General features: G+C 73.9%; 44 protein-coding genes. 22 read left to right on the forward strand and 22 right to left on the reverse strand.

The features are described 5' to 3' along the window. Positions 1–485 precede the first annotated feature (485 nt). Both ACZ3HQ_RS24980 and ptsP read left to right on the forward strand, forming a co-directional pair. A complete protein-coding gene (locus tag ACZ3HQ_RS24980) occupies positions 486–935 on the forward strand; it encodes a PTS sugar transporter subunit IIA (protein ID WP_135787980.1) in 450 nt (149 codons plus the stop codon). Positions 936–1,023: 88 nt separating this feature from the next. Beyond that, positions 1,024–2,694 carry a phosphoenolpyruvate--protein phosphotransferase gene (ptsP, locus tag ACZ3HQ_RS24985; RefSeq protein ID WP_467514204.1) on the forward strand — a complete coding sequence of 557 codons (1,671 nt, stop codon included), beginning with the start codon at positions 1,024–1,026 and terminating at the stop codon, positions 2,692–2,694. Between the two features lie 77 nt (positions 2,695–2,771). Here ptsP and ACZ3HQ_RS24990 read toward each other — a convergent pair whose 3' ends face one another. Then, positions 2,772–3,665 carry a hypothetical protein gene (locus ACZ3HQ_RS24990; protein WP_467514207.1) on the reverse strand — a complete coding sequence of 298 codons (894 nt, stop codon included), beginning with the start codon at positions 3,663–3,665 and terminating at the stop codon, positions 2,772–2,774. A gap of 28 nt (positions 3,666–3,693) precedes the next feature. Continuing rightward, on the reverse strand, positions 3,694–4,965 hold the full coding sequence (locus tag ACZ3HQ_RS24995; protein WP_467514210.1) for an MFS transporter: 1,272 nt from the start codon (positions 4,963–4,965) through the stop codon (positions 3,694–3,696). 45 nt (positions 4,966–5,010) lie between these two features. Between ACZ3HQ_RS24995 and ACZ3HQ_RS25000 the strand changes: the two genes are divergently transcribed. Then, a complete protein-coding gene (locus ACZ3HQ_RS25000; protein ID WP_467514212.1) occupies positions 5,011–6,330 on the forward strand; it encodes an aminotransferase class I/II-fold pyridoxal phosphate-dependent enzyme in 1,320 nt (439 codons plus the stop codon). Positions 6,331–6,337: 7 nt separating this feature from the next. Here ACZ3HQ_RS25000 and ACZ3HQ_RS25005 read toward each other — a convergent pair whose 3' ends face one another. Continuing rightward, the gene (locus ACZ3HQ_RS25005; protein WP_467514214.1) at positions 6,338–8,305 is read right to left on the reverse strand and encodes an acetoacetate--CoA ligase; all 1,968 of its coding nucleotides are present in this window, start codon (positions 8,303–8,305) and stop codon (positions 6,338–6,340) included. 211 nt (positions 8,306–8,516) lie between these two features. Between ACZ3HQ_RS25005 and ACZ3HQ_RS25010 the strand changes: the two genes are divergently transcribed. Continuing rightward, positions 8,517–10,838: a glycoside hydrolase family 31 protein gene (locus ACZ3HQ_RS25010; RefSeq protein WP_467514760.1), complete on the forward strand. Its 2,322-nt coding sequence runs from the start codon at positions 8,517–8,519 to the stop codon at positions 10,836–10,838. Here ACZ3HQ_RS25010 and ACZ3HQ_RS25015 read toward each other — a convergent pair. The 6 genes from ACZ3HQ_RS25015 to ACZ3HQ_RS25040 form a co-directional block, all read right to left on the reverse strand. Next, positions 10,832–11,365, reverse strand: a complete 534-nt coding sequence (locus ACZ3HQ_RS25015; protein WP_467514215.1) for an NUDIX domain-containing protein — start codon at positions 11,363–11,365, stop codon at positions 10,832–10,834. The genes ACZ3HQ_RS25010 and ACZ3HQ_RS25015 overlap by 7 nt on opposite strands. An 83-nt stretch (positions 11,366–11,448) precedes the next feature. Next, positions 11,449–12,057: a GTP-binding protein gene (locus ACZ3HQ_RS25020; RefSeq protein ID WP_356432181.1), complete on the reverse strand. Its 609-nt coding sequence runs from the start codon at positions 12,055–12,057 to the stop codon at positions 11,449–11,451. Next, complete coding sequence (locus ACZ3HQ_RS25025; protein ID WP_467514218.1) at positions 12,035–15,700, reverse strand: hydantoinase B/oxoprolinase family protein; 3,666 nt, start codon at positions 15,698–15,700, stop codon at positions 12,035–12,037. The genes ACZ3HQ_RS25020 and ACZ3HQ_RS25025 overlap by 23 nt, the downstream gene beginning before the upstream one ends. Positions 15,701–15,724: 24 nt before the next feature. Continuing rightward, positions 15,725–16,123: a DUF742 domain-containing protein gene (locus tag ACZ3HQ_RS25030; RefSeq protein WP_467514220.1), complete on the reverse strand. Its 399-nt coding sequence runs from the start codon at positions 16,121–16,123 to the stop codon at positions 15,725–15,727. 9 nt (positions 16,124–16,132) lie between these two features. After that, positions 16,133–16,567, reverse strand: coding sequence for a roadblock/LC7 domain-containing protein (locus ACZ3HQ_RS25035; protein WP_161190652.1), 435 nt, complete (start codon positions 16,565–16,567; stop codon positions 16,133–16,135). After that, a complete protein-coding gene (locus ACZ3HQ_RS25040; RefSeq protein ID WP_467514222.1) occupies positions 16,564–19,269 on the reverse strand; it encodes a sensor histidine kinase in 2,706 nt (901 codons plus the stop codon). The genes ACZ3HQ_RS25035 and ACZ3HQ_RS25040 overlap by 4 nt, the downstream gene beginning before the upstream one ends. A 416-nt stretch (positions 19,270–19,685) precedes the next feature. Between ACZ3HQ_RS25040 and ACZ3HQ_RS25045 the strand changes: the two genes are divergently transcribed. Continuing rightward, positions 19,686–20,216: a hypothetical protein gene (locus ACZ3HQ_RS25045; protein WP_467514224.1), complete on the forward strand. Its 531-nt coding sequence runs from the start codon at positions 19,686–19,688 to the stop codon at positions 20,214–20,216. Between the two features lie 31 nt (positions 20,217–20,247). On the opposite strand, the gene ACZ3HQ_RS25050 is transcribed toward ACZ3HQ_RS25045, so the two are convergent. Then, positions 20,248–21,420: an NAD(P)/FAD-dependent oxidoreductase gene (locus ACZ3HQ_RS25050; RefSeq protein WP_467514226.1), complete on the reverse strand. Its 1,173-nt coding sequence runs from the start codon at positions 21,418–21,420 to the stop codon at positions 20,248–20,250. A gap of 53 nt (positions 21,421–21,473) precedes the next feature. Then, the gene (locus ACZ3HQ_RS25055; RefSeq protein WP_467514227.1) at positions 21,474–21,797 is read right to left on the reverse strand and encodes a bifunctional 3-phenylpropionate/cinnamic acid dioxygenase ferredoxin subunit; all 324 of its coding nucleotides are present in this window, start codon (positions 21,795–21,797) and stop codon (positions 21,474–21,476) included. Positions 21,798–21,973: 176 nt separating this feature from the next. Here ACZ3HQ_RS25055 and ACZ3HQ_RS25060 point away from each other — a divergent pair, with 176 nt between their 5' ends. The 6 genes from ACZ3HQ_RS25060 to ACZ3HQ_RS25085 all read left to right on the forward strand — a co-directional run bounded on the left by ACZ3HQ_RS25060 (position 21,974) and on the right by ACZ3HQ_RS25085 (position 30,585). Continuing rightward, complete coding sequence (locus tag ACZ3HQ_RS25060; protein ID WP_467514228.1) at positions 21,974–22,813, forward strand: IclR family transcriptional regulator; 840 nt, start codon at positions 21,974–21,976, stop codon at positions 22,811–22,813. A 161-nt stretch (positions 22,814–22,974) separates the two neighbouring features. Beyond that, positions 22,975–24,060, forward strand: coding sequence for an S-(hydroxymethyl)mycothiol dehydrogenase (locus ACZ3HQ_RS25065; RefSeq protein ID WP_467514230.1), 1,086 nt, complete (start codon positions 22,975–22,977; stop codon positions 24,058–24,060). 47 nt (positions 24,061–24,107) lie between these two features. After that, positions 24,108–26,627, forward strand: a complete 2,520-nt coding sequence (locus tag ACZ3HQ_RS25070) for a GcvT family protein (protein ID WP_467514232.1) — start codon at positions 24,108–24,110, stop codon at positions 26,625–26,627. A 37-nt stretch (positions 26,628–26,664) separates the two neighbouring features. Beyond that, positions 26,665–27,834, forward strand: a complete 1,170-nt coding sequence (gene solA, locus ACZ3HQ_RS25075) for an N-methyl-L-tryptophan oxidase (protein ID WP_467514233.1) — start codon at positions 26,665–26,667, stop codon at positions 27,832–27,834. Next, positions 27,831–28,961, forward strand: coding sequence for an aromatic ring-hydroxylating oxygenase subunit alpha (locus tag ACZ3HQ_RS25080; protein ID WP_467514235.1), 1,131 nt, complete (start codon positions 27,831–27,833; stop codon positions 28,959–28,961). The genes solA and ACZ3HQ_RS25080 overlap by 4 nt, the downstream gene beginning before the upstream one ends. Before the next feature lie 61 nt (positions 28,962–29,022). Next, complete coding sequence (locus tag ACZ3HQ_RS25085; RefSeq protein ID WP_467514237.1) at positions 29,023–30,585, forward strand: APC family permease; 1,563 nt, start codon at positions 29,023–29,025, stop codon at positions 30,583–30,585. On the opposite strand, the gene ACZ3HQ_RS25090 is transcribed toward ACZ3HQ_RS25085, so the two are convergent. The 4 genes from ACZ3HQ_RS25090 to ACZ3HQ_RS25105 form a co-directional block, all read right to left on the reverse strand. Next, positions 30,577–35,244 carry a hypothetical protein gene (locus ACZ3HQ_RS25090; protein ID WP_467514239.1) on the reverse strand — a complete coding sequence of 1,556 codons (4,668 nt, stop codon included), beginning with the start codon at positions 35,242–35,244 and terminating at the stop codon, positions 30,577–30,579. The two genes, ACZ3HQ_RS25085 and ACZ3HQ_RS25090, sit on opposite strands and share 9 nt — an antisense overlap. Positions 35,245–35,283: 39 nt before the next feature. Next, entirely contained in the window at positions 35,284–36,156 is an 873-nt protein-coding gene (locus ACZ3HQ_RS25095) for a hypothetical protein (protein WP_467514241.1), read from the reverse strand. A 31-nt stretch (positions 36,157–36,187) separates the two neighbouring features. Further along, a complete protein-coding gene (locus ACZ3HQ_RS25100) occupies positions 36,188–37,717 on the reverse strand; it encodes a hypothetical protein (protein WP_467514242.1) in 1,530 nt (509 codons plus the stop codon). 95 nt (positions 37,718–37,812) lie between these two features. Further along, positions 37,813–38,505 (reverse strand): GntR family transcriptional regulator, encoded by a 693-nt coding sequence (locus tag ACZ3HQ_RS25105; protein ID WP_467514244.1) that lies wholly within the window; start codon positions 38,503–38,505, stop codon positions 37,813–37,815. A gap of 129 nt (positions 38,506–38,634) precedes the next feature. Here ACZ3HQ_RS25105 and ACZ3HQ_RS25110 point away from each other — a divergent pair, with 129 nt between their 5' ends. The 5 genes from ACZ3HQ_RS25110 to ACZ3HQ_RS25130 are packed head-to-tail and all read left to right on the forward strand — an operon-like array spanning position 38,635 to position 43,051. Beyond that, the gene (locus tag ACZ3HQ_RS25110; protein WP_467514245.1) at positions 38,635–39,939 is read left to right on the forward strand and encodes an MFS transporter; all 1,305 of its coding nucleotides are present in this window, start codon (positions 38,635–38,637) and stop codon (positions 39,937–39,939) included. Further along, the gene (locus ACZ3HQ_RS25115; protein ID WP_467514247.1) at positions 39,936–40,775 is read left to right on the forward strand and encodes a putative hydro-lyase; all 840 of its coding nucleotides are present in this window, start codon (positions 39,936–39,938) and stop codon (positions 40,773–40,775) included. The genes ACZ3HQ_RS25110 and ACZ3HQ_RS25115 overlap by 4 nt, the downstream gene beginning before the upstream one ends. 31 nt (positions 40,776–40,806) lie before the next feature. Next, the gene (locus ACZ3HQ_RS25120) at positions 40,807–41,574 is read left to right on the forward strand and encodes a LamB/YcsF family protein (RefSeq protein WP_467514249.1); all 768 of its coding nucleotides are present in this window, start codon (positions 40,807–40,809) and stop codon (positions 41,572–41,574) included. Continuing rightward, entirely contained in the window at positions 41,571–42,188 is a 618-nt protein-coding gene (gene pxpB / locus ACZ3HQ_RS25125) for a 5-oxoprolinase subunit PxpB (protein WP_467514250.1), read from the forward strand. Before ACZ3HQ_RS25120 ends, pxpB begins: the two co-directional genes overlap by 4 nt. Further along, a complete protein-coding gene (locus ACZ3HQ_RS25130) occupies positions 42,185–43,051 on the forward strand; it encodes a 5-oxoprolinase subunit C family protein (RefSeq protein ID WP_467514251.1) in 867 nt (288 codons plus the stop codon). Before pxpB ends, ACZ3HQ_RS25130 begins: the two co-directional genes overlap by 4 nt. A 33-nt stretch (positions 43,052–43,084) precedes the next feature. Here ACZ3HQ_RS25130 and ACZ3HQ_RS25135 read toward each other — a convergent pair whose 3' ends face one another. Continuing rightward, positions 43,085–44,503, reverse strand: a complete 1,419-nt coding sequence (locus ACZ3HQ_RS25135) for a HEAT repeat domain-containing protein (protein WP_467514253.1) — start codon at positions 44,501–44,503, stop codon at positions 43,085–43,087. A gap of 307 nt (positions 44,504–44,810) precedes the next feature. Next, positions 44,811–45,203 carry an ankyrin repeat domain-containing protein gene (locus ACZ3HQ_RS25140; RefSeq protein ID WP_030810428.1) on the reverse strand — a complete coding sequence of 131 codons (393 nt, stop codon included), beginning with the start codon at positions 45,201–45,203 and terminating at the stop codon, positions 44,811–44,813. Between the two features lie 220 nt (positions 45,204–45,423). Here ACZ3HQ_RS25140 and ACZ3HQ_RS25145 point away from each other — a divergent pair, with 220 nt between their 5' ends. After that, positions 45,424–45,618, forward strand: a complete 195-nt coding sequence (locus tag ACZ3HQ_RS25145) for a hypothetical protein (RefSeq protein WP_030810431.1) — start codon at positions 45,424–45,426, stop codon at positions 45,616–45,618. 89 nt (positions 45,619–45,707) lie between these two features. Continuing rightward, a complete protein-coding gene (locus ACZ3HQ_RS25150) occupies positions 45,708–47,315 on the forward strand; it encodes a hypothetical protein (protein ID WP_467514255.1) in 1,608 nt (535 codons plus the stop codon). Between the two features lie 105 nt (positions 47,316–47,420). Here the strand turns inward: ACZ3HQ_RS25150 and ACZ3HQ_RS25155 are convergent, their stop codons facing one another. Further along, on the reverse strand, positions 47,421–48,926 hold the full coding sequence (locus ACZ3HQ_RS25155; RefSeq protein WP_467514256.1) for an SCO1417 family PLP biosynthesis transcription factor: 1,506 nt from the start codon (positions 48,924–48,926) through the stop codon (positions 47,421–47,423). A gap of 64 nt (positions 48,927–48,990) precedes the next feature. On the opposite strand from ACZ3HQ_RS25155, the gene yczE reads away from it, so the two are divergent. From yczE to ACZ3HQ_RS25175, 4 genes are all read left to right on the forward strand, one after another. Further along, positions 48,991–49,683 (forward strand): membrane protein YczE, encoded by a 693-nt coding sequence (gene yczE / locus ACZ3HQ_RS25160; protein ID WP_467514257.1) that lies wholly within the window; start codon positions 48,991–48,993, stop codon positions 49,681–49,683. After that, positions 49,680–50,456 carry a glycerophosphodiester phosphodiesterase gene (locus ACZ3HQ_RS25165; protein WP_467514259.1) on the forward strand — a complete coding sequence of 259 codons (777 nt, stop codon included), beginning with the start codon at positions 49,680–49,682 and terminating at the stop codon, positions 50,454–50,456. The genes yczE and ACZ3HQ_RS25165 overlap by 4 nt, the downstream gene beginning before the upstream one ends. A gap of 62 nt (positions 50,457–50,518) precedes the next feature. After that, positions 50,519–51,862, forward strand: coding sequence for an MFS transporter (locus tag ACZ3HQ_RS25170; protein WP_467514260.1), 1,344 nt, complete (start codon positions 50,519–50,521; stop codon positions 51,860–51,862). Between the two features lie 267 nt (positions 51,863–52,129). Next, the gene (locus tag ACZ3HQ_RS25175; RefSeq protein ID WP_003977404.1) at positions 52,130–52,504 is read left to right on the forward strand and encodes an RNA polymerase-binding protein RbpA; all 375 of its coding nucleotides are present in this window, start codon (positions 52,130–52,132) and stop codon (positions 52,502–52,504) included. A 101-nt stretch (positions 52,505–52,605) separates the two neighbouring features. Here the strand turns inward: ACZ3HQ_RS25175 and fxsA are convergent, their stop codons facing one another. From fxsA to ACZ3HQ_RS25195, 4 genes are all read right to left on the reverse strand, one after another. Then, complete coding sequence (gene fxsA, locus ACZ3HQ_RS25180; protein ID WP_467514262.1) at positions 52,606–53,181, reverse strand: FxsA family membrane protein; 576 nt, start codon at positions 53,179–53,181, stop codon at positions 52,606–52,608. A 33-nt stretch (positions 53,182–53,214) separates the two neighbouring features. Then, the gene (locus tag ACZ3HQ_RS25185) at positions 53,215–54,003 is read right to left on the reverse strand and encodes a polyprenol monophosphomannose synthase (RefSeq protein WP_467514263.1); all 789 of its coding nucleotides are present in this window, start codon (positions 54,001–54,003) and stop codon (positions 53,215–53,217) included. Positions 54,004–54,536: 533 nt separating this feature from the next. Next, positions 54,537–56,141, reverse strand: coding sequence for an amidohydrolase (locus ACZ3HQ_RS25190; RefSeq protein ID WP_467514265.1), 1,605 nt, complete (start codon positions 56,139–56,141; stop codon positions 54,537–54,539). A 60-nt stretch (positions 56,142–56,201) separates the two neighbouring features. Continuing rightward, positions 56,202–56,645, reverse strand: a complete 444-nt coding sequence (locus tag ACZ3HQ_RS25195) for an Lrp/AsnC family transcriptional regulator (protein ID WP_030810457.1) — start codon at positions 56,643–56,645, stop codon at positions 56,202–56,204. Positions 56,646–56,782: the final 137 nt, after the last annotated feature.

Here is a 56,782-nt window from a genome sequence, read left to right on the forward strand (position 1 = left end):
GTCCCAGTCGATGACTGGAGACGGGGTTATCAACATATCTGGCGTTGACTTTTAGCACGCTGTTGAGTTCTCAAGGAACGGTCGCTTCCTTTGTAGTCACCCTCTCGGGCTTTCCTCCGGGCTTCCCTTCGGTGTTTCCGACTCTATCAGATCTTTTCCGATCCGATTTCCTCGGCGCTTTCCAGGTTTTCACTTCGGCGTTTCCGCTTCCGCGTTTCCCTTTCGGCGGTCCAAACTCTAGCAGGGTTTTTCCGTGTCCCTGACCAGTCGTTCGCAAGCATGCGAGAACTGATCCCGAGATAGGATCTGACGAGTTTGGGTGCTGCCGAGGGTGAGCGCGCTGTCGCGCCGCCCGGTCTCAGGCAGGACGATGACTGTACACAAGTCCGGGCGACAACGCAAACCCCCGAGGATGGTGGTCTAGACCACTAGCTGCTAACTTCTCTGGGGAACCGCCACCTACCCCACTCATCGGGAGGCCCCCCATGACCCACGTGACGTCCCCCCTCGCCGGACGCGCCATCGGACTGGCCAACGTGCCCGATCCGGTCTTCTCCGGGGCCATGGTGGGCCCCGGTACCGCGATCGACCCGGTGCGCGAGCCCTCCGAGGTCGTGTCGCCCGTGGACGGCGTCGTCGTCTCCCTGCACCCGCACGCGTTCGTCGTGGTCGACGAGAGCGGGCACGGTGTGCTCGTCCACCTCGGTATCGACACGGTCCAGCTCAACGGCGAGGGCTTCGAGCTGCTCGTGAACAAGGGGGACACCGTCGCACGCGGCCAGGCCGTGGTGCGCTGGGACCCGGCCGCGGTCGAGACCGCCGGCAAGTCACCCATCTGTCCCGTCGTCGCGCTGGAGGCGACGGCCGAGTCCCTCGCCGAGCTGCGCGAGACCGGCGACGTGAAGACCGGCGACAGCCTCTTCTCCTGGTCCTGATCTCCTTGTCCTGACGGCTCGGCCGTCCTACGGCATGTACGACAACCAACGCGGCGGCGGCGGCCGCCGCATTAGCGGAGACGGTGAGATGGAGACAACGCTGCGAGGCGTCGGTGTGAGCCACGGTGTGGCGATCGGCGAGGTCAGGCACATGGGCACGGCGGTGCTCGAGCCGCCGGCCAAGCAGATCCCGGCGCAGGACGCGGAGCGCGAGCAGGGCCGTGCCCGGCAGGCCGTGGACGCCGTGGCCGCCGACCTGACGGCGCGCGGCAACCTGGCCGGCGGCGAGGCGCAGGCCGTGCTGGAGGCCCAGGCGCTGATGGCCCAGGACCCCGAGCTGATGTCGGACGTGGAGCGGCGGATCGCCGTGGGCAGCACCGCCGAGCGCGCGGTGTACGACGCGTTCGCGGCGTACCGCGAGCTGCTGGCCAACGCGGGTGAGTACCTGGCCGGGCGGGTGGCCGACCTGGACGACGTGCGCAACCGCATCGTGGCGCGGCTGCTCGGGGTGCCGATGCCGGGTGTGCCGGACAGCGACCACCCCTATGTACTGGTGGCCCGCGACCTGGCTCCCGCCGACACCGCGCTGCTGGACCCGGCGCTGGTGCTGGGTTTCGTGACTGAGGAGGGCGGGCCGACCAGCCACAGCGCCATCCTGGCGCGGGCGCTCGGGGTGCCGGCGGTGGTCGCGCTGCCCGGTGCCGGTGAGCTGGCCGAGGGCACGGTGATCGCGGTGGACGGCAGCTCGGGCGACATCTTCGTGAACCCGACCGGGGAGACGACGGCCCGGCTGGAGTCGGCCGCCGCCGAGCGGAAGGCCGCGCTGGCCGCGTCGAGCGGTCCGGGTGTGACGGCGGACGGGCACAAGGTGCCGCTGCTGGCCAACATCGGTGGTCCGGCGGACGTGCCGGCCGCGCTGGAAGCCGGGGCCGAGGGTGTGGGTCTGTTCCGTACCGAGTTCCTGTTCCTGGACGACAGCAAGAACGCGCCGTCCGAGGAGAAGCAGGTGACGGCCTACCGGCAGGTGCTGGAGGCGTTCCCCGAGGGCCGGGTCGTGGTGCGGGTGCTCGACGCGGGTGCGGACAAACCGCTGGAGTTCCTGACGCCGGCGGACGAGCCGAACCCGGCGCTCGGTGTGCGGGGTCTGCGGACGCTGCTGGACCACCCGGAGGTGCTGCGGACGCAGTTGACGGCGCTGGCGAAGGCCGCCGAGGGGCTGCCGGTGCACCTGGAGGTCATGGCGCCCATGGTGGCGGACCGTGCCGACGCCAGGGCGTTCGCGGATGCCTGCCGGGAGGCGGGGCTGCGCGCGAAGTACGGCGCGATGGTGGAGATCCCGTCGGCCGCGCTGCGAGCGCGGTCGATCCTGCGGGAGGTCGAGTTCCTGTCGCTGGGCACCAATGACCTCGCGCAGTACACGTTCGCCGCCGACCGGCAGGTGGGTGCGGTCTCGCGGCTCCAGGACCCGTGGCAGCCCGCGCTGCTCGACCTGGTCGCGCTGTCCGCCGAGGCGGCGCGGGCCGAAGGCAAGAGCTGCGGGGTGTGCGGTGAGGCCGCGTCCGACCCGGTGCTGGCGTGTGTGCTGACGGGTCTGGGGGTCACCTCCTTGTCGATGGGCGCGGCGTCGATCCCGTATGTGCGGGCCACGCTGGCGAAGCACACGCTGGCGCAGTGCGAGCGGGCCGCGGCGGCCGCGCGTACGGCGGACAGCGCGGACGAGGCGCGGGCGGCGGCTCAGGCGGTGCTGTCCGGCGAGTAGCCGGTTCCCGCTCGCACGTACGTGTTCGTGGTGGTCAGGGGCGTCCCATCCTTCGGGTGGGGCGCCCCTGGCGCGTTTCAGTGGTGGTGTCCCCGGTCCTGGTCGTCGTCCGTGAGGTCGGGGGCGGCGCGGTAGTCGACGCCTGATTCGGGGGCGATGAGGTCGCCGGTGTCGATGTCGGTGCAGTAGGCGTCGAAGACCTCGGAGGCGGTGAGCGGCTGGAGGTGTCCGGCACGCAGGCGCCAGCCGTGGACGCGGTCGGGGCGGTCCGGTGCGCTGACCCGGATGACGAGTCCGCCGGGGCTGCGGGTGGCGAGGCCGAGGGCGAGGACGCTGGTGAATTCGAGTGCTTCGGCCTGGTCGGGTTCGGCTGCGCCATGGGCGTCGGCGTCGGCGTGGAGGACGGCGACGAGGGTCTCGGGCGGGCCGGCGACGCTGCACACGAGGTGCTGGGCGCCCGGTGGCGCGGTGTGAAGGACGCGGGCGAGGAGGGCGGAGGCGCGGATGAAGGCGGCGCGGCCGATGTCCTCGCCGCAGGTGGCGCAGGGGCCGAGGCGGGTCAGGAGGGTGGTGGCGTACTCCCAGGTGGCCTGGCGTACGGCTTCGCCGACGAGGGCGGGGAGGAGTGCGCTGAGGGGTTCGCCCTCGTAGGGGATGGTGGGGCCGAGGGCGGCGAGTTCGGCGGTGAAGCGGCCGCGGCTGGCGGGGGCTTCGGGGTCGAGTCCGGTGGCGGTGCAGAACTCGGCGTACTCGTCGGGGTCGAAGAGGGCGAGTGCGGTGTGACTGCCCTGCGCGGCGCGGGTTTTGAGGACGGCTTCCATCTGGCGCAGGTAGGTGGTGTGGTCGTCGAAGGTGAAGCTGCGGTAGCGCCGCATGGCGCGGAAGTCGTGTTCGTCGGTGAGCAGGCCGACGGTGCCCGCGATCTCGCGGCGCAGGACGCGTCGCATGGTCTGGTGGTCGGTGCGTGCCATGGTGTTCCCCCGTTGTGTGCGCTGTCGATCAGTGCTCACTCACCGTAACCGGGGGCACTGACAACGGGGTCGGGCGGAGCCGGTCGCGGACCAGGCGGTGCTGGATTGCGCAGGTCAGGGCGATGGTGGTGCCGAGGGCGGTCCAGCCGAGGGGGCCGAGGGTGAGGGCGGCGGTGACGGCGAGGGGGCCGAGGGAGCGCTGGGTGGCCTGGGCGAGGCCGTGGACGCCGAGGTAGGTGCCCTGGGCGTCGTCGGGGGCGAGGGCGACGGAGAGTTCCCAGGAGACGGTGGCGTGCAGCATCTCGGCGAGGGTGAAGAGGGTGGCCGAGGCGGTGAGCAGGCAGGTCGCGCGGACCGGGTCGCCGGTGGCGGAGAGGGTCATGGCGAGGCCGCCCAGGGCGAAGAGGGCGGAGAGCGGGAGGAGGAGCCGGCGGGACGCCTCGGTGGTGGCGCCGAAGCGGGCGAGCGGTACTTGGAAGGCGACGACCAGTGCGCTGTTGAGCACGAGCAGCAGGGGTGCGAGGCCGTGCGGGACGCCTTCGGTGTGGGCGATCCAGAGCGGCAGGCCGATCTTGAAGTAGGTGTCGTCGAGGAAGAGCACGGTCTCGGTGCCTACGTAGGCGAGGTAGGTGCGGTCGCGCCAGGGGGTGCGGGGGCGGGCGCGGGGTGCGTCCTCGGCGGTGGCGGCGACACGGCTCGCGGAAGGGGGTTCGGCGCAGGTGAGGGTGAGGAGGGCGACGAGGACGAAGGAGAGCGCGTCGCCGGTGAGGAGCCAGCGGTAGGCGGTGGTGGTGCCGAGGGTGAGGGCGGCGGCCGCGGCGAGGCCGCCCAGGGCCCAGCCTGCGTTGGCGGCGGTGCGGTTGACGGCCTGGTAGCGGACGCGCTCGGGTCCGGCGACACGGGTGGCGTAGAGCTTGGTCAGGATGCTTGCGGCGCGGTCACCGAGGGCGCCGAGGGCGGAGTAGGTCACCAGCAGGCCGTAGTGGTCGGTGGTGAGGAGGGCGAACGAGGCGACGGCGCGCAGGAGTTGGAGTGCGAGCAGGACGTGGGTGAGCCGGAAGCGGTCGGCGAGGCGGCCGCCGAGGGGCGCGCCCGCTATGCCGAGGGCGCCGGCGACCGCGGCGAGGGTGCCGACCTGGGCGGCGGAGAGGTGGGAGACGTAGGTGAAGTACAGGACCGAGACGGAGGCCCACAGGCCGCTGCCGATGCGGTCGAGGAGGTTGACGGCGAGCATCCGGCGTCCGTCGCGGCCTCCCGGAATTCGTGCTCGGTGGTCGGCTGCTCCGGGCTTCGCGGCCACGGCTCCCCCTTGCCTCGTTTTATGTACTGATACATAATCAGCTACGTGGCAACACAATATGAGGTCAGCGGTACGACCGCCAAGGGGATTACGCGTTCCGTCGAACAGGGCGTGGCCGAGGGGGCGTTGTCGCCTGGGGCGGCGCTGCCCCCGGTACGGCGGCTCGCGGAGGAGCTGGGGGTGAGTCCGGGCACCGTGGCCACCGCGTACAAAGAGTTGCGGCGGCGCGGGATCGTGGTGACCCTCGGCCGGGGCGGGACGGTCGTGGCGGAGGCGCCCTCGGTGGCGTCCCGGCGCCCGCCCAAGGTGCCCGAGGGCCTGCGGGACCTGGCCGGCGGGCACCCCGATCCGGCGCTGCTGCCCGCCCTGGTGCCGCCCTCGCGCCTCTCCCCCGGTGTCCGCTCGCACCGCTCCGCTCCCCGGCTCGCGCGGTTGGAGGACGCGGTGCGCGAGTGGATCGGGGCGGACGGGGTGCCGGTGGAGCAGGTGACCTTCGCGCACGGGGCGCTGGACTTCGTCGGCCGGGTGCTCTCGGCCGAGCTTCGGCCGGGCGACGCCGTGGCGATGGAGGACCCCGGATATCACCATCTGCTGGACCTGGTCGCAGCGTTGGGACTGCCTACGGTGCCGGTCGCGGTGGACGGCGAGGGGATGCGCCCGGAGGAGCTGCGGGGCGCCCTGCGGGCCGGGGTGCGCGCGGTGGTGCTCAGTCCACGGGCGCAGAACCCCTTCGGCGGAGCCTTCTCGGTGGCCCGCCGGGACGCGCTGGCCGAGGTGCTGCGGGAGGCGCCGGACGTGCTGGTGCTGGAGAACGACCACGCCTCCGACATCGCCGCCGCGCCCCTGCACTCGCTGGCCGCGAGGGGTCCGGCCCGCTGGGCGCACGTCCGGACGGTGAGCAAGTTCCTCGGCACCGACCTGCGGTGGGCGGCGGCCGCGTGCGACCCGGTGACGCTGGCCCGGCACGACGGACGGCTGCTGCTGACCTCCGGCTGGGTCAGTCACCTGCTCCAGGAGACGGTGCACGGCCTGCTGACGGACGGGAGCACGCGGGAGCTGGTGGCACACGCGCGTGCGGAGTACGCCCTGCGCCGGGCCGCGCTGACCCAGGCTCTGAAAGAGCGAGGCATCCGCGCCCACGGCGAGAGCGGGATGAACCTCTGGGTGCCGGTGCGGGACGAGTCGGCCGTGGTGAACGGGCTGCGTTCGCGCGGCTGGTGGGTGGCGGCCGGGGCGCGGTTCCGGCTGGCGTCGGCGCCGGGGGTGCGGATCACCACGGCGGATCTCCAGCCGCCGGAGGCGGTGCGGCTGGCCTCGGACTTCGCGGCCGTGCTGGGCGAGTCCGAGGCCACCTACGGGGGCTGAGGCGGGGTCAGGCGCGCTTGCGGGCGAGTTGCTCGTAGAAGCCGAGCAGGGTCAGGTCGTCGATGGAGCCGGGGTTGACCGCCTTCTCCAGCGGGGTGCCCTGGAGGAGGCGTTTGACCGGGACCTCGATGCGCTTGCCGGTGAGGGTGTGCGGTACGCCGGGCACCTCGATGATCTCGTCCGGGACGTGCCGGGGCGAGAGCTGTTCGCGGATGGCCTTCTTTACGCGGTCCCGGAGGGCGTCGTCCAGGGCGGCGCCGGGGGCGAGGTGGACGAAGAGGGGCATCCAGTAGCCGCCGTCGGGCTGTTCGATGCCGACGACCAGGGATTCCTTGATCTCCGGGAGGCGCTCGACCACCTCGTAGATGTCGGCGGAGCCCATGCGGACGCCCTGGCGGTTCAGCGTGGAGTCGGAGCGGCCGTGGATGATCACCGAGCCGCGTGAGGTGACGGTGATCCAGTCGCCGTGCCGCCACACGCCGGGATAGACGTCGAAGTAGCTCTCGCGGTAGCGGCTGCCGTCGGGGTCGTTCCAGAAGCGGATCGGCATGGACGGCATGGGGTTGGTGACGACCAGCTCGCCCACCTCGTCCACCAGCGGCTCGCCGCTCGGGTCCCAGGACTGGAGGTCGGTGCCGAGGCCGGGGGCCTGGAGTTCACCGGTGTACACGGGCAGGGTGGGCACGGCTCCGGCGAAGCAGGAGCAGACGTCGGTGCCGCCGCTGACGGAGGCGATCCACAGGTCGTCGCGGACCTCGTCGTGCAGCCAGCGGAAGCCGTCCGGGGGCAGCGGGGAGCCGGTGGTGGCGACGCACTGGACGGTGGAGAGGTCGAAGTCGCGGGCCGGGTGGACGCCCGCCTTGCGGCAGGCCATGACATAGGCGGCCGAGGTGCCGTAGAGGGTGGTGCCGGTGCGTTCGGCGACGCGCCACTGGGCGCCGGTGTCGGGGTAGCCGGGGCTGCCGTCGTACAGGACGATCGTGGTGCCGGTGAGCAGGCCGGAGACGAGGAAGTTCCACATCATCCAGCCGGTCGAGGTGTACCAGAAGAAGCGGTCCTCGGGGCCGAGGTCGCAGTGCAGGCCGAGCTGCTTGAGGTGCTCGACCAGAATGCCGCCCTGGGACTGGACGATGGCCTTGGGCAGGCCGGTCGTACCGGAGGAGTACAGCACCCACAGCGGGTGGTCGAAGGGGACCTGTTCGAAGACCGGCTCGGTGTCGCCGGCCGTCAGGCCGGACCAGTCCAGGGCGCCCTCGGGGGCCTCGGTGCCGAGCAGCGGGATGTGCACGACCGCGCGCAGGGTCGGCAGTTCGCGGCGGAGTTCGGCGACGGTCTCGCGGCGGTCGTGCTCCTTGCCGCCGTAGCGGTAGCCGTCGACGGTGAACAGGACGACGGGCTCGACCTGCTGGAAGCGGTCCAGGACGCTGCGCGCGCCGAAGTCGGGCGCGCAGGAGGTCCACACGGCGCCGACGGCGGCCGTGGCGAGCAGGGCGACGACGGCCTCTGGGATGTTGGGCAGATAGCCGCTGACCCGGTCGCCGGGGCGTACGCCGAGGTCGCGGAGGCGGGCGGCCAGGGCGCCTACCTGGCGGCGCAGTTCGGCCCAGGTCACCGGGCGGGGGTCGTGGGTCTCGTCGACGTACAGCAGCGCGGGCTCGTCGGCGCGGTCGGCGGCGGCGCGCAGGGCGTGCTCGGCGTAGTTGAGGGTGGCGCCGGGGAACCACTCGGCGCCGGGCATGGCGCGGTCGCCGAGCACGCGCGCGTAGGGCGTCGAGAAGCGGACGTCGAACCACCGGGTGACGGCCGTCCAGAAGTTCTCCGGCTCGGCCACGGACCACTGGTGCAGGGCCGGGTAGCCGCCCTCGGCGGGGGCGCCGTGGTGCTCGGCGGCCCATGCCTGGAAGCGGGTGATGCGGGCACGGGCGATCCGCTCGTCGGTGGGCTGCCAGAGCGGCTGCGGATGCGCGGTGGACATGATGCGGCTCCCGGACTGTACGCGTCGTTGCGTCGTCCGCGCACGGCTGAGGGGTGCGCGGGACAGGGCTGACAGGGACGATGCCATGTGATCGACTTCGGCACCAGGGCACGCCCCCACATGGTGCGTGTGTCAACGATGTGGTCCCACCACGGTGAACGGCAGTTGAACGGCACACGCGCGTGCCGCGCACAGTGACAGGGTGAGCAGCATGGACGGTCGTGACCTGGTGCGTTCGTGGGGCGGGGTCGGCGCGGGGCGCGCCGCGCGGGGGATGCGGGCGGTGCGGGCGGCGTGGCACCGCAGGCGCAGCGACGCCGTGGGGCTGCCGCCCAGGGGCGCGGAGCGGGCGCGGGTGCCGGGCCAGGTGCGGGACGCGGAGCCGGGGCCCGGGGGCGGGGTGATCCGGTTCGCGCGCTCGGAGCTGCGGATCGTGGTGGCGGTCGGCGGGGCGGTGTTCCTCGGCTGGGACGGCGCCGGCCCGGAGCCGTCGTACGCGCTGGCCGGCGGGGCGCCCGAGGTCGATCCTCGTGCGGTGCTGGAGCCGGACAAGGACGGTGGCTGGCAGGTGGTGGCCGAGCGGGTGACCGTCGCGGTGTCCCGGTACGGGGCGGTGGAGATCCGCACGCCCGGCGGGCTCGTGCTGCGCCGGGAGCTGCCGCCGCGCTGGTGGGAGCCGCTGGGCGGGGGTGCGGCGCGCTGGACGCAGCGGGCCGAGGTGGCGGCGGACGCGCGGTTCTTCGGGCTGGGCGGGCGGACCTCGGGGCCCCGGCTGCGGGACGGCGCGTACCGGCTGTGGAACGGGGCGGTGCCCGTGGCGATGCCGGTGCAGCTCGTGGTGGCGGACGCCTCGGCGCATCTGGTGTTCCACGACACGACCTGGGACGGGACGGTGGTCCTGCGGGAGGGCGAGGGGGGGGCCGGGTCCGGGCACGACCGGGCCGGGCGCTGCGAGATACGGATGGCCGGGGGTCCGCTGCGCTGCTGGGTGATCGCGGGCACCCCCGCGCGGGTGCTGGGCGCCTGGGCGTCGCTGACCGGCGCGCCCGCGCTGCCGCCCGCCTGGGCGCTGGGACACCAGCACGCGCGGGACTTCACCGGGGAGCAGGAGCTACGCGCGATCGTCGCGGGCTACCAGGAGCGCGATCTCCCCCTGGACGCCGTGCATCTGGACGCCGGCCACCACGAGGGCGGCCGCCCCTTCAGCGTCGACCAGGACCGTTTCCCCAAGCTGCCGGTGCTGGCGGAGGAGCTGCGCCGGGACGGCGTGCGGCTGGTGTCGGCCGTCGACGCGGCGGTACGGGTGGTGCCCGGGGACGCGGTGTACGAGGGCGGCTCGGCCGTGGACGCGTTCGTGCGGGACGCGTCGGGGCGGACGGTACGGGGTGAGGGGCGGGCCGGGGAGTCGGTGTTCCCGGACTTCACGCACGCGCGGGCGCGCGCGTGGTGGGGCGGGCTCTACGAGGAGCGGCTGGAGCAGGGGTTCGCCGGCTTCTGGCATGGCGCCCACGAGCCCTCCGCGCGGGAGGCGTTGGGGGAGCCGCCGCTGCCGCGCTCGGCCCGGCACGCCCTGGAGGGGGCCGGCGGCGACCACCGGGAGGCGCACAACCTGGACGCCCTGTGCATGGCCCGTGCCGCGTACGAGGGGCTGCGCGAACTCGCGCCCGAGGAGCGGCCCTTCGTCCTCTCCCGGTCCGGCTGGGCCGGGTCGCAGCGGTACGGCGGGGTCGGGACGGGGGACGTGGGGACGGGCTGGCCGGCGCTCAGGGCGTCGCTGTCCCTGGTGCTGGGGCTCGGCCTGTGCGGGGTGCCGTACGCGGGGACGGATGTCGGCGGGCCCGGCGGTGAGGTGTCGCCGGAGCTGTATCTGCGGTGGTTCCAGCTCGGCGCGTATCTGCCGCTGTTCCGCACGCGCACGGGCGCGCGTGCGGGGCGGGAGCCGTGGGAGTTCGGGGCGGAGGTGCTGGGGCACGCGCGCGTGGCGCTGCTCGGACGGCGGCGCCTCACGCCGTACTTCGTGACGCTGGCGCATCTGGCCCGGTGGACGGGGGCGCCCGCTGTGCGGCCGGTGTGGTGGGGGGCGCCGGAGGACAGGGCGCTGCGGGACTGCGAGGACGCGTTCCTGCTGGGTGACAGCCTGCTGGTGGCGCCCGTGCTGGACCCCGGCACCGAGCGGCGGGCGGTGCGGCTGCCGAGGGGGCGCTGGTACGACACGGTCACGGAGCGGGCGTACGAGGGGCCGGGGCAGGTGCTGGTGGAGGCTCCTCGGGAGCGGATTCCGGTGCTCGCGCGCGCAGGTGCCGTCGTTCCGGTGCGGGGTGCGGACGGCGCCCTGGAGCTGGAGGTGTGGGCGCCCGCGCCGGGGCGGCCCGGGGGCGGCGCGGTGGTGCTCGACACGGGGGAGGTCGAGCGGTACGCCACCCGCTGGGACGGCACGCGCGTGGTCGTCACCCGGGAGGGGGACGGCGGCCCCGCCGAGCCGTCCCGGCCGGTGCGGGTACGGGGGCTCGGCGAGGCCGCCACCGGTCAGTAGCGGCCCTCGAACCAGGCGCGGACGGCCAGCGTGTGCAGCGGGAAGGCGAGTTCCTCGGGGCCGCGCAGCAGGTGCCAGCCCTCGGTCTCGTCGGTGGCGGCGGAGGCCGGGAGCGAGTCGGCGGAGCGTTCCGGGAGGACCCCGAAGAGGAGCAGATGGCCGCCGGGCGAGCTCATGGCGTCCACCAGCCGCAGGTCACGGGCGTCGGCCTCGATGCCGGTCTCCTCGCGCAGTTCGCGGACGGCGGCGTGCTTCCAGTCCTCGTGGTCGTCGATGAACCCGCCGGGCAGCGCGACGCCGCCGAACTGCGGGGCGACGGTCCGGGTGATGACGACCAGGGCGGCGCCGTGGGTGTCGTACACGGGCTGGAGCACGACGGCCACCGGCAGCGGGTTGCGGTAGGCGGTGGTGCCGCAGCCGGGGCAGGTGCGCGGCCAGCCGGTGACGCCGTCCCCGTAGGGGGCCCCGCAGCTCGAACAGTGGGAACCGGGGCCGGAGTTGGCGGCCGGCTGCTGAATCTCGGACACGCGCGGACTGTATCCGATCGCGGCGGGCGTGTCGCGGGGTTCCGGAGGGACGGGAGGGACGGGTGGGGCGGGTGCCCCACGGGTCAGGTGGCGAGGGCGCGGCGGCGTTCGGCGGCCAGTTCCATGGCGTGCTGGACGACGCCGATCAGCACGGCCTTGACCGATTCCCGGTCGCGGGCGTCGGTCAGCAGGACGGGCACGTCCGGGTCGAGGTCGAGCGCCTTGCGGACCGACTCGGCGGGGTAACGGGCGGCTCCCTCGAAGCAGTTGACGCCGACGACGAACGGGATCGACCGCCGCTCGAAGTAGTCGACGGCGGCGAAGCAGTCCTCCAGGCGCCGGGTGTCGGCGAGGACGACCGCGCCGAGCGCGCCCTCGGACAGCTCGTCCCACATGAACCAGAACCGCTCCTGGCCGGGCGTGCCGAACAGATAGAGCACGAGGTCGGCGCGGAGGGTGATGCGGCCGAAGTCCATGGCCACGGTGGTGGTGCGCTTGCCCTCGACGCCGTCGGTGTCGTCGATGGGCCGCCCGGCCTCGGTCAGCACCTCCTCGGTGCGCAGTGGCCGGATCTCGCTGACCGCGCCGACCATGGTGGTCTTGCCGACGCCGAACCCGCCGGCCACCAGGATCTTGAGCGTGACGGGCTCGACGGGGGGCTTGCCGCGTTCAGCTCGTCGCTCGAAGACCATCGCTCGCTTCTCCTGCTCGGTGGGTGTCGGTGGGTCGGGTACGGGTGTCGGTGTCCGTGGCACAAGGGTCGTTCGGTGGCGTGCCGTAGCCCCCGCCACCAGGGGTTTCGACGACGAGTACGTCACCGGGCGCGACCTCGGCCGAGCCGCTGGAGCCCAGGTCGGTGACCGTGCCGTCGGCGTGCTCGACCCGGTTGGCGCCGAGGGCGCCGGGTGCGCCGCCCGCCATACCGTACGGGGGGACGCGGCGGTGCTGGGAGAGGGCGGAGACGGTCATCGGTTCCAGGAAGCGGAGGCGGCGTACCGCGCCGTCCCCGCCGCGCTGTCGTCCGGCGCCGCCGCTCCCCCGCCGTACCGCGAACTCGTCCAGGCGGACGGGCAGGCGCCACTCCAGCACCTCGGGGTCGGTGAGCCGGGAGTTGGTCATATGGGTCTGCACCACATCGGCGCCCGGAAAGGTGTCGCCCGCGCCCGAACCGGAGGCGATCGTCTCGTAGTACTGGTGGTCGTCGTTGCCGAAGGTGACGTTGTTCATCGTGCCGGAGCCCTCGGCCTGGACGCCGAGCGCCGCGTAGAGGGCGCCGGTGATGGCCTGGGAGGTCTCCACGTTGCCCGCGACCACGGCCGCGGGCGCCTCGGGGGCGAGCATCGAGCCGGGCGGTACGACGATGTCGAGGGGGCGCAGGCAGCCGTCGTTGAGCGGGATGTCGTCGGCGACGAGGGTGCGGAAGACGTACAGCACGGCCGCGTGGACCACGGCGGAGGGCGCGTTGAAGTTGGTGCCGAGCTGGGCGGAGGTGCCGGTGAAGTCGATGGTGGCCCGGCGCCCGGCCCGGTCGACCCGCACCTGGACCCGGATCACGGCGCCCGAGTCGGTCTCGTAGGCGTACTCCCCGTCGTCCAGGGCGTCGATGACGCGCCGGACGGATTCCTCGGCGTTGTCCTGGACGTGCCTCATGTACGCCTGGACCACGTCGAGGCCGAACTCCTCGATCATGCGGCCCAGTTCGTCGGCGCCCTTCTGGTTGGCGGCGATCTGGGCGCGCAGGTCGGCGAGGTTGGTGTCGGGGTTGCGCGAGGGGTACGCGGCGTCGGTGAGCAGGCGGCGGGTCTCCTCCTCGCGGAGGCGGCCGTCCTCGGTGAGCGGCCAGTTGTCGAAGAGGACGCCTTCCTCCTCGATGGTGCGGCTGCCGGCAGGCATGGAGCCGGGGGCGATGCCGCCGATCTCGGCGTGGTGTCCGCGCGAGGCGACGTGGAAGAGGATCTCGGGGTCCGGCCCGCCGCCGAAGACCGGGGTGATCACGGTGACGTCGGGCAGGTGGGTGCCGCCGTGGTACGGGTCGTTGACGGCGTAGCTGTCGCCGGGCCGCATCCGCGCGCCCCGGCGGCGGACGACCTCTTTGACGCTCGTGCCCATGGAGCCGAGGTGGACGGGGATGTGCGGGGCGTTGGCCACCAGGTTGCCGTCCGGGTCGAACAGGGCGCAGGAGAAGTCCAGGCGTTCCTTGATGTTGACCGACTGGGCGGTGGACTCCAGTTGGGCGCCCATCTGCTCGGCGATGGACATGAAGAGGTTGTTGAAGACCTCCAACAGGACCGGATCGACTTCCGTGTCGGGCCGGGAACTCTCCGTGACGGCAGTCCGTTCCATCACCAGATGTCCGTGGTCGTTCGCGGTGGCCTGCCAGCCCTCGTCGACGACGGTCGTGGTGCCGGCCTCGGTGATGATCGCGGGGCCGGTGACGGTGTCGCCGGGCGGCAGGGCCTCCCGGCGGTGCAGGGGTACGTCGCGCCAGGCGCCGCCGGTGTGCAGGCGGACGGTGTCGGGTGCGGCGGGGGTGCCCTCGTAGGGGGCGAGGGCGGAGAGATCGGGGGGCGGGGTGAGGCCGGTGGCTTCCACGGAGAGGGCTTCGACGACGATGTCGCGGTCCAGGGTGAAGGTGTAGGTGGCGCGGTGGCGTTCCTCGAAGTCCCGCCGCATGGCACCGGGGTCGGTGAGGTCGACGGTGAGGGTGGTGTCGGTGCCGTCGTAGCGGAGCTGGGCGCGGCGGGCGGTGCGGATGCGGTCCTCCGGCACGTCCTCGGCGCGGAGTTCGGCGCGGGCGGCGGCCTCCAGCTCGTCGGCGGTCTCGTGGACGCCGGGCATGGCCGCCTCGGTCAGGGGTGCCTCGACGGACTGCTCGCGCATCGCCGTGGTGTCGGCGAGGCCCATGCCGAGCGCCGAGAGCACACCGGCCATGGGCGGCACCAGGACGGTGCGGATACCGAGGGCGTCGGCGACCTTGCAGGCGTGCTGGCCCCCGGCGCCGCCGAAGGTGGTGAGGGCGTAGCGGGTGACGTCGTGGCCCTGCTGGACGGAGATCCGCTTGATCGCGCCCGCGATGTTGGCGACCGCGATGCGCAGGTATCCCTCGGCCGCCTGCTCGGGGGTGCGGTCGTCGCCGGTGGCCTCGCGGATCTCGCGGGCCAGCGCGGCGAAGCCGTCCCGGACGGCGGTGGCGTCCAGGGGCTGGTCGCCACCGGGGCCGAAGACGGCCGGGAAGTGGTCGGGCTGGACACGGCCGAGCATGACGTTGGCGTCGGTGACGGTGAGCGGGCCGCCCGCGCGGTAGCAGGCCGGACCGGGGTCGGCTCCGGCCGAGTCGGGGCCCACCCGGTAGCGGGAGCCGTCGAAGTGGAGCACGGAACCGCCGCCCGCCGCGACGGTGTGGATGTCCAGCATGGGGGCGCGCAGCCTGACGCCCGCGATCCGGGTGGTGAAGACCCGCTCGTACTCCCCGGCGAAGTGGGAGACGTCGGTGGAGGTGCCGCCCATGTCGAAGCCGATGACACGGTCGTGCCCGGCCAGTTCCGACATCCGGGCCATGCCGACGATGCCTCCGGCGGGCCCGGACAGCACGGCGTCCTTGCCCCGGAACTGCCCGGCCTCGGTGAGCCCGCCGTTGGACTGCATGAACATCAGCCGCGCGTCCCGCAGTTCGTCGGCGACGTGCCGGACGTAGCGGTGGAGGACGGGCGAGAGGTAGGCATCGGCCACGGCGGTGTCCCCGCGCGGGACCAGCTTCATCAGCGGGCTGACCTCGCTGGACAGCGAGACCTGCGGGAAGCCGACCCGCTCGGCCAGCTCGCCCACGGCCCGCTCGTGGCCGGGGTGGAGGTGGCTGTGCAGACAGACGACGGCGACCGCGCGGATGCCGTCCTCGTACGCGCGGCGCAGTTCCCCCTCCAGGGCGGCCAGGTCGGGGGCGCGCAGTTCGGTGCCGTCGGCGGCGATCCGCTCGTCCACCTCGACCACGCGCTCGTAGAGCTGCTCGGGCAGCTCGATGTGGCGGGCGAAGAGGTGCGGGCGGTTCTGGTAGCCGATCCGCAGGGCGTCGCGGAAGCCGCGGGTGATCACCAGCAGGGTGCGCTCCCCCTTGCGCTCCAGCAGCGCGTTGGTGGCGACGGTGGTGCCCATCCGGACCGCCTCGACGGGCTCCGGGGAGCCGCCGAGCAGGTGGCGGACGCCCGCCACGGCCGCGTCGGCGTACCGGGCGGGGTTGTCGGAGAGCAGCTTGTGGGTGAGCAGGCCGCCGTCGGGGCGGCGCGCGACGATGTCGGTGAAGGTGCCGCCCCGGTCGACCCAGAACTCCCAGCCTGTCACGTCACTACCCCGCTTCCGCGCTGGTCACAGCGCCCGGAGGCCGTCGATCACGTCGCGCAGGATACTCTCGTCCGGCAGCTCGGCCGGGGGCACCGGACGCGTCACATGGACGAGTTCGGCGTGCACGAGGTCCCCGATCAGGACGCGTACAACTCCTACGGGCAGGTCGAGTCCGGCGGCGAGTTCGGCGACCGACTGCGGTTCGTCCCGGCAGCGGCCGACGATCTCCACGTGCTCCGGCGCCAGCGTCGGGTCGTCCTCGGGGTCGCCGGCGTCCGGTTCGGTGACGACGACCGCGATCAGGTCGAGGACGTGCTGGCCGGGGCTGCTGGTGCGGCCACGTGTCATGGCGTACGGGCGGACGACAGGGCCCGCCTCGTCGTCGAACCAGTGGCCGCCGTTTCTCTGACCCTCTCCGCTCATGTCGTCCGACTACCCGCCCACGGGCGGCTCGCTGCGCGGGGCACTGCCCAGATGGACGCCGACCCGCTTGACCAGCAGCGTCATCTCGTAGGCGACCTGGCCGACGTCGGAGTCGGCGTCGGAGAAGACGGCGAGGCAGCTTCCGTCGCCGGCGGCCGTCACGAAGAGGAAGGCGTCGTCCAGCTCGACCACGGTCTGGCGGACGTTGCCCGCCTCGAAGTGGCGGCCCACGCCCTTGGCGAGGCTGTGGAAGCCGGACGCCACGGCGGCCAGGTGCTCGCTGTCCTCCCTGGTCAGGTCGGTGGACACGCCCATGGCCAGGCCGTCGCCGGACAGGACGACGGCCTTGCGGATGCTGGCGACCCGGTCGACCAGGTCGTCGAGGAGCCAGTTCAGCTCCTTCTTCTTGGTGTCCGTGTGGCCGGTCGCGTTCGGTGCGGTCATCGACCGTCTCCCTCAGTCGTTCCTTGTGCTGTACCGCTGTGGGCTCGGTCGCCCTCAGCGTTCTCCTCACGGCCGCGCTCCCAGCCGCGCTGGAGCGATGCCATCCGGGAGCGGACCTCGTCGGCGTCGCGTACGGCGGGCTCGAAGGTGTTCTCGGGGCGCCGGTCGGGCTCGCGCCGGAGCTGCGGTGCCAGGTTGGCCTGGCGTACGCGCTTGGGCAGCGGGGCGGTGCCGTCGGGCGCCGGGTCGGCGGGGGCGGGGGCCGCGTGGGCGGCCGCCGCGCTGATCGGGTCGGGGGTGTCCGGGCCGGGCCGGGTCCGGCGCGGCAGCTCCGGGGGCAGCGCGTCGGTGTCGGCGGGCGCGGTCTCGGGCTGCTCGGCGGTGGCGGTGCGGGCGGTCCGGGGCGTGGGGCGCCTGCCGGAGTCGCCCCGGCGGCGGGTGGGCAGCGGGGGCGGGCCGTCGGGCTCGGCACCGAAGGGCTCGGCACCCGGCGCGACGGGCTCGCCGTGCGAGCTGACCAGCTTCGGCGGCTCGCGCCGGGGCGGCGGGACGAGGGCGCCGGCGTCGTGGAGGTCGGCGGGGGCGAGGCTGCGGGCGCGGAAGATGCCGCCCAGTTCGCCGTCGTCGTCCGCCAGCACGCTCGGGAAGTCCCCGGCGGGGGCGTCCAGGGCGCGCCGGTCCACCAGGGCGCCCAGCTCGGCCGGTTCGTCGGCCGCGTCCGCCACGGGCCGCGCGATGCCGCGTTCCCGCGTCCGCTGGGTCTCCTTGGACAGGTCGCCGAGCCGGATGCCGATGCCGTTGGTGTCGGGGGCGTCGTCGGTGAGCAGCGCGTCGGGGATGAGGACGACGGCCGTGGTGCCGCCGTAGGGAGAGGGCTGGAGGGAGACGCGTACGTGCTGGCGGCGGGCGAGGCGGCTGACCACGAACAGGCCGAGCCGGTCGGTGTCGGACAGCTCGAACTCGGGGGTCTCCGCGAGCCGCAGGTTGGCGTCGAGCAGCGCCTCGGCGGTCATGCCGAGGCCACGGTCGTGGATCTCCAGGGCGAAGCCGTTGGCGACCCGCTCCCCCACCACGTGCACATTGGTGTGCGGGGGCGAGAACAGCGTGGCGTTCTCCAGCAGTTCGGCCACGAGGTGGGTGAGGTCGGAGACGGCGGGGCCGATGACGGCCACGCGGGGCAGCCGCCGTACCTCCACGCGCTCGTAGTCCTCCACCTCGGCGACGGAGGCGCGGACGACGTCCATGAGCCGCACCGGGCGGCGCCACTGCCGGGAGGGCGCGGCGCCGGAGAGGATCACCAGGCCCTCGGCGTGGCGGCGCATGCGGGTGGTGAGGTGGTCCAGACGGAAGAGGTCGGCGAGTTCGTCGGTGTCCTCGGTGCGGCGCTCCATGGTGTCCAGCAGGGTGAGCTGCTTGTGCAGCAGCACCTGGCTGCGGCGGGCGAGGTTGACGAACACCTCGGAGACCCCGGCGCGCAGTTCGGACTGCTTCACGGCGGCCTCGACGGCGGCCCGCTGGAGGGTGTTGAGGGCACGGCCGACCTCGCCGATCTCGTTCTGGTCGTACTCGGGCCGGGGCACCTCGCTCTCCACGTCCACCGGTTCGCCCGCGGAGAGGCGGCGCATCACATGGGGCAGCCGGACGGCGGACGCCTCGTGCGCCTCCGTCCGTAGCCGCTTCAGGTCCCGGATGAGCCGGCGGCCGACGCGCACGGACAGGACGAGGGAGACGAGGAGGGCCGCGAGGCCGAGTACGCCGACGACGGCGGCCTGGGCGATGACGCCGTAGGTGACGGGCCGTACCCGGTCGCGGAAGCGGGAGCCGGCCTGGTCGTCCATGGTGCCGAGGTCTTCGAGGACGCCTCCGGCGACGGCGTGCCAGCTCGCGGTGGTGACACCGCGCGGGATGCCGGCGCCGGTGTCGATGACCTCGCGTTCGGCCGCCCGCAGCGGGGCGGTGGTGGCGTTGCGCCAGTAGCTCTTGTAGCGGTCGCGTTCCGGGCCGGGCAGCAGCGGGAGGCTGACGTCGTAGAGGAGGGTGCGCTGGGCGACGAGGTCGGAGACCTGGCGGGCCTCTTCGCGGGAAAGGCTGCCGACCACCAGGGCGGAGCCGAGGATGGCGTCCTCGCGGGAGAGGAGTTCGCGGGCGCGGCCGGTGTTGACGAGGGCCCCAGCCTGCTTGTCCATCTCCACGTCGTCGACGCCGTCGACCGCGGCGACCAGGGCGTAGCAGGGGTCGACCAGGCGGTTGTAGAGGTCGAGGGCGCCGGCCCGGGTGAGGGTGCGCTCCTCGACGCTGCGGCGCAGGGACTCCAGGCCGCCGAGGGCGTCCAGCGCGGTGGTGAGGCGTTCGCCGTCCTCGCCGCGCAGCGCGTCGCGGGTCTCGGGGTTCTGTGCGTTGGCGCGGAGGGTGGCCAGGGCGCGGTCGGTGGCGGTGCGGGAACGGTGCAGCTCGGCCAGGGCGTCGGCGGCGCGCGGGTCGGCGAGGTAGACGAGGCTCTGCCGGCGCTCGTGCTGGAGGTCGCGGACGGTGCCCTCGGTGGGGTGGCCGATGTCCTTCACGGCGCGTGAGACGCGCAGCGACCGGGCGACCTCACTTCCCGTCAGCACGGTGGCGAACGCCCAGACGACGGTCAGGGCCACCAGCGGCACGAGAAGCAGCGCCACGATCTTCCGGCGGATCGACTTCCCGCGAAACCGCATGGCCTCCCCCAGCTCGCCCCCTCACCCGGGGTACGTGTGTCCGACTCGGAACGGCGCGAGCCTACTACCGCCCCGCGGGTGTCTCGAAGGCGCGTCTGATGCACGAACTCCCTTGCCAGGGACGGTAGATGGCGAGTTGTCCGGGCATTGGGGGAGATTGCGGCCGTGACGGGAGGGGTCCAGGGGAAGCGGGCCGAAACAGTACGGACACCGGTTGGCCGGAAATTTTCACAAGTCGGGAATCTTCGCGGGGCCTTGTTCGTCGTTCACTTGGGGAGACGGGGAGGGAATCGGCCACACCAGCCGCATCCTTCACCCCGGCCGCGTAAAACAGCGCAAGCCGGGCAGCCACTGGGGAGTCGGGGCCTTCGGGGTCCGGGGCGAGCGGCATGCCGGCGGTGGGGAGTGACACGGTGATGGGCACGGCTGAGCGGCGCGAGGCGCCCGAGGTGGGCGTGGCGGAGCGCCCGGCGCGGATTCCGGACCAGGTGGGCCCGGAGCGCGGGATACCGGCGCGCACGCCGGGTGGCGGGAGAACCGGACGGCAGCAGGCGGCGTACCGGCCGCTGTGGGTGGAGGAACCGGCGAAGCGGCGCCGGATGGCGGACCCGGTGCGTACGGCCGCCGTGCGGGCGGTACTGATCATCGCGGTGACGCTGATCCAGGCGATGGTGGCGTTCCTGTGCACGCTGGCCGGTTCCTGGGCGGCGTTCCCGATGGTGATCAGCAGCGTGGCGAGCACGGTGGTGGCGACCTGGGCGGTGGTCGACGTCTGGGTGACCCGCCAGGTGTGGAACCAGCGGTACGGAGTGGTCTCCGAGCCGAGCAGCACGGCCCGGCAGCTCCGCCGGGAGCGGCGGGCGGCGCGGCGGCGTGAGCGCACCGCGCGGCGGGACCAGGAGCGGATAGCCAGGCGGGCCGGCGCGAAGCGGCTGTCCCACCCCTGACATCGACCGGCGTCGGCCCGGTCCTCTCCTCTCAAGGTGAGGCGGTCCGCACCGTCCTGCCGAGTTCGCGCCGGGCGCGGGTGAAGGGCCGGGACCGGTCCACCGCGAGGACGGCCACGGTGGTGCCGTCGCGTTCGTAGCGGGCCAGGAAGCCGCCGTCGCCCGGTCCCTCGTCGGTGAGTTCGCCCTCGATGACACGGACGGTGTCCCCGGCCCGGTACCGGCCCGCGAACTGGATGCGGGAGCCGTACTGGTCGGACCAGAAGTAGGGCACCGTCCGCGCGGTGGCGAGGGTGCGTCCGGCGAGCAGATTGGTCACGGCGACGCGGGGCTGCTCGGTGGCCGAGGTCCAGTGCTCGGCGCGGACGCCGCCGACGCGGGCCACATCACCGACGGCGACCACCTGGGGCAACGCGGTCACGCACCCGGCGTCGCAGAGCACGCCGTCGCCCGGGGCGAGCGTCGAGCCCGCCAGCCAGGCGGTGTTGGGGACGGCGCCGATGCCGGCGATCACGATGTCCGCGCTCAGGGTGTGGCCGCCGGCCAGCTCCACGCGCGTGTCCGACCCGGCGCGGCCGAGGCGCGTCACCCCGATGCCGGTGCGGAGCTTCACCCCGCCCCGGCGGTGCAGGGTGGCGCACACGGCGGCCATCTCCGGGCCGAGTTGGGGCAGCAGGGGCAGCGGGGCGGCTTCGAGCACGGTGACGTCATGGCCGAGGGCGGCACAGGACGCGGCGGTCTCGGCGCCGATGAAGCCGCCGCCGATGACGACGACCCGCCGCGGGCCCTCGGTGAGCCGGGCGCGCAGGGCGCGGGCGTCGTCCAGGGTGCGCAGGGTGTGGACGCCGGCGGGGGCGCCGGGCAGGCGGCGGGCCACGGCACCGGTGGCGATGACCAGGCCGTCCGTGGCGACGGTGCGGCCGTCCTCCAGCAGCAGGGTGCGGGCCCGGGTGTCGAGGCCCCGCGCGCGGACCCCGAGCAGCCATTCGGCGTCGAGGTCGGCCCTCTCCTCGGCGTCCGTCAGGGCGAGTTGCTCCTCGTCGGCGCGGCCGGTGAGGAAGCCCTTGGAGAGCGGCGGGCGGTCGTAGGGCGGGTGCGGTTCGTCGCCGACGACGACCAGCCGGCCGTCGTAGCCCTGTGCGCGCAGCTCGCGTGCCGCGTACAGCCCGGCGAGGGAGGCGCCGACGATGGTCACGGTCCTCATGTGCGTGACTCCTTGTCCGCGAGGGCGCGGTCAGGTTGTCCCCGAGGGCGCGGTCAGGCGGCCGTTCCCTCGCGGACCGTGACGTGGACGTGGATCATGCCGTCGTCCACGGTGACGAGGTGGGTGCGCAGGGCGTGCCGGGCCGGGAGGCAGGTCGGGGCGCCGGTGCGCAGGTCGAACGCGGCCGCGTGCAGGGGGCATTCGATCAGGCAGCCCTCCAGCCAGCCCTCGGAGAGTGAGGCGTCCTGGTGGGTGCAGGTGTCGTCGACGGCGTACAGGGAGCCGTCGTCGGTGCGGAACACGGCGATCGGCGGGGCGGTGTCGAGCCGGACGGACTCGCCCTCGGGGAGGTCTTCGAGACGGCAGACGGGAATCACGGGGCCTCCAAGAGATCCGCACCCCTTCCGGGATACGGACGCTTCGGTAACATGATGTTCCGCATGGCGCACGAACAAGCGCTGTGCGCAACAGAATCCGCGCGGGACGGCCGTCGCGTCAAGGGCTTCCCGCAGACGCGGCCCGTACCGGGCCGGCAGATGGTGGGAGTCGAGCCATGAGCCGCACGCAGAAGCGGTCCGACCGCGGCGACGAGACCAGGGCGAACGACGGTCCGGCGGAGCGGAGCAGAGGCCGGAGCGCGGCCAGTTCCGTGCAGTCGGTGGACCGTGCCGTGAGTGTGCTGGAGATCCTCGCCCGGCACGGTGAGGCCGGCGTCACCGAGATCGCGGAGGAGCTGGACGTGCACAAGTCCACCGCGTTCCGGCTGCTCGGCGTCCTGGAGAACCGGGGCCTGGTCAGCCAGGCCAGCGACCGCGGCAAATACTTCCTGGGCGCCGGTGTGCTGCGCCTCGCCGGAGCGGCGGCGGTACGGCTGGACATCTCCCAGGAGGGCGTCCCGGTCTGCCGCGAGGCCGCCGACGAACTCGGCGAGACGGTGAACATCGCGGTGCTGGACGACGACGCCGCCGTCAATGTCATGCAGGCCCGCGGCACCGCCTCCGTCACCGCGCAGAACTGGCTCGGCCGGCGCACCCCGCTGCACGCCACCTCCAGCGGCAAGGTGCTGCTCGCGCACATGCCGCCCACCCTGCGCGAGGGCTTCCTCGCCCGGCCGCTGCCCCGGTTCACCGACCGCACGGTCACCGGCGCGGCCCTGCTGCGGACCGAGCTGGAGTCCGTGCTGGAGCGCGGATACGCCATGACCACCGACGAGCTGGAGCTGGGCCTCGCGGCCGCGGCCGCGCCGATCCGGGCGCACGACGGCAAGGTCATCGCGGCGATCAGCGTCTCCGGGCCGGTGTACCGGCTGGGCCCGGAGCGGCTGTCGGTGGTGGCGAAGCGGATGGCCACGGCGGGCGAGGAGCTGTCCCGGCGCATGGGCTACGGCTTCTGACGGAGGGCCGGGCGGACGTTCGGCGGGCCCGGCCACCAGGGCGATCACGGCGCGGCACCAGGCGGTTGACGCGTGCCTCTTGACGGTGCTGTCGCGGGGTTCCCACTATGTTCCTCACCACGCAACCCATCGTGCACTGCGCAACAGCAGAGGAGCCTGTCGTGCCACACGAGGTCCGTGCCGCAGTCGCCGTGAAGCGCGGGGCGCCCGTCGAGCTCCGGACGGTCGTCGTCCCCGATCCTGGTCCGGGTGAGGTGCTGGTCGACGTCCGCGCGTGCGGGGTCTGCCATACGGACCTGCACTACCGGGAGGGCGCGATCACGGACGACTTCCCGTTCCTGCTGGGCCATGAGGCGGCCGGGACGGTGGCGGCCGTGGGCGCGGGGGTGACGGACCTGCGGCCGGGCGACTACGTCGTCCTGGCCTGGCGGGCGCCCTGCGGCGGTTGCCGTTCCTGTCGCCGGGGCCGTCCCTGGTACTGCTTCGACTCCCGCAACGCCGCCCAGCCGATGACCCTGACCGACGGCACCCCGCTCACCGCCGCCCTGGGCATCGGGGCGTTCGCCGAGAAGACGCTGGTCGCGGCGGGCCAGGCGGTGAAGGTCGACCCGGCGGCCAGACCCGAGGCCGCCGGGCTCATCGGCTGCGGGGTGATGGCCGGTTACGGCGCCGCGGTCCACACCGGCCGGGTCGGCCGGGGCGACTCGGTGGCCGTCATCGGCTGCGGCGGCGTCGGTGCCGCGGCCGTCGCCGGGGCCTGCCTGAACGGCGCCATGAAGGTCATCGCCGTCGACATCGACGACCGCAAGCTGGACCAGGCGGAACGGTTCGGCGCCACGCACACCGTCAACTCCCGCGGCACCGACCCCGTCCAGGCGGTGCGGGAACTCACCGGCGGCTTCGGCGTGGACCTCGCCATCGACGCGGTGGGCCGCCCGGAGACCTTCACCCAAGCCTTCTACATGCGCGACCACGCCGGACTGCTGGTCCAGCTCGGCGTGCCCGAGCCCGGCCTGAAGGTCGAACTCCCCCTGACCGACGTGTTCTCGCGGGGCGGCGCGATCAAGTCCTCCTGGTACGGCGACTGCCTGCCGAGCCGGGACTTCCCGTTCCTCATCGACCAGTACCTCTACGGGCTCCTCGACCTCGGCGCCTTCGTGTCGGAGACCGTCGCGCTCGACGGGGTCGAGAAGGCGTTCGGCCGGATGCGGCGCGGCGAGGTGCTGCGCTCGGTCGTCGTTCTCTGAAACCCGCCCCGACCGACTCCCCCACCCCCGTCCGCGCTAGGAGGGGCATGTCCGCCGCCACGCCCGAAGACCGTCCGCACCCGTCCCCCGAGACCTCCCCGCGCGTCGTGATCGTCGGCGCCGGGATCGTCGGCTGCTCCCTCGCCGACGAGCTGACCGCACGCGGCTGGACGGACGTCACCGTCCTCGAACAAGGTCCGCTGCCCGCCCCCGGCGGTTCCACCTCGCACGCGCCGGGGCTCGTCTTCCGGACCAGCCCGTCGAAGACGCTGACCGAGTTCGCCCGGTACACCGTGGAGAAGTTCGGCTCGCTCAGCCACGACGGCGTGCCCTGCTTCGAGGCGGTCGGCGGCCTGGAGCTGGCCACCACCCCCGAACGCCTCGCCGACCTCCACCGCAGGGCCGGGCTCGCCGCCGCCCGGGGCGTGCGCGGCGAGGTGGTGAACCCCGCCCGCTGCAAGGAACTCTGGCCGCTGCTGGACGAGTCGGTGGTGCTGGGCGGGTTCCACACCCCGGAGGACGGCCTGGCCCGTGCGGTGGCCGCGTGCCGTGCCCAGCTCGACCGGGCCACCGCGCGCGGCGCCCGTTTCCTGGACCGGCACACCGTCACCGGCATCGAGCGGGCGGCCGGCCGGGTCACCGGTGTCGTCACCGACCGGGGTGTCTTCCCGGCCAACCATGTCGTCTCGGCGGCGGGCTTCTGGGGGCCGGTGATCGGCCGTATGGCCGGAGTAGACGTGCCGTTGCAGCCGCTGGCGCACCAGTACGCGCGAACCCGGCCGCTGCCCGGACTGAGCGGGGCGCACGCGGAGGCGACCTGGCCCATCCTCCGCTTCCAGGACGCCGACCTGTACTTCCGGGAGCACCACGACCGCATCGGCATCGGCTCCTACGCGCACCGGCCGCTGCCCGTGGACCCGTTCGGCGTGCCGGGGTTCGACGAGGCGCGGGGGCGGGGGATGGAGATGCCGTCCTCGTACCCCTTCACCGAGGAGGACTGGGCGCCGAGCTGGGCGGACGCCCGGCGGCTGGTGCCGGCCTTGCGCGAGGTGGAGGTGGAGAGCGGGTTCAACGGGGTGTTCTCGTTCACCCCGGACGGCATGCCCCTGCTCGGGGAAGCCCGTGAACTGCGCGGTTTCTGGCTGGCCGAGGCGGTGTGGGTCACGCACTCCGCGGGTGTGGCCAGGGCGGTGGCCGAATGGATGGTTGACGGCCGATCGTCGATCGACGTGCACGACTGCGATGTCACGCGATTCGAGGAAGCGCAGCGTTCACCGGCATACGTCCGTGAACGCGGTTCACAGCAGTTTGTCGAGGTGTACGACGTCACCCACCCCCTCCAGCCGATGGAGCGGCCACGCCCGCTGCGCGTCAGCCCCTTCCACGCCCGGCAGGAGCAGCTCGGCGCGTTCTTCCTGGAGGGCGGCGGCTGGGAGCGCCCGCACTGGTACGAGGCGAACGCCCCGCTGGTGGCCTCCCTCGGTGCCAAGCTGCCCGAGCGCGACGCCTGGTCGGCCCGCTACTGGTCCCCCGTCGCCGCCGCCGAGGCCCGCGCCACCCGCGAGCGCGTCGCCCTGTACGACATGACCCCGCTGCGCCGCCTGGAGGTCACCGGCCCCGGCGCCCTCGACTTCCTCGACCGCATGACCACCAACAAGCTCCGCAAGAGGCCGGGCGCCGTCACGTACACCCTCCTGCTGGACGAGGCCGGCGGCATCCGCTCCGACCTCACCGTGGCCCGCCTCGCCGAGAACCACTTCCAGATCGGCGCCAACTCCCCCGCCGACCTCGACCACCTCCTCCGGCACGCCCCCGCTGGGGGCCCCTCCCGCTCGAGCGAAGCCGAGAGTGGGGGAGTCCACATCCGGGACATCACCTCCGGCACCTGCTGCGTCGGCGTCTGGGGCCCCCTGGCCCGCGCGCTGGTGCAGCCGCTGACCGGGGACGACTTCTCCCACGAGGGCTTCGGCTACTTCCGGGCCAGGCGCACCCACATCGGCCATGTCCCGGTCACCGCGATGCGTCTGAGCTACGTCGGCGAGCTGGGCTGGGAGCTGTACACCACCGCCGACCTGGGCCTGAGGCTCTGGGACACGCTCTGGGAAGCGGGGCGGGACCTGGGCGTGATCGCGGCCGGACGGTCGGCGTTCAACTCGCTGCGGCTGGAGAAGGGCTACCGCGCCTGGGGCACCGACATGACCACCGAGCACACCCCGGCCGAGGCGGGCGTCGGCTTCGCCGTCCGGATGGACAAGGGCGACTTCGCGGGCCGGGAAGCCCTGTGCGACCGCCCCGGACCCACCCGCAGGCTGACCCCGCTGCTGCTGGACGACCCGGCCGCCGTGGTGCTCGGCAGCGAACCGGTGTCGGTGGACGGCACGACGGCGGGCTACGTGACCAGCGCGGCCTACGGCTACACGCTGGGCCGGTGCGTCGCCTACGCGTGGCTCCCGGCGGGCCTCGCCCCCGGCACCGGCGTGCACATCGAGTACTTCGGCGAGAAGGTCCCCGCGACCGTCGCCGAGGAACCGCTGTTCGACCCGGAGATGACCCGCATCCGCCGCTGACAGCCCGTCCGGAAGAACCCCAGGAGGTCCGACAGAAGTGTCCCCCACCTACGACGTGATCGTCATCGGCCTGGGCGGCATGGGCAGCGCCGCCGCCCACCACCTCTCCGCGCGCGGCGCCCGCGTGCTCGGGCTGGAGAAGTTCGGCCCGGTGCACAACCGGGGCTCCAGCCACGGCGGTTCCCGCATCACCCGCCAGTCCTACTTCGAGGACCCGGCCTACGTCCCCCTGCTGCTGAGGTCCTACGAGCTGTACGAGGAGCTGGAGCGGGCCACCGGCCGGGAGGTCTCCCTCCTGTGCGGCGGCGCGATGGTCGGCCGGCCGGACTCCCGTACCGTCTCCGGCTCGCTGCGCTCGGCCACCGAGTGGGACCTGCCCCACGAGATGCTCGACGCCAAGGAGATCCGGCGCCGCTTCCCCACCCTGAACCCGGCCGACGACGAGGTCGCCCTGTTCGAGGCGAAGGCCGGCCTGCTGCGCCCGGAGAACATGGTCGCGGCCCACCTCCAGGCGGCCACCCGGCAGGGCGCCGGGCTGCGCTTCGAGGAGCCGGTGGTGCGCTGGGAGCCGTACCGGGACGGGGTGCGGGTGCACACCGGCGAGAACACGTACACGGCCGGGCAGTTGGTGATCTGCCCCGGTGCCTGGGCGCCGCGGCTGCTCGCGGACATCGGGGTGCCGATCACCGTGGAGCGGCAGGTCATGTACTGGTTCCAGCCGGCGGGCGGCACCGGGCCGTTCCAGCCGGAGCGGCACCCCGTCTACATCTGGGAGGACCCGGACGGCGTCCAGGTGTACGGCTTCCCCGCCATCGACGGACCGGAGAAGGGCGCCAAGGTCGCGTTCTTCCGCAAAGGGCAGGACACCACCCCGGAGACCATCGACCGGACGGTGCACGAGCACGAGGTGCGGGCCATGGCGGATCACATGGCCGCGCTGATCCCCGACCTGCCCGGCACCTTCCTGAAGGCCGCCACCTGCATGTACTCCACCACTCCGGACGAGCACTTCGTGATCGCCCGGCACCCCGTGCACCCGGAGTCGGTCACCGTGGCATGCGGTTTCTCCGGGCACGGCTTCAAGTTCGTGCCGGTCGTCGGCGAGATCCTGGCCGACCTCGCGCTGACCGGGTCGACCGCGCACCCGACCGGCCTGTTCGACCCCGCCCGCTTCACCGCCCCGGCCGCCCGAGGAGCCCAGCCATGACGACGACCCCGGTCTCCCCCAGCCTGATCGCCACCCTCCCCGGCCGCTACTACACCGACCCCGAGGTGTTCCGGCGCGAGCAGGAGGCGCTGCTGGAGTCGATGTGGTTCTGCGCCGTGCGCAGCGCCGACCTGGACCGGCCCGGCGCCTTCCGTACGGTCCGGGTCGGCCGGGAGAGCGTGCTCGTCACCCGCGACCGCACGGGCGCGCTGCGGGCCTTCCTCAACGTCTGCCGGCACCGGGGCGCCCGGCTGTGCACCGAGGAGTCCGGCGAGGTCCGCCGCGGCCTGCAATGCCCCTACCACGCCTGGACGTACGGGCTCGACGGCAAGCTGGTCGCCGCGCCCAACCTGACCAGGATGCCGGACGTGGACCGGGACCGGTACGGGCTGATCAAGGTCGCGCTGCGGGAGTGGCTGGGCTACGCCTGGGTGTGCCTGGCCGACGAACCGCCCTCCTTCGAGGAGACCGTCCAGCACGCGGCCGTGGAGCGGCTGGGCGACCCGGCGGCCATCGAGCACTACGGCACCGAGCGCCTGGCCCTCGGCAGGCGGGTCACCTACGACGTGCGGGCCAACTGGAAGCTGATCGTCGAGAACTTCATGGAGTGCTACCACTGCGCCACGATCCACCCCGAACTCACCGAGGTGCTCCCGGAGTTCGCGGACGGTTACGCGGCCCAGTACTACGTGGGCCACGGCGCGGAGTTCGGCGCGGGCGTCGAGGGGTTCACGGTGGACGGCAGCGCGGGCTTCGGCCGGCTCCCGGAGGTGGCCGAGGAGCAGGACCGGCGCTACTACGCCATCACGGTCCGGCCCAACGTCTTCGTCAACCTCGTACCCGACCACGTCATCCTGCACCGGATGTTCCCGCTGGCCGAGGACCGCACGGTGGTGGAGTGCGACTGGCTGTACGCGCCGGAGGTGGTGGCGTCCGGGGCCGACGTGTCGAGGTCGGCGGAGCTGTTCCACCGGGTCAACGTCCAGGACTTCGCGGCGTGCGAGCGGACCCAGCCCGCGATGTCCTCACGCGCCTATCGCGGGGGCGGGGTGCTGGTGCCGGCCGAGCATCACATCGGGGCATTCCATGCATGGCTGCGGGAGAAGCTGGGCGGACAGGCTCCGTGAGCGCCGAAGCGGGGTAGGACACGGCCGCTCCCGTTTCCCTCTGCCCCCAGGAGTCACACCGATGACGAAGGCAGCACCGCCGTCAGGCACGCACGGGCACGACGACAGCGAACTCGCGGAATTCGGGTACCGGCCCGAACTCAAGCGCACGCTGGGCAACTTCCACACCTTCGCCGCCGGGATCAGCTACATCTCGATCCTGACCGGCACCTTCCAGTTGTTCTACTTCGGCTACGGCAGCGGCGGCCCCGCCTACTGGTGGTCGTGGCCGATGGTGTTCGTGGGGCAGTTCGCGGTGGCCCTGTGCTTCGCGGAGCTGGCGGCCCGGCATCCGGTGGCGGGCTCGGTCTACAACTGGTCGAAGCGGATCGGCAATCCGCACCTCGGCTGGCTGGCCGGGTGGATGATGCTGGTCGCGTCCATCGTGTCGATCGCGGCGGTGGCGCTGGCCTACCAGCTCACGCTGCCGCAGATATCGTCCGTCTTCCAGTTCGTCGGGGACGGCACCGGCACCTACGACGTGGCGACCAACGCGGTCGTCCTGGCCACCGTGTTGATCGTGTTCACCACGCTGGTCAACGCCTTCGGGGTGAAGCTGATGGCCACGATCAACACCGCGGGGGTGTTCATCGAGCTGGTCGCCAGTGTGGTGCTGATCGTCATGCTGGCCGTGCACATCACCCGTGGCCCGCAGGTCGTGCTGGAGACCAACGGCACCGGCGCGGGCCACGGCGCCGGTTACCTCGGCGCGTTCCTGGTGGCGTCGCTGGCGTCGGCGTACGTGATGTACGGCTTCGACACGGCCGCCTCGCTCGGCGAGGAGTCGCTGGACCCGTCCCGGAACGCACCCCGCGCCATCCTGCGGGCGATCATCGCCTCCTTCGTGCTGGGCGGCCTGGTGCTGCTGCTGGCGCTGATGAGCGTCTCCAGCCTCAAGGACGACAAGCTGTCCGTGGACGGGCTCCAGTACGTGGTGCTGGACGTGCTCGGGCCGACCGCCGGCAAGGGGATGCTGTGGTGCGTGCTGATCGCGGTCACGGTGTGCGCGCTGGCCGTGCACACGGCGGCGATCCGGCTGGCGTTCGCCATGGCACGGGACAACAACCTGCCCGCGTCCTCGCTGCTGGCCCGCGTGAGCCCGCGTTTCAGGACCCCGGTGGTGCCGGCCGTGGTGATCGGGGTGCTGGCGCTGGCGATCCTGGTGGTCAACATCCGTCAGCCGCAGATCTTCACCGTGGTCACCAGCATCGGCATCATCATGATCTACCTGGCCTACCTGGGGGTGACCGCGCCGATGCTGGTGGCGCGGCTGCGCGGCCGGTGGACCCCGGCCGGGGAGGGCCGCTTCTCGCTGGGCCGCTGGGGGCTGGCCGTCAACGTGGTCGCGGTGGTGTGGGGCGCGGGGATGACCCTCAACCTGATCTGGCCGCGCCCGGCGGTGTACAACGCGAGCGCGCCCTACCACTGGTATCTGCGGTGGGGCGCGGTGCTGTTCGTCGCGGTGATCGCGGGCGGCGGCTTCGCGTACTACTGGTTCGTCCAGCGGCAGCGCACGGGGGTACTGGCGGAGCACCGGCTGGAGGTCCCGCCGGGGACCTCCGAGCCGACGCCCGCGTCAGACTGAGGACACCCCCGCCGACGGCCGCTTGTACATCCGGGTCGCGGTGATCTCGCTGCGCACCCCGTCCCCGTCCTGCCGCTGCTGCGGCAGACCGGGCCTCAGGTGCTCCTCCACGCTGATGTACTTCAGCCCGGCCCGGAGGTCGGCGTCGTTGCGCAGCCGGATGACCAGCGGGAACTCGGCCAGCGCGGTGGTGTCGAACAGGCCGGTGGTGTACAGGAGCTGGACCCCGAGCGCGTCGGACACGGCCCGCTGCAGCTCCAGCAGGTACGTGGCGTTGGCGCGGCCGATGGGGTTGTCCAGGAACAGCGTGCCCGCGTGCCGGTGCTTGTCGCGGCCCCGGTCGTTGGAGCGCAGGGCGGCCATCGTGCAGTACAGCGCGATGGCGGCGGTGAGGAGCTGGCCGCCGGAGAACACGTCGCCCATCTGACCGACGGGGACCCGCTCGGCACGCAGCACCGCGTCCGGCTTGAGGATCTCCACCGCGACGCCCTTGGGCTGGAGCGCGGCCGCGACCCCGCGCAGCAGCAGGGACATGCCGTCCCGGCGCAGGTCGGAGTTCTTCTTGACGGCGGCACGGGTGGCCTCGTCGATGACCTCGCCGAGCCGCTCGGTGAGGGTGGCCTGGTCGGGCTCCTCGAAGCGGATACGGAGGAACTCCTGCCCGGACCACTCGCCGAGCCCCTCGGGCAGCCGGGAGAGCCGCTGGGCGGAGCGGAGGGTGGCGAGGGAGGACTCGACCAGCCCCCGGAGCCGGTCCACGATCGAGTCGCGGTTGCGCTCCAACTGGGCCAGTTCGTCGGTGAGGACGCGCAGCCGGGGCGCGAAGGCGTCGGCCCACTTCTGGGCGTGCTCGGGCAGCGCGGCGGCGGGCAGTTCGCGGATCTGCTGCCGGGCCGGGGTGCGCACCTGCTCGTAGCGGGTGGAGTTGGCGTGCCGGACCAGGATGTCGCTCGCCTCGCGGACGGCGGTGTCGGCGGCGGAGAGGTCGGCGGCGCAGCCGCGCAGCGAGCGGCGGGCCTCGGCGGCGGACTGCCGGGCCTCCTCCAGGGTGCCGGGGTAGGGCTCGGGGTCCTCCCGTTCGCCCCCTTCTTCCCCTTCGTCCCGGGCCACGGGTTCGCGCAGCAGGTCGCGGAGCATCGCCGCGATCTCGTCGAAGCCGCCCGCGCCGTCCTCGGCGGTCCGGTGGGCCTGCCGGAGTTCGGCGTGCGCGTCGCGGGCCTGGGTCAACGCCTCGGTGCGGGTGGCGAGTTCGGCGGTGGCGGTACGCAGCAGGGACTGGGCGTGCTCGGCGTCGCGCGGCCGGAGCTCCTCGGGCAGCTCGGTGTGGGCGTCGCCGTCCTCGGGGGCGTGCCGCTCGGCCTCGCCGCGCAGCCGGCCGAGCTGTTCGCTCGCCGTGGACATGCGGGTCTCCAGCAGTTGCACCAGTTCCTCGGCGCGGACGGCGGCGGCCTGCCGGGACGGGCCGTCGGAGCCGTCGGGCGACTGGAGGAGCTGCTCGGCGCGGGTGCGGACCTTGTTGCTGAGCCGGTCCAGGTCGGCGCGCGCGGCGCTCTCGTCGCTCTCCGCGCGGGCCTGTTCGGCGCGCAGGTCGGCGCCGACACCGACCTTCTCGTACACCTGGGACGCGGCCCGGTACGCCTCGCGCAGCGCGGGCAGGGACGCCTTCGGGGCGCCGTCCTCCGACTCGGGCACGTCGTCCGGGGCGCCCGCGATCTCGGCGCGCTCGGCGCGCAGGGCGCGGGCGGTGCGGCGGGCGTCGTCGGCGCCGCGCTGGGTGGCGCGCCGGTCCTCGTCGGCGGCGCGGGCGCGCTCCAGGCAGGACTGGGTACGGGCCTCGGACTCGGCGGCGTCGTCGGCCAGTTCGCGGAGCTTGACCTGCCAGGTGGCGCGCTCGCGCAGCCGGTGCGCGAGCCCGGCGAGGGCGTCGGCGACCCGGCTGGCGCGCTGGGCGGCCTCCTGGCGTTCGTCGCGCAGCCGGGTGGCCTCGGCGGCGGTCTCCTCGGCCTCGGCGCGGGCGGTGCGGGCCTCGGTGAGTTCGGCCTCGGCCTCGTCGGCGAAGGCGCGGGCCTCCTCGGCACCGGCGGCGAGTTCCACGATCCGGCCGGCCGGGCAGCCGGCGCGCCAGGAGGCGAGGCGGGCGGCGAGTTCGCGGTCCTTGCCGAGGCGGGCGGCGAGCGCCCGGATCTCGTCGTCGCGTTCGGTGGCCCGCGCGCGCAGGGCCTGGCGTTCCTCGTCGGCGGCGTGCTCGTCGTGCATGGCCGGGTTCGGCGGCACGAGAAAGACGTCGGCGGGCTGCGCCTCGGCGGCGGGGGCCGGGGCGAGCAGGGCGGCGGCGGTGCCGACGGCGACGGCGGAGCGGGGCAGCAGGGCCGCCTCGGCCAGGGCCTCGCGGGCGCGGGCGTGGGTGTCCGGGTCGGTGATGATCACACCGTCGACCAGCTCGGGGCGGGTGGCGAGCACCCGGGCGTGGTCGGCGGGGTCGACGGCCTGGGCGAGGTAGCGCCAGCCGGGCAGCGCGGGGATGCCGTGCTCACCCAGGTACTCCACGGTGGCCAGCACGTCGGGGCCGGGCGGCAGCAGGCCGCCGTCACCGAGCGCGGAGAGGATGCGGGTGTCGTCGGCGGCGGCGGTGCGCAGGTCGAACAGGGTGCGCTCGGCGGCGGACACCGCGTCGTCCAGCAGGCCACGCAGCTCGTCGGCGTAGCGGTCCAGCTCCTCGGCGGTGAGCGGGCCCCCGTCGGCGCTGTCGCGTACGGGCTCACCGGTGTCGGAGCCGTCGCGCGGGGCGGGGATGGCGGAGCGCGACGCCCCGGCGGCGGGCAGGCCGAGCAGCTCCGCGAGGCGTTCCTCGGCGGCCAGCGTCTCCGCGAGCCGGCGCTCGGCCTCGTGGGCGCGTTCGGCGGCGGTGGCCGCGTCGGCGGCGCGGGCGGCGGTGAGTTCGGCGCGGGACTCGGCGGCGGCCGTCTCGCGGGCGTGCTCGACGGCCGCGCGGGCCGCCTCGCGGGCGGTGTCCCAGGCGGCGACGGCCGTCTTCTCGGCGTCGCTGGCGGCGAGCGCGGCCCGCGCGGGGTCGGCGTCGGGGGCGCTGTCGTCCAGCCAGCCCGCGCGGACCGCCTCGGCCGTCTCCTGCTCGACCTCGGTGAGCCGCTGACGCAGGTGCCCGATCTCGCTGCGGGCCCGCTGGGCGTCGGTGGCGGCGGCGGTGGAGTCGCGGTACGCGGCGTCGCTGACCTCCTGGAGGGCGGCGGAGCGCTCCTCCTCCTCGTTGGCGAGCGCCTCGGCGTTCTCGGCGGCCGCGTGCAGGGCGCGTACGAGGTCGACGGCGGCCTTGGCGCGGGCGGCGAGCGCGGGGGCGGCGTCCCGCTCGGCCTCCTGGATGGCGGCGGAGACCCTGGCCACCCGGTCGGCGGCGGCGCGGTGGCGCAGCACGGCCTCTGCGGCCTGCCAGGCGGCGTAAAGGGTGCGTGCGTCGGCCAGCTCGCGCTTCTGCGCGGCGGCGGCCTTCTCGGCGGCGGCCAGCGCCAGCGAGGCGTGCCGGTAGGCGAGTTCGGCCGCGATCAGCGAACTGCGCTCGCGGGCGCCCTCGGAGTGGGTGACGGTGTCGGCGGCGGCCGTGACCCGCTGGGCGAGGTCGGTGGCGCGGACCCGCTCGCGCACGGCCCGCGCGGACAGCCGCCGGGCGAGGGTACGGGTACGGCGCTCGGCACCGGTGTGCACGTCCCGCGCGCGGGTGCGGGCGTCGGCCGCCTCGACGATCCGGCCGAGCAGGTCGACCGAGCCCGCGGTGAAGTCCCGTTCCGCGATGAGTTCGGCGCGGCGGCCCAGCTTGTTGCCGAAGCCGCCGACGAGGTCGGCCAGGCCGTCGGTGTCGCGGGTGTCGGTGACGGCGCGCAGCAGCAGGTCGGTGAAGTCGGAGTCCTTCTTGACCGCGAAGAGGCCGGCCGCCTCACCCTCGTCGGCGTTCATCTCCCGCTGGTAGCGGAAGAGTTCGGGGTCCAGGCCCAGATCGCCGAGGTGCTCGGTCCAGCGCTCGTGGGTCTCCTCCCAGTGCGTCTCCAGATGCGGGTAGTTCTTGCCCGCCTCGGTGAGGGCGTCCCTGAAGCCCTTCATGGTGCGCCGGCGCCCCTGCGCCCCGGAAGCACCCTCCACCAGCGGCCGTACGGCGGTGGACTCCGCCACCGGCAGGTTGTCCAGGCTCAGACCGGGGCCGGGCCGGAACGAGTACCAGGCTTCGGCGAACTTGCGCGGGTCGTTGGAGACCTGGCGCCCGCGCCACTCGCTGACCTTGCCGACGACCACGCACTCGCCGGTCTGCACGTGCTGCCACTCCAGCGCGACGTGTCCGCAGTCGTCGGCGAGCAGGAACTTGCGCAGCACGCCGGAGCTGGCGCCGCCCAGGGTGTTGCGGTGGCCGGGCAGCATCACCGAGAAGATCAGCTTCAGCAGGACGGACTTGCCGCCGCCGTTCTCCAGGAACAGCACCCCGGCGGGCGCGGGCCGGCGCGGCGGGCCGACCGGCTCCTCCTCGAAGAACTCCGCCTGCGTGGGCGCCGGGTCGGGCACGGGGGCGCCCACGCCGCGCAGGTCGAGCACGGTGTCGGCGTAGCGCGCGCCGGCGGGCCCGATGGAGTAGAGGCGGACGCGGGACAGCTCGTACATGGCGGACTCTCGTGAGGTCTTCGAAAAGGTGCGGGCGGGTCAGGAGTGGAAGGGCAGTCCGGCGTCGGCCACCAGGTCCAGGTCGTCGGTGTCCTCGGCGGGCAGCAGGGTGGCGGGGCCGCCGGTCTCGGTCACCACGCCCAGCTCCAGCAGTTCGCTGAGCGCCGCGCCGCCCGCCATGTCCCGCACCTGCAACTGGTAGCGGGCGGTGGTGCGGTAGGTGCCGCCGTGGTCGTCGCCGGTGCGCTGGAGGAACCCGGACTCGGTGAGGAAGCCGAGCGCCTTGGCGACGATGCCGGTGGTGGAGGCGGCCGGGCGCCGGGCGTCCTTGGTGGCGCCGGTGGCGCTGCGCCGGGCCCAGATCCGCCAGGCGGCCTCCAGTCCGGGGGCGTCGGTCGCCGGGTCGGTGTTCTCCCCGGCCTGCTCGGCCCGCTCCTCCAGCCTGCGGCACGCCTGCCGTACGAAGGCGTCCACGCCGTTGACCGTGACGCGCCCGATGTAGGAGTCGTCGGCCAGGTCCTCGGGCCGGGGGAACGCCAGCGCGGCCACGGCCAGGTGGGCCAGACCGTGCAGGAACCGGTCGGCGGAGTCGGCGGTGGTACGGCGGGCGTAGTCCCCCATCCGCACCGCGAACACCGAGTCCTCGGCGGCCGTCACGGCCATCCCGGCCCGCGCAGACACCTCCAGCACGACGAGCCCCAGCCCGGTCGCCACGGCATCCGCGAGCCGCGCGAACGCCCCGTCCTCCCGGTAGCGCCGCAGGAGATCGGTGTACTCCTGGTCCCGCGCGGGCTGAAGCTTCGGCTGCAGCCCGAACGCCACCAGCCGCGCCGCGTCGGCGGCGTCGGCGGGGGTAACGGCCGGCGGCGCCGCCGGCGCTTCGACGTCACTCCACTCGACGTGCTCGGTCACGACGCAAACTCCTTGAACTCGAAACGTGAGGTCATCCCGCCACCGCCCGATCGCTGGCCATCCCCACCGCATCCAACAAGGCGGTCCCCACGATCAGATCCGCCCCGCCGAAGTCGGGATCGTCCAACTCCGTACCGTCATCGACAGCGAACAACAGCTTCGCCTCCCCCTGCCGATAAGCGGTCCCCACAGCAGGACTGGCCGCGTGAATAGCCATCAGCGCGACCAGATACGCCAGCTCGAACCCCTCGGCAGCCCGAGCCTCCGCAAGCAACCCGGACAACCTCCGAGGAGCGTCAGCCGGAAGATCCAGCAAAGCCCGAGCGGTAGCGACCTGCTCCTCCGAGAACCGGCTGTCGTCCGGCGTGGCAATCAGCTCCGGCTCCGGCATCTCCGCGCCCAAGTGCTCCCGCTCGACAGGCGGGGTGAGCAGGATGTCGACCAGATCCCCCACCCGCACCGACACCGGCGTACGCAGCCCCACCCCGCTGCCGAAGAACGCGTCGGTGACCCGGATCGCCTGCTGAAGCGGCAACGGCAGGGTGGGCGCGACCAGATGCCCGTACAGGTCGAGCCCGGAGGTTCCCGTGGGCGTGGCGAACGCCTGCCGGTCCTGCTCCGCGCGGAACAGCGGCCCCGCCTCCAGCAGCCGGGACTGGAGCTGGGTGTGGCGCCGGATGCAGTCCTTGACGATGTCGACCAGCTCGGCCGCGCGCCGCTTGTGCTCCGGCTCCTCCGTCTCGTCGCGGGCCTTGCGGATGTTGGTGAGGATCGCGTTCTCGTGGCGGTAGCGGTCGGCCACGTGGTCCAGCGCCTCGGCGATCATGTCGGGCACCGAGTTGAGCCAGTCGACCGCGCGGACGTTGCGCCGGGTGGCGTCCAGGGCGCGGCGCAGGGTCTCGGAGTACTGCACGGTGCGGTAGCGGGCCTGCTCGGCGGCGAGCTGGGCGTCGGCCAGGCGGCCCCGGCTGATCAGCACCTCCAGCTTGACCTCGGCGGCGATCTGGGCGCTGGTGACGTCGGTGTCGAGAGCGCCGACGAGGACGTTGACGGCTTCGTCGGTGGTGCGCAGGTAGACCGTGCCGCCGGGTCCGGGGACCTCTTCGATGAGCTTGAAGTCGTAGTCGCGGCGGACATAGGTGCCGTCGGAGGCGAAGGTGCCGTACACCGCGCGGAAGCCGCGGTCGGCGCTGCCCACGTTGATCAGGTTCTCCAGCACCCAGCGGGCGACGCGCTCGTGCTCTGCGGCGGTGCGGTGGGGGGCCTGGGCGGCGATGCGCGGGACGAGGCGGGCGACGATCTGCTCGTGGTCGGCGCCGGTGTCGAAGTCCATGTTGAGCGTGACGAGGTCGATGGCGGCGAGCGCCACCTCGGCCATGCCGTACGTCGAGTACTCACCGGCCAGGTTGGCCTTGCGGGCGTCCAGGTCGTGCAGCGGGGCCGTGCAGGCGAGCGCGCGCAGCCGCCGCGCCAGCCCCTCGTCGGCGGCCGGGCCCGGCGCGGGGCGCGGCGCCGCGCTGAGCTGGGGCGGAACGCTGTCCGTCGGTGCAGGCGAAGTCACGGTGCACAGATTAGGTCCTCGGTCCGACAACCACCCAAACGGTGTGGAAGCGACGGCCGTCACAGCGGCACGAGACCCCGTGCGCCGGAGGGCGGCTACTGCTCGTCGACCCGGCGGCGGTAGACCTCCAGCACCCGTTGGAGCGAGTCCGCGAGATAGGTGGACAGCAACTCCTCCGCCCCGGTCCGGTCCCCGGCGCGCAGGGCGTCCAGTATCCGGCGGTTGCGGGCGAGGTAGGGCTCGTGGAGGCGGCGGGGGTGGTCCACATGGTGGAAGGCGAGCCGGAGTTCGGCGAAGACGCTGCGCATCAGCTCGTCGGTGCGCTCGCTGCGGGCCAGCGCGACCAGTTCACGGTGGAAGTGGAAGTTGGCCGTCCCCAGCGATTTCCAGTCACTTTCCCGCGCCGCCGACTCCCCCTCGGCGACGGCTCCGGCGAGCCCGTCGAGGGCGTACGGGGGTTCGCCGAGGCCGCGTACCACGGCGCACTCGACCAGGGCGCGGGTGCGGTAGATGTCCTCCACGTCCGCGACGCTCAGCACCCGGACGAAGACACCCCGGTTGAGTTCGTGGACCAGCAGCCGTTCATGGGTGAGCAGCCGGAACGCCTCGCGCAGGGTGTTCCGGGACACCCCGAGGGCGCCGCCGATGCTGTCCTCCGACAGCCGGGTGCCTGGCGGGAAATAGCCCTCCGCGATCCGGCTCCGGAGGATGTCGGAGACGCGCTCGGCGGTGCTCGTACGGCCCAGGAGGACGCGGTCGTCGGCCAGTTGGCCCAACTGCTCTGCCATGCCCGGAATTCAACCGCAGAGCGGGGGCCGGGACAACGGACCCATTGAAGGATCGTTCAACGATCCTCTACGGTGCTCCCCACGGCTCACCCACCCGCACCCCCCTCCCGCTTCTGCGAGGTGCCGCCCATGAGCACGACTCCCCCGCCCGAGCTGACCGCCGTCCCGGACCAAGCCGCCCACGAGGAAGGCCCGTTCGGCTGGTTCCGCGCCCTCGGCCCGCGCGGCCGCCGCGCCTTCGCCGGCGCCTTCGGGGGCTACGCCCTCGACTCCTACGACTACTTCACGCTGCCGCTGACCATGGTCGCGCTGGCCGCGTACTTCCATCTCGACAGCGGCCAGACCGGCCTGCTGACCACGGTCACACTGGTGGTGTCCGCCGTCGGCGGCGCCCTGGCGGGGATGCTCGCGGACCGGATCGGCCGGGTCCGGGCCCTGATGATCACCGTCGTCACCTACGCGGTGTTCACCGTCGCCTGCGGCTTCGCCCCCACCTACGAGACGCTGCTGCTCTTCCGCGCCCTCCAGGGGCTCGGGTTCGGCGGTGAGTGGGCGGTCGGGGCGATCCTGGTCGCCGAGTACGCGAGCGCGCGGCACCGGGGGCGCACCCTCGGCGTGGTGCAGAGTTCCTGGGCGGTCGGCTGGGGTCTGGCCGTGATCGTCTACACCCTGGTGTTCTCCTTCGTCGGTGAGGACCTGGCCTGGCGCGTGCTGTTCTGGACCGGCGCGCTGCCCGCGCTGCTGGTGGTGTGGCTGCGCCGCCAGGTGCACGACGCGCCGCAGGCCGCGGCGGCCCGCGAACACAGCCCGGAGCGCGGCTCGTTCGCGGCCATCTTCCGGCCGGGCACGGCCGACGAGCCGGGCCTGCTGCGCGTCACGCTCTTCGCGAGCCTGCTCTCCACCGGGGTCCAGGGCGGCTACTACACGCTGGCCACCTGGGTCCCGACCTACCTCAAGACCGAGCGCGGCCTCTCCGTCGTCGGCACCGGCGGCTATCTGGCGCTGCTGATATCCGGGGCCTTCCTCGGCTATCTGACCGGCGGCCACCTCACCGACCGGCTGGGCCGGCGCCGCACCATCTGGCTCTTCGCGCTGCTGTCGGCGGTCTGCGTGCTGGCCTATGCCCGCATCCCGTCCGGCGCGAGCACCCTGCTGCTGGTGCTGGGCTTCCCGCTCGGCTTCTGCATGTCCGCCATCTTCAGCGGCTTCGGCTCCTACCTGAGCGAGCTGTACCCGACGCCGGTGCGCGGTACGGGACAGGGCTTCACGTACAACACCGGGCGCGCGGTGGGCGCGGTCTTCCCGACGCTGGTGGGCTTCCTGGCCGACAGTTGGGGCGTCGGCGGTGCGCTGGCGTTCGGCGCGGCGGGCTACGGGCTGGCCGCGCTGGCGCTGTTCGGGCTGCCGGAGACACGCGGGCGGGAGCTGGCATGACCCGCCCCGACCTGACCGGCGACCGTCCGGTGGCCCTGGCCGAGACCGGCGCCCGCGACTGGAGCCCCCGCACCGCGCGGGCCCGCTTCCGCGCGGGCCTGACCGGCCCCACGGCGGGTGTCGCCGCGGGGCACACCCAGGCCAACCTGATCGCGGTGCCCGCCGACTGGGCCTACGACATGCTGCTGTTCTGCCAGCGCAACCCCCGCCCCTGCCCGGTGCTGGACGTGACGGACGCGGGCGCGGTCACCACCGTCCTCGCGCCGGACGCCGACCTGCGCACCGATCTGCCGCGCTACCGGGTGTGGCAGGACGGCGAGCTGGTGGCCCAGCCCACCGACGCACGCCCGTACTGGCGGGACGACCTGGTGGCGTTCCTGCTGGGGTGCAGCTTCACCTTCGAGTGGGCGCTGGCCGGGGCGGGCGTACCGATCCGCCATGTCGAGCAGGGCCGCAACGTGCCGATGTATGTGACCGGCCGCCAGTGCCGCCCGGCGGGACGGCTGCGCGGGCCGATGGTGGTGTCGATGCGTCCGGTGCCGCCGGAGCACCTGCGGGCCGCGATCCGGGAGAGCGGGCTGCTCCCCGCCGTGCACGGCGGCCCGGTGCACTGCGGTGACCCGGCCGCCCTCGGCATAGCGGACCTGGGCCGCCCCGACTTCGGCGACCCGGTGGAGATGGCGCCGGACGACATCCCGGTGTTCTGGGCGTGCGGGGTGACCCCGCAGGCGGCGGTGACGGCCTCCCGGCCGCCGTTCGCCCTCACGCACGCGCCGGGGCAGATGTTCCTGACCGACGCCCGCGACGAGCAGTACCGCGTGGTCGGCGTCGACTGATCCGTGTACCACCAGAGGAGGTCCGTACCCGATGACCGTGACCGAGCCGGTCGATCTCAACGCCGACCTGGGGGAGGGCTTCGGCCGCTGGCGACTGACCGACGACGAGGGGCTGTTGACCGTCGTCACCAGCGCCAATGTGGCCTGCGGCTTCCACGCCGGGGACGCGGTCACCATGCGCCGGGTGTGTGAACTGGCCGCCGCGCGCGGGGTGGCGATCGGGGCCCAGGTCTCCTACCGCGACCTCGCCGGTTTCGGCCGGCGCGCGATGGACGTGCCGTCCGCCGAGCTGGCGGCCGAAGTCGCCTATCAGATCGGCGCGTTGGAGGTCTTCGCGCGGGCCGCCGGCGCCCGCGTGGCCTACGTCAAGCCGCACGGCGCCCTGTACAACCGGGCCGTACGGGACGAGGAGCAGGCCCGCGCGGTGGTCGACGGGGTGCTGCTGGCCGGGGCCCGGCTGCCGGTGCTGGGGCTGCCCGGCTCGCGCCTGCTGGAGGCGGCCGGGAAGGCGGGCCTCCGGGCGGTCCCGGAGGCGTTCGCGGACCGCGCGTACACCGACGAGGGCACGCTCGTGCCGCGCGACCGGGAGGGTGCCGTGGTCAGCGACCCGGAGACGGTGGTGGACCGCTCGCTGGACCTCGCCCGCTCCGGCGAGGTCACCGCGCTCTCCGGCGCCCGCATCCGGGTGAGGGCGCGCTCCCTGTGCCTGCACGGCGACACCCCCGGCGCGGTCGAGCTGGCCCGGCGGGTGCGGACCCGGCTGGCCTCGGCGGGCGTGCCGGTGGAGGCGTTCGCGTGAGGGCGCTGCCGGTGGGCGCGCACGCCCTGCTGGTGGAGGTCGCCTCCGCCGAGCAGGCGCGGGCCCTGCACGCGGAGCTGCTGCGGCGGCGCGCGGCGGGCTCACTGACCGCCCGCGAGATCGTCCCGGCGGCCCGTACGGTCCTGCTGGACGGCGTGGACGACCCGGTACGCCGGGCCGCCGAACTGACCGCCGCCGAGCCGCCGCCCATGCCTCCCGTCGACTCCGCCCCGGTCGAGATCCCGGTGCGCTACGACGGACCCGACCTCGCGGAGGTCGCCGCGCACTGGGGCGTGTCCGCGCGCGAGGTGGCCCAGATCCACGCGGACACGGAGTTCACGGTGGCCTTCTGCGGCTTCGCCCCGGGCTTCGGCTACCTCACCGGCCTGCCGGAACACCGGTACGTGCCGCGCCGGTCCACCCCGCGTACGGCGGTCCCGGCCGGGTCGGTCGCGCTGGCCGGGCCGTACACCGGGGTGTATCCGCGTTCGTCGCCGGGCGGCTGGCAGTTGATCGGCCGTACGGACGCCGTGCTGTGGGACACCGCGCGGGAACCGGCCGCCCTGCTGGCGCCGGGCACGCGGGTGCGCTTCACGCCGGTGGGGGCCGCGTGACGGACCGTGCGCTGGTGGTGGTTCGGGCGGGCGCGCTGACGACCGTGCAGGACCGGGGGCGGCCCGGCCATGCCCACCTGGGTGTCCCCCGCTCCGGCGCCCTGGACCAGCCCGCCGCCGCGCTCGCCAACCGGCTGGTCGGCAACTCCCCGGACGCGGCCGTGCTGGAGACGACGCTCGACGGCTGTGCCGTACGGGCCCGTTCGGCGGTCGTCGTCGCGGTCTGCGGGGCGCCCTGTCCGGTGGCGGTGGGCGGCCGCCCGGCGCCCTGGGGCGCACCGTTCCGGGTGCCCTCCGGCGAGGTGCTGGAGGTGGGGGCGGCGGTGGCGGGGGTGCGGTCCTACCTGGCGGTCTCGGGCGGGGTCGCGGTGGAGCCGGTGCTCGGCAGCCGGGCCACGGACCTGCTGTCGGGCCTCGGCCCACCGCCGCTCGCCGACGGCGCGGTGCTCCCGCTGGGCCGGCCGGCGGCCGCTCCGGCCCGCCTGGACACCGCCCCGCAGCCGGCGCCCCCGGCCGAGCTGGTGCTCCGGGTGACGCTGGGGCCCCGCGAGGACTGGTTCACCCCGCGGGCCCTCACGGACCTGACGAGCCGTACGTACCGGGTCTCCCCGGCCGGCAACCGCATCGGCCTGCGCACGGAGGGACCCGCGCTGGAACGCGCCCGGCCGGGCGAACTCCCCAGCGAGGGAATCGTGTTGGGGGCGGTCCAGGTCCCGCCGGACGGTCTGCCCCTGATCTTCCTGGCCGACCACCCCACGACCGGCGGCTACCCGGTCTCGGCGGTGGTCCACCCGGCGGACCTGCCGGGCGCGGCCCAGGCGAGGCCGGGGACACCGCTGCGCTTCGTACCCGTACGCCGCTGAAGGGGCCCGCCGGCGGGCCGGCGGGCCCCGTGCTCACAGGGTCTGCGGGTCCTGTTCGAAGCGGCTGCGGACCGCCGTCTGGACCTCGTCCTCCTCGGCGGGGTCGGCGGCCAGGCGGCGGAGGCGTTCGACGACGCGGGCGTCGCCGGTCTCGGCGTGGCGGGCGGCCAGTTCGCGGGTGGTCTCCTCGCAGTCCCACAGGCACTCGACGGCGAACCCGGCGGCGAAGGAGGGGTCGGTGGCCGCGAGCGCGCGGGCGGCGCGGCCACGCAGATGGGAGGAGGCCGTCTCCCGGTAGATGTGGCGCAGTACGGGCGCCGCGCAGGCGATGCCCAGGCGTCCGGCGCCGTCGACCAGAGTCCACAGGGTGGGCGCGTCGGGGCCCTCGCCCCGCACGGCCTCGCGCAGGGCGCCGAGGACGAGGTCGCTGTCCTTCGCGCCGCCCCGGCAGGCCAGCACGCGTCCGGCGGCGGCGCCGAGCGCGTCGGGCCGCTGGGCCCAGCGGCGGGCGCGGTCGACGGCGGCCGGGGTGCGCATCCGTTCGAAGGCGTCGAGCGCGGCGTCCACCACCACACCGGGGCCGTCCGCGACGGCGGCCTCGACCAGGTCGAGCGTCTCGGGCGCCCCGCTGTCGGCGAGATAGCGCAGGGCGGTGCAGCGGGCGCCGTCGGTGCCGGAGCGGGCGGCGGCCAGGATCTCCGGCCGGTCCTCGGGCGCGGCGACGGCGACCAGGCAGCGGGCGGCGGGGACATGGAGGGCGGCACCGCGCTCCAGGCCCTGCTGGGCCCACTCGAACACGGCGTCCACGCTCCAGCCCGGCCGGGGCCCGGCGGGCCGCATCTGCTGCTGCCAGCGGTCGAAGCTGCCGGCCTCGCGGGCGGCACGCACCCGGGCGGAGACGGACTCGCGCGGGTCGTCGGCCCACAGCCGCCAGGGCCTGGGCTCGAAGGCGTCGCGTACGACGGCGGCGAGTTCGGCCTCGCCGGCCGGGTCGGTGCCGAAGCGGGCCAGTACGGGGGCGGCGAGGGCGCGCAGGCCCGCGTCGTCGTCGCGCAGCGCCAACTCGTCCAGCGCCCAGGCCCAGTTGGCGCCCTGGGCGGCGTACCGGCGCAGCAGGGCGAGGGCGTCGAGCCTGCCGTAGGAGGCGAGGTGGCCGAGGACGGCGAGGGCGAGCCCGGTGCGGGACTCCTCGGTGTCGAGGGCGTCCACGGGGTCGAGGAGGTGGGCCTCGATGGCGTCCAGCCCGCCGTTCAGGTCGAGGTAGAGGCGGGCGTAGTAGAGGGAGCGGTTCTCCACCTGCCAGTCGTGGCGGGGATCGTGGAGGACGCAGTGGTCGAGGGCCTGGAGCGCCTCGGCGCGGGGGGCGGTGAGCGCGTGCAGGGTGCCGTCGCCCCGGCCCCGCTGGAACAGGCCGAGCAGGGTACCGCTGGGCGCTATGACCGGATCGAACATGGGAAACAGCCTCACATCAAGCGTCGACGCAACCGGGGACCACTCATCACCTGGCCGCGTGACACAACGTCGGAGCGCCCGCCGTCTCGTGCTTGCTGCTGCCCATTTTCTCTCTGCCTCTCGTCGGGGCCCCTTGCGGGCCGCTTCACGGCCCGCGTGGTGCGGCATCTCCCGCCCGGCCATCACGTCCGTGAATCACGTCGTCATGATGACCCGCGGTTTGTGCCGCCGCGACCGTATTTACGGCGGTCCCCCTCCGCCTCCCCCCGTGGATCTCCGCCCCTCGAAGGGGCCGGTTGCCGAAGTGTCAGTGCGCGCCGAACAGTTCCAGAAGTTCGATCTTGCCGAACATGCGGGCGGTGTCGACGGCCGAGGGCGTGCCCGCGGCCGGGTCGGCGCCGCCGTCGAGCAGCGCCTGGATGACCGCCGTCTCGCCCTTGAACACGGCTCCGGCGAGCGGGGTCTGCCCCCGGTCATTGATCCGGTCGGCGTCGGCGCCGCGCTGGAGCAGCGCCCGGACCGCGTCGGCGTGCCCGTGGTACGCGGCGAGCATCACCAGGCAGTCGCCGCGGTCGTTGGTGAGCCCGACCGGGACCCCCGCGTCGACGTAGGCGACCAGTTCCTCGGTCCGGCCCTGCCGGGCCAGGTCGAAGATCTTGGTCGCCAGCTCCACGACCTGCGGGTCGGGGGCTTCGCTCATCGGCCGGACCGCCTCTCATGACTTCCGTTCGGGTGAATCGCCAGCGTACTGGCTCGCGCACCGGCGTGGGGGCCCTGCCCGGCCGGGTGACCGACGGTTCCACCACCCGTGGGAAAAACGCCGAATTTCACCCACTTGCACCTTTTATCGTATGGATACATTCTGTGATCCTGGAAGTACTCATGGTGACTGTCCCCCCTTCGACACCAGGAGGTCCCAAATGATCCTCTCCATGTCCGGCGTGGTCCTGCTCGGCATCATCGTCTTCCTGTTCTTCCGCAAGGACGGGCTCAAGGGATCGCACGCCGTCGTCTCGGCGCTGTTCGGCTTCTACCTGGCGAGCACGGCCATCGCGCCCAGCATCAAGGCGGGCGGCGAGAGCCTGGCGAGCCTCCTCGGCGGCATCAAGTTCTGAGCGCGCCCCTCCCCCGAGGTCACGCGGACCGGCGGGTCCCGTCCGAGGGGGAGTCTCCCCACGCCCGTACCCACCTCCAGGAGACAGCAGTGGCCCGGCGCCCACTCCCCCGCATTCTGAGCAAGGACAGCGCGCAGCTCGCCCGCACCCAGCTCGCCCGGAGCCGGGAGCTGGCCCGGACGGCGGCCGACAGCGCCACGGACGTCCTCCACCCGCTGATCACCATCTCGCGCGGCCTGCGCCGGCTGGCCCTGGCCGGCCGGGCCAAGGTGGCGGCCACCCCGAAGGACAAGCGGGGTCCGCTGCTGTTCCTGGCGGCAGCCGTGGTCATGGCCGTCGCGCTGATGCCGTACGGCCCGCTGCTGGCCGCCGTGTCCCTGATGGTCGCGGCGGCCTGGTACGGACGCGACCACACCCCGGCCGCGCCCGAGGGACCCGACCCGGCGCAGGCCGAACGGCTCCAGTCGCTGTACGAGGCGCTGGTGCCGTGTTTCTCCACCGCCGACGACCCGGCCCCGCTGTACGCGCACGGCGGCGCCTGGGACGCGGTCTTCACGGAGCACGAGTTCGACGAGGGCGGCCGGCTGGAGCGGATCGTGATCCGCTACCCGGCGTACTTCCCGGACGGCGACCCGGAGTCCCGCGCGCGGGTCGAGCGACTGCTGACCGCGAAGGCGGGGCGCGGCCGGGAGTACCGCTTCGCCTGGGAGGAGGAGGGCAACCGGCTCACGCTGAGCGTCCTCGCCGCCCTGCCCACCGACGTCACCGCCCAGCACTTCGTCACCGCGCCGGGCGAGACGGTGCTCGGCTTCACCGACCCCGACGAGGTCCAGCGCACCCTCCCGCTCTCCTACGGCGAGGAGACGTGCGACGTGCCTCCGGTGGTCTGGCGCACCGGCAGCCGCTCGCCGGAGCCGCATCTGCTGGTCATGGGCCAGCCGGGCAGCGGCACGTCCACGCTGGTGCGCTCCATCGCCCTCCAGGCGCTGCGGCACGGCGACGTGATGATCGTCGACGGCGGCGGCACCGGCGAGTACTCCTGCCTCATCGGCCGGGCGGGCGTGCTGGCCGTGGAGTGTGCGCCGGCCGGGGCGGTGGCCGGTCTCGAGTGGGCCGCGCAGGAGACCGAGCGGCGGCTCCTCGCGGTCAACCAGGCCCGGCAGGCGGGTGGTCCGCCACCGGAGGACACCACGCGTCCCCTGTGGGTCCTCCTGGACCGCCCGACCGTCTTCACCCACCTCGCGGAGGCGGAGCACCGCACCGACCCGCAGGCCCTGCTCCAGGTCCCGCTGCGGCACGGGCGGGCGGCGGGGGTGACGGTGGTGGTGGCCGAGCAGTTCGACAGCGCGGACACCCTGAGCGAGGCGATCGGCCAGCACACCCGCGCCCGGGTGGTCCTCGGCCCGGCCTCCCCGCAGCAGGTCGCCGCCTTCCTGGGCGCCCCGCCGCCCACCACGCCGCCCGACCGGACCCCGCCCGGCCGCGGCTACGCCCGCCTCGGCTCCGGCCCCGTCCACCGCCTCCAGGTCCCGGCCACCCCGGACCCCTACGACGAGGCGACCCCGGAACCGGAGCGCCAGGCGGTGCTGTCCCTGCTGCCGGAGCGTGTCACCCCGGCGGAATCGGAGCCGGCCCGCTCCATGGAGGTCGTCTCCCCCGCCGAGCCGGCGGACGCGGTCCCGGCGGACCGGGCCTGATCTCCGTACACACGCACGTGCCCGCTCCGAGAGGTCGGAGCGGGCACGTTTCGTATGCACCGAGTGAGCCTCTGAGCCCGCCGAAACCCCAAGGCCCCCGCAGGGTCACGCCACGAACGCCCCCGACGCCTCCCCGCCCCCGGTGACCCCCGACTCCACCAGCCGCGCGGCGGACGCCAGCCGGGCCGCCGCCTCGTCGGCCACCGCGCCGCCGACCGTGAAGGGCAGCCGCAGGTACCCCTCGAAGGCGCCGTCGACGCCGAAGCGGGGGCCGGAGGGGACGCGGACGCCGACCCGCTCGCCCACCTCGGCGAGGCGGGAGCCGGACAGGCCCCCGGCGCGGACCCAGAGGGTGAGACCGCCGGAGGGGACCTCGTACTCCCAGCCGGGCAGTTCGCGGCGGAGGGCGGCGAGCAGGTCGTCGCGGTTGTCGCGGGCCTGGGAGCGGCGGAGCGCCACGGCCTGCTCCCAGCCGCCGCTGGTGAACAGCCAGTGCACGGCGAGCTGTTCGAGGACCGGGGTGCCGAGGTCGGCGTAGGCGCGCGCGGCGACCAGGCTGCGGATGACGTCGGGGGCGGCCCGCACCCAGCCGATGCGCATCCCGGCCCAGAACGCCTTGCTCGCCGAGCCGACGGTGATGACGGTCGAACCGGCCGGGTCGAAGCCGCACATCGGGCGGGGCATGTTCCGGCCCAGCTCCTCCTCGAACCACAGCTCGCTCATCGTCTCGTCGGCGACCAGCACGGTCCCGGCCGCGCGGGCCGCGTCCACCAGCCGGCGCCGCTGGTCCTCGTCGGCCAGCGCGCCCGTCGGGTTGTGGAAGTCGGCGACGACATAGGCGAGCCGGGGGGCTGCCTCGCGGAGCACCTGGCGCCAGCGGTCGAGGTCCCAGCCGCTGAGCCCCTCGGCCATGGCGACCGGGACGAGCCGGGCGCCCGCCTCCCGCATGAGCTGGAGGATGTTGGCGTAGGACGGGGATTCGACGGCGATCCGCTCGCCCCGGCCCGCGAAGAGGTGGCAGATGGCGTCGATGGCGCCCATCGCACCGGTGGTCACCATGATCTGCTCGGGCATCGTGGGGATGCCCTGCGCGGTGTACCGCTCGGCGATCGTCGCGCGCAGCGCGGGCAGCCCGGCCGGGTAGTCGCCGTGGGTGTGGGCGTAGGGCGGGAGGTCCTCCAGCGCGCCGGAGACGGCGCGGGTGAGCCAGGGCTCGGGCGCGGGGAGGGCCGCGCAGCCCAGGTCGATCATGGAGCCGAGCGCCTCGGGCGGCAGGGGTTCGAGGCCGCGCGCCGGCAGCGGGTTGCCCGCCGGGACGGCCGTCCAACTGCCCGCCCCGCGCCGGGACTCCAGGAAGCCCTCGGTGCGCAGCGTCTCGTACGCGGCGGCGACGGTGGTGCGGCTGACGGAGAGGGCGAGGGCCAGTTCACGTTCGGCGGGCAGCCGGGCGGCCACGGGGACGCGGCCCTCCAGGACGAGCAGCCGGATGCCGTCGGCCAGCGCGCGGTAGGCGGGCGGGCGCCGTGTGCCGGGGCCACCGGGGCGGTCCTGCTGGGAGTTGAGGAGCCGGGCGAGCTGAGCGGCGCCCACCGCAGAGGTCCAATGCGCCATGAAGATCAGTCCACCTTCCCCGGATTGGCCATGGATGGCTCTCCGCCCCAAGCCACAGAGTGACATGGGTCAGTCCACCGTCACCACCCCAGGGGGGTATTCCATGTCCGCTACGGGCCGTCTCGCCCGCCGGCTGTTCCAGCTCTACGCCGGTCTCGCGCTGTACGGGGCGAGTTCGGCGCTGCTCGTCCGCTCGAGCCTCGGCCTGGAGCCGTGGAACGTGCTGCACCAGGGGCTCGCCGCCCGCACCGGCCTCAGCATGGGCGTGGTGCTGACTCTGCTCGGCGCCGCGATCCTGCTGCTGTGGATTCCGCTGCGCCAGCGCCCCGGCCTGGGCACGGTCTCCAACGTGCTGGTGATCGGCTTCGCCATGGACGGTGCCCTGTCGGTGCTGCCCGGCGCGCACGGCATGGCCGCGCGGATCGCGCTGCTGGTCTCCGGGATCGTGCTCAACGGCGCGGCGACCGGCCTGTACATCGCGGCGGACTTCGGCCCCGGCCCGCGCGACGGCCTGATGACCGGCCTGCACCGCCGCACCGGCCGCTCGATCCGGCTGATCCGCACCTGCGTGGAGATCACCGTGGTGGCGACCGGCTTCGCCCTCGGCGGCACGGTCGGCGCCGGCACCGTGCTGTACGCGCTGGCGATCGGCCCGCTCGCCCAGTTCTTCCTGCGCGTCTTCGCGCTGCGCCCGGCGCCCGTGCCGAGCAGGGTGGTTGCCGCCCACACGCCGGAGCGCGCGATACTGCGCCGGTGACCGAGCCGATACGCCACCCGTACCTGGACCACCCCGGCCCCATCCCCTTCGCCCACCGGGGCGGGGCGGCGAAGGGGCCGGAGAAGACCGAGAACACGGTGGCGCAGTTCCACCGGGCGGTCGCGCTGGGCTACCGCTACATCGAGACCGACGTCCACCTCACCGCGGACGGCACGCTGATCGCCTTCCACGACGACTCCCTGGACCGGGTCACCGACGGCACCGGGCGCATCGCCGACCTGCCGTGGGCGGAGGTCCGCCAGGCACGGGTGGGCGGCCGGGAGCCGGTACCGCTCTTCGCGGAGCTGCTGGAGACGTTCCCGGAGGTCCGCTGGAACGTGGACGTCAAGGCGGAGGCGGCCCTGCTGCCGTTCCTGGAGCTGGTCGGGCGGACGGACGCCTGGGACCGCGTCTGCCTGGGCTCCTTCTCCGAGGCGCGGGTGCGCCGGGCGCAGCGGCTCGCGGGGCCGAGGCTGGCCACCTCCTTCGGCACGCTGGGCGTACTGGGGCTGCGGCTGCGCTCGTGGGGACTGCCCGCCCCGGTGCGCGGCTCGGCCGTGGCGGCGCAGGTGCCGGAGGCCCAGTCGGGCGTCCCGGTGGCCGACGGACGCTTCGTGCGGGCGGCGCACGCGCGCGGTCTCCAGGTGCACGTGTGGACGGTCAACGAACCCGAGCGGATGCACCGGCTCCTGGACCTGGGGGTCGATGGCATCATGACCGATCACATCGACACGTTGCGCGAGGTCATGGAGGACCGCGGCGTCTGGGTCTGACCGGGCCCCGCGACGCCTCCCCCGCCTTGGCACGGCACTGCGGCGGGGAAGCGAGGCGCGGGGTGGGGATCGACACCGTGCGGGCGGGGGCGTCCGACGAGACGGCGGGTTCACGGCGCGAGCAACGCGGCTGGTACTGGTACGACTGGGCGTGCTCGGTCTACTCCACCAGCGTCCTGACCGTGTTCCTCGGCCCGTACCTGACCGCCGTGGCCCGGCACGCGGCCGACGCCGACGGCTATGTGCACCCGCTCGGGCTGCCGGTGCGCGCGGGGTCGTTCTTCGCCTACACGGTCTCCCTGTCCGTGATCGTCGCGGTGCTGGTGATGCCCCTGGTGGGGAGCCTGGCCGACCGTACGGGCCGCAAGAAGCCGCTGCTGGCGGCGGCCGCGTACACCGGGGCGGCCGCGACCACGGGCATGTTCTTCCTGGACGGCGACCGGTATCTGCTGGGCGGCCTGCTGCTGGTGGTGGCCAACGCGGCGCAGTCGGTCGGGATGATGCTCTACAACTCCTACCTGCCGCAGATCGCCCCGCCCGCCGAACGCGACCGGGTCTCCTCGCGCGGCTGGGCCTTCGGCTACGCGGCCGGCTCCCTGATGCTGGTCGCCGACCTGGTGCTGTACCTGGCCCACGACTCCTTCGGGCTCTCCGAGTCGGCGGCCGTGCGGGTGTGCCTGGCCTCGGCCGGGCTGTGGTGGGGCGCCTTCGCGCTGATTCCGCTGCGCCGGCTGCGCGACCGGCACGCGCGCGCCGCGGCCGCACCGACCGGCCTGCGCCAACTGGCGGCCACGGTGCGGGACATGCGCCGTCACCCCCGCACTCTCGCCTTCCTGCTGGCGTACCTCGTCTACAACGACGGCATCCAGACGGTGATCACCCAGGCGTCGGTGTACGGCTCCGAGGAGCTGGGCCTTGAGCAGTCCACGCTGATCGGCGCGGTCCTGCTGGTGCAGGTGCTGGCGGTCGCGGGCGCGCTGGCGATGGGCCGGCTGGCACGGACCTACGGCGCCCAGCGCACGATCCTCGGCTCCCTGGTGGCATGGACGCTCACCCTGGCCGCCGGGTACTTCCTGCCCGCCGGGGCGCCGGTGTTCTTCTACGTGCTGGCGGCCGCGATCGGCCTGGTCCTCGGCGGCAGCCAGGCGCTCTCCCGCTCCCTGTTCTCCCACCTGATCCCGCCGGGCAAGGAGGCGGAGTACTTCTCCGCGTACGAGATGAGCGACCGGGGCATGAGCTGGCTCGGCCCGCTGCTGTTCGGGGTGACCTACCAGCTCACCGGCAGCTACCGCTCGGCGATCGTCTCCCTGGTGGCCTTCTTCGTGATCGGCTTCGTGCTGCTGGCGCGGGTACCGGTCCGGCGTGCGATCGGCGAGGCGGGGAACCCGGTTCCCGAGAGGATTTAGCGTTCAACACGAAAGGGCGGTAGTGTACGCGTTTGGCCTGCCAGGCGTACCGTTACTGCGCGTCAAAGACAGCGAAACGCTGGGTCATATCTGCGAGCAGATGTGACAAACCGGGCGTAGGTGGGTACAACAAGGGGCGGCTACGACGGCGACGCACGACCCGGAACGGGACTCGGAACGGGAATCTTTACCGCCGACCGGACGTTGACCGGATGACGACGACAGCGACACCTGTCCTGTGGGCGACAAGCCCGGGAGGCACGATTCATGAGTGAGCGAGCTCTTCGCGGTACGCGCCTCGTGGTGACCAGCTACGAGACGGACCGCGGCATCGACCTGGCCCCGCGCCAGGCCGTGGAGTACGCATGCGAGAAGGGGCATCGTTTCGAGATGCCCTTCTCGGTCGAGGCGGAGATTCCGCCGGAGTGGGAGTGCAAGGTCTGCGGGGCCCAGGCACTCCTGGTCGACGGCGACGGCCCTGAGGAGAAGAAGGCCAAGCCCGCGCGTACCCATTGGGACATGCTGATGGAACGGCGCACCCGCGAGGAACTCGAAGAGGTCCTCGAGGAGCGTCTGGCGGTCCTGCGGTCGGGCGCGATGAACATCGCGGTACACCCGCGCGACAGCCGCAAGTCCGCGTAGCCCCCAGGGGCCGCGCCGGACCGAGCGCACAGTGAGAACCGCGGGCGCCGTACATCTTCAGGGTGTACGGCGCCCGCGGTTTCGTGCTGTCCCGAGCCGGCTCAGCGGCTCAGCGGGGGCCGGGGCTCGTCGGCGGGGTCGTCGCGGCGCTCGCGGACGACCTCGCCCTGCACCACCTTGCCGTCCGGGCGGTGGATACGGGCCTGCTGGAAGGCGTCGCCGAAGGAACCCGGCGTGGCCGCGCCCAGCTTGCGGCTGACCACGTGCTCGGTGCGGCGGCGTACCAGGTTCTGCACCGGGGGCAGCAGCAGGAGCAGTCCGGCCACGTCGGAGAGCATGCCGGGGAGCATCAGCAGAAGTCCGGCGAGCATCAGCAGGCCGTTGCTGCCGCCGCCCGAGGAGGGCGCGGTACCGCGCCGCAGCGCCTCGTCCAGGCTGCGGAAGGCGCGGCGGCCGGCCCGCTTCACCACGACCGCGCCCGCGACGAAGCTCGCGGCCAGGATCAGGAACACGGCGAGGCCCCCGGCCGCGTCCGCGACCAGGGTGAACAGCCAGATCTCCAGCACCAGCCACGCGGCGAGGGCGAGCGGCAGATACCTGCGCGGCGCCGAACGCCTGGGCCGACCGGTCTGACCGGTCTGCCCCGGCTGCGGAGGAGTGGATGCGCCAGTCGTCATGCTTCCAGTGTGCCTGGGCCCCGCCCGGTACTCCTACCTGCCCTTGGCCTTGATCTTGCCGACGCGGTCGCCCACGCCCCACGCGGTGACCCGCCACAGGGCCTCGACCAGGATGTCCCGGCTCATCTTGGAGTCGCCGAACTCGCGCTCCACGAAGGTGATCGGGACCTCCACCACGTGGTAACCGGCCTTGACCGCGCGGCGGGCCAGGTCGACCTGGAAGCAGTAGCCCTGGGAGGCGACCTCCTCCAGACCGAGCCCCTGGAGCGTCTCGGCGCGGAAGGCGCGGTAGCCGCCGGTGATGTCGCGCAGCGGCAGGTCGAGGGCGATCCGGGAGTACAGGCTGCCGCCGCGGGAGATGGCCTCGCGCGAGCGGGGCCAGTTCACCACCCGGCCGCCGGGCACCCAGCGCGAGCCGAGGACCAGGTCGGCGCCCTTGAGGGCGGTCAGCAGACGGGGCAGTTCCTCGGGCTGGTGGGAGCCGTCGGCGTCCATCTCGACCAGCACGCCGTAGCCGTGCTCCAGGCCCCAGCGGAAGCCCGCCAGGTAGGCGGCGCCCAGGCCCTCCTTGCCCTTGCGGTGCAGCACCTGGACGTGGTCGTCCGCGGCGGCCAGCTCGTCGGCCAGCTTGCCGGTGCCGTCCGGGCTGTTGTCGTCCGCCACGAGGACGTGCGCCTCGGGGACGGCCTTGCGTACCCGGCCCACGATGGCCTTGATGTTCTCCGCCTCGTTGTAGGTCGGAATGATCACCAAGGCCGTGCCGAGCGGACCGAACTGCCGCCCTCTGGCCTTGGCCGAGAGGGTCCCGTCGCCGTCGTTCACTGCTGCCCCTTCATGTCGTGCGCAGGCGTCCACCATAGTGGGCACGGCCTGCGATGACGCGGCGGCACGGGCCTCGGGTGGTGTCGGAAGCCGGTGAGCGGGGTAGGAGCGCGTTTTCCGGCGCGTTTCGCGCGGCGGATGGGGGCCCGCGCCGCCCTTCGGGCCGGCCTGGGACCCGCTGGCTGCGGGTCGACCGAGAGCCGTTGTCTACTGAGCGCGCGGGCCCCATCCGGGTCACACCTTGCCGACCGGCCGGAGCGCTCCCTCGTCGGCGCGAGCACTGCGCCTGGCTGCCGTCGACGGTGCCCGGTACGGCACACCGCCCTGACCCAGTGGCGCCGCGACGAGTGGCTGAACACTCCCCGGTCGAACGTCCGTTGGTGGACTCGGCCGAACCTACCCGCCCGCCGCCGTCGGCTGTCAACAGCCCCCGGCCAGGGCTTACACCGGGCGGGGCGCGGAAACAGGCGGGGATGCGCAGGTCGGGCGACCGGGCGGCGCCACCCGTTCGGCTCCACCGGCGGGCCGGGAGATCACTCGCCCGGCCGTACGAACACCGTCCGGCCCCCGACCACCGTCCGCAGGCAGACCGGAAGACCGGTGCCGGGGGTGAGGTCGGGCAGGCCGGGCGTGCCGGAGCGGGGGTCGGTGGACCAGCGGGCCACCCGGTCGTCGGGGGCCTGCACGATCAGGTCGCCGGTGTGCCAGACCGCGTAGTCGGCGGGCGCGCCCGGCACCAGGACGCCCGCGTCGTCCCGGCCGACGGCGCGCCAGCCGCCGCGCGTGTGCGCCGTGAACGCGGCCCGCACCGACACCCGGTGCTCCGGCGTGCGGTGGAAGGCGGCGGCGCGGACGGTGCCCCAGGGGTCGAGCGGGGTGACCGGGCTGTCGGAGCCGAAGGCGAGCGGCACCCCGGCGCGCAGCAGGGCCGCGTACGGGTTGAGGGTGCGGGCCCGCTCGGCGCCGAGGCGGTCGGCGTACATGCCGTCCTCGCCGCCCCAGATCGCGTCGAAGGCGGGCTGGACGGAGGCGATCAGGCCCAGCTCGGCGAAGGCGGCGATGGTGTCGGGGGTGAGCATCTCGGCGTGCTCGACCCGGTGCCGGGCGGCCCGTACGCGGGCGAGGCCGACCTTCTCGGCGGCGGTGCGCACGCCCTCGACCACGGCGGTGACGGCGGCGTCGCCGATGGCGTGGAAGCCCGCCTGGAGCCCGGCCTCGGTGCAGGCGACGACGTGCTCGGCGACCGCGTCGGCGTCCAGGTAGGCGGCGCCGGTGTGCGGGGCGTCCGCGTACGGCTGGTGGAGGCAGGCGGTGTGGGAGCCCAGCGCCCCGTCCACGAAGAGGTCGCCGGCCGCGCCCACCGCGCCCAGTTCGCGCGCCTTGTCGACGTCCCGCTCGGCCCAGTAGCCGACGACGCGGGGGCCGGGCAGCTCACCCGCCAGCCGCAGCAGGCCGGTGAAGTCGTCCTCTGAGGAGATCTGCGGGCCGCCGCACTCGTGCACCGAGCCGATGCCGAGGGAGGCCGCGTGCGCGAGCGCGGTGCGCTGGGCCTCGGCGCGCTGGGCCGGGGCGAGCGCGCCGAGGGCGGCCTCGCGGACGGTGTGGTGGTCGTCGGCGGTGAGCGGGGCGTCGGCGCGGCTCACCCCGGCCGGGACCAGGTCCAGCAGGGCGGTGCTGACGACGGCCGAGTGGACGTCGGCGCGGGAGAGGTAGAGCGGGCGGCCTCCGGTGGCCGCGTCCAGCTCGGCGCGCGTCGGCGGGCGTCCGCCGGGCCAGCGGGCCGCGTCCCAGCCGTGGCCCAGCAGGACCCGGTCGGCGGGGCGGGCGGCGGCGAACTCCCGGACCAGGGCGAGGGCCGCCTCCAGGGTGGGCGCGCCGGAGAGGTCGAGGCCGGTCAGGGCGAGCCCGGTGGCGGTGGTGTGCACATGGGCGTCGGTGAAGGCGGGGGTGACCAGGGCGCCGTCGAGGTCGACCACCTCGTCCACCCCGTCGGCGAAGGCGTCGGCGGCCCCCTCCGAGCCCACCCAGGCGACCTGGCCGCGCTCCACCACCATGGCGGTGGCGAAGGGGTCGGCGGGGCTGTGGACCTCGCCCCGGCGCAGGAGGACGGTCTGGGGGTCGGCGGGCTGCTCACTCATGCCCACCAGTGTCTCCCGTACCCCCTGCGCGCCCGGAACCGGGGCGCGTGTCGGCGGGCTTCAGGAGATCTTCGGCGGGCGTGCCTCGTACGGCGTGGAGAGCACGACCGTGGTGCGGGTGGAGACGCCGGCCAGGGAGCGCAGCCGGGCGAGGAGTTCCTCCAGTTCGTGCGGGGTGGCGACCCGCACCTTGAGGATGTAGTTCTCGTCCCCCGCGACGCTGTGGCACGCCTCGATCTCGGGGACGCCCGCGAGCCGCTCGGCGATGTCGTCCGGGGCGCTGGGGTCGAACGGTTTGACGGAGATGAACGCGGTCATCGGTAGCCCGACGGCCTCGGGGTCGACCACGGCGGCGTAGCCGCGGATGACGCCCCGCTGTTCGAGCCGGCGCACCCGCTGGTGCACGGCCGACGTGGACAGGCCCGTGGCCTTGCCCAGGTCCGTGTAGCTCATCCGCCCGTCCTTGACGAGCAACTGCACGATCTGACGGTCCAGCTCCTCCATGGGCCAGAACCTACCCTGCGGTCCCGCGCGCGTGCGCGCGGGCGAAGTTCCGGGGGCTCTGCGGGCGCGGCACGCGGCATCTGGGCGGATATCCACCGTTAGCCTGTGACGAACGCCACACCATGTGAACGCGCTGC

The sequence above is a fragment of the Streptomyces sp. NPDC018263 genome (genome assembly GCF_055562575.1).

Excerpts from the sequence above, each read along its gene's own strand:
- ACZ3HQ_RS25175 (WP_003977404.1), top strand. The coding sequence starts at position 52,130 with ATGAGTGAGCGAGCTCTTCGCGGTACGCGCCTCGTGGTGACCAGCTAC.
- ACZ3HQ_RS25030 (WP_467514220.1), bottom strand. The coding sequence starts at position 16,123 with ATGAGCGGAGAGGGTCAGAGAAACGGCGGCCACTGGTTCGACGACGAG.
- ACZ3HQ_RS25060 (WP_467514228.1), top strand. The coding sequence starts at position 21,974 with ATGAGCCGCACGCAGAAGCGGTCCGACCGCGGCGACGAGACCAGGGCG.
- ACZ3HQ_RS25045 (WP_467514224.1), top strand. The coding sequence starts at position 19,686 with ATGGGCACGGCTGAGCGGCGCGAGGCGCCCGAGGTGGGCGTGGCGGAG.
- ACZ3HQ_RS25070 (WP_467514232.1), top strand. The coding sequence starts at position 24,108 with ATGTCCGCCGCCACGCCCGAAGACCGTCCGCACCCGTCCCCCGAGACC.
- ACZ3HQ_RS25010 (WP_467514760.1), top strand. The coding sequence starts at position 8,517 with ATGGACGGTCGTGACCTGGTGCGTTCGTGGGGCGGGGTCGGCGCGGGG.
- ACZ3HQ_RS24980 (WP_135787980.1), top strand. The coding sequence starts at position 486 with ATGACCCACGTGACGTCCCCCCTCGCCGGACGCGCCATCGGACTGGCC.
- ACZ3HQ_RS25145 (WP_030810431.1), top strand. The coding sequence starts at position 45,424 with ATGATCCTCTCCATGTCCGGCGTGGTCCTGCTCGGCATCATCGTCTTC.
- ACZ3HQ_RS25155 (WP_467514256.1), bottom strand. The coding sequence starts at position 48,926 with ATGGCGCATTGGACCTCTGCGGTGGGCGCCGCTCAGCTCGCCCGGCTC.
- ptsP (WP_467514204.1), top strand. The coding sequence starts at position 1,024 with ATGGAGACAACGCTGCGAGGCGTCGGTGTGAGCCACGGTGTGGCGATC.
- ACZ3HQ_RS25035 (WP_161190652.1), bottom strand. The coding sequence starts at position 16,567 with ATGACCGCACCGAACGCGACCGGCCACACGGACACCAAGAAGAAGGAG.
- fxsA (WP_467514262.1), bottom strand. The coding sequence starts at position 53,181 with ATGACGACTGGCGCATCCACTCCTCCGCAGCCGGGGCAGACCGGTCAG.
- ACZ3HQ_RS25020 (WP_356432181.1), bottom strand. The coding sequence starts at position 12,057 with ATGGTCTTCGAGCGACGAGCTGAACGCGGCAAGCCCCCCGTCGAGCCC.
- ACZ3HQ_RS25110 (WP_467514245.1), top strand. The coding sequence starts at position 38,635 with ATGAGCACGACTCCCCCGCCCGAGCTGACCGCCGTCCCGGACCAAGCC.
- ACZ3HQ_RS25090 (WP_467514239.1), bottom strand. The coding sequence starts at position 35,244 with ATGTACGAGCTGTCCCGCGTCCGCCTCTACTCCATCGGGCCCGCCGGC.
- ACZ3HQ_RS25005 (WP_467514214.1), bottom strand. The coding sequence starts at position 8,305 with ATGTCCACCGCGCATCCGCAGCCGCTCTGGCAGCCCACCGACGAGCGG.
- ACZ3HQ_RS25105 (WP_467514244.1), bottom strand. The coding sequence starts at position 38,505 with ATGGCAGAGCAGTTGGGCCAACTGGCCGACGACCGCGTCCTCCTGGGC.
- yczE (WP_467514257.1), top strand. The coding sequence starts at position 48,991 with ATGGGTCAGTCCACCGTCACCACCCCAGGGGGGTATTCCATGTCCGCT.
- ACZ3HQ_RS25195 (WP_030810457.1), bottom strand. The coding sequence starts at position 56,645 with ATGGAGGAGCTGGACCGTCAGATCGTGCAGTTGCTCGTCAAGGACGGG.
- ACZ3HQ_RS25140 (WP_030810428.1), bottom strand. The coding sequence starts at position 45,203 with ATGAGCGAAGCCCCCGACCCGCAGGTCGTGGAGCTGGCGACCAAGATC.
- ACZ3HQ_RS25040 (WP_467514222.1), bottom strand. The coding sequence starts at position 19,269 with ATGCGGTTTCGCGGGAAGTCGATCCGCCGGAAGATCGTGGCGCTGCTT.
- ACZ3HQ_RS24990 (WP_467514207.1), bottom strand. The coding sequence starts at position 3,665 with ATGGCACGCACCGACCACCAGACCATGCGACGCGTCCTGCGCCGCGAG.
- ACZ3HQ_RS25135 (WP_467514253.1), bottom strand. The coding sequence starts at position 44,503 with ATGTTCGATCCGGTCATAGCGCCCAGCGGTACCCTGCTCGGCCTGTTC.
- ACZ3HQ_RS25050 (WP_467514226.1), bottom strand. The coding sequence starts at position 21,420 with ATGAGGACCGTGACCATCGTCGGCGCCTCCCTCGCCGGGCTGTACGCG.
- ACZ3HQ_RS25120 (WP_467514249.1), top strand. The coding sequence starts at position 40,807 with ATGACCGTGACCGAGCCGGTCGATCTCAACGCCGACCTGGGGGAGGGC.
- ACZ3HQ_RS25115 (WP_467514247.1), top strand. The coding sequence starts at position 39,936 with ATGACCCGCCCCGACCTGACCGGCGACCGTCCGGTGGCCCTGGCCGAG.
- ACZ3HQ_RS25085 (WP_467514237.1), top strand. The coding sequence starts at position 29,023 with ATGACGAAGGCAGCACCGCCGTCAGGCACGCACGGGCACGACGACAGC.
- ACZ3HQ_RS25190 (WP_467514265.1), bottom strand. The coding sequence starts at position 56,141 with ATGAGTGAGCAGCCCGCCGACCCCCAGACCGTCCTCCTGCGCCGGGGC.
- ACZ3HQ_RS25080 (WP_467514235.1), top strand. The coding sequence starts at position 27,831 with ATGACGACGACCCCGGTCTCCCCCAGCCTGATCGCCACCCTCCCCGGC.